Below are 57,671 nucleotides of genomic sequence, written 5' to 3'. Positions count from 1 at the left end.
CAGCCGCTCCGGCTCGGCCTGCTGGAGCTTGGCGAAGGTCTCCTCGTCCCAGCCGACGAAGCCCTCCGGCGGCTTCTTCCGCTGGACCTTGCGGCGCTTCTTCGGGTCGTCCCCGGCCTTGGCCAGGGCCTTCTCGTTCTCCACCACGTGCTCGGGGGCCTGCGCGACGACGTAGCCGATGGTGTCGTACCCGGCGCGTCCGGCGCGTCCGGCGATCTGGTGGAACTCGCGGGCCCGCAGCCGCCGGACCCGGTGCCCGTCGTACTTGCTGAGCGCGGTGAACACGACCGTCCGGATCGGGACGTTCACCCCGACGCCGAGCGTGTCGGTCCCGCAGATGACCTTGAGCAGGCCCGCCTGCGCCAGCCGCTCGACCAGCCGCCGGTACTTCGGCAGCATCCCGGCGTGGTGCACGCCGATCCCGTGCCGGACGAACCGGGACAGGTTCCGCCCGAACCGCGTGGTGAAGCGGAAGTTGCCGATCAGCTCGGCGATCTTCGCCTTCTCCTCCTTGGTGCAGACGTTGATGCTCATCAGGGACTGCGCCCGCTCGACCGCCGCCGCCTGGGTGAAGTGGACCAGGTAGATCGGGGCCTTCTGCTCGCCGAGAAGCTGCTCGATGGTCTCGTGCAGCGGCGTGAGCCGGTACTCGTACTTCAGCGGGACGGGCCGCTCGGACGAGGTGACCAGCGCGGTCGTCCGGCCCGTCCGGCGGGCCAGGTCGGCGCGCAGGAAGTCGACGTCGCCGAGCGTGGCCGACATCAGCAGGAACTGCGCCTGCGGCAGTTCCAGGATCGGCACCTGCCAGGCCCAGCCCCGCTCGGGCTCGGCGTAGAAGTGGAACTCGTCCATGACGACCACGCCGATGTCGGCGTCCCGGCCGTCCCGCAGCGCCATGTTGGCGAGCACCTCGGCGGTGCAGCAGATGATCGGGGCGTCCGGGTTGACCGAGGCGTCCCCGGTCATCATCCCGACGTTCTCGCGTCCGAACATCTCCACCAGGTCGAAGAACTTCTCCGACACCAGCGCCTTGATCGGCGCGGTGTAGAACCCCACCTGGTCGCGGCCGAGCCCGGCGAACAGGGCCCCGGCCGCCACCAGCGACTTCCCCGACCCGGTCGGGGTGGCCAGGATCACGTTGTTCCCGGAGACCACCTCGATCAGCGCCTCCTCCTGCGCCGGGTACAGCGTGATCCCCCGGCCCGACACCCATCTTTCGAACGCCTCGAAGAGGCTGTCGGCATCGGCGTCGTTTCCGGAGGGCAACTGGTCGAGAAGGTTCACACGACCATCCTGCCCTTCCCCACGCACTGCCCACGCCAAATCACCGTCCCGATGCGCCCTTCGTCCCCGGCGCAAAGCCCCTTCGGGCCCGGCCCGGCGCATTTCCATTGGTCGTCCCGACACTCAGAGTTAGCGTCATGTCAGCGCCTTCTGACAGAGCAGCCGGTCGGAGCGCTGTGCCACCGGCAGGGCCTCCCGGCCCGCATCCTGCCGTGCGGGACAGGTAGCCCCTGCCCAGAGGCAGGGGCCGTCGCGGACGTCCGGCAGGGTTCAGGCCGTGATCTCCTTGCGCGGGGTGTCCGCCCAGAGGGTGTGGAAGGTGCCGTCCCTGTCGGTGCGGTGGTAGGTGTGCGCGCCGAAGTAGTCGCGTTGGGACTGGATCAGGGCGGCGGGCAGGCGGGCCGCCCGGAGCGAGTCGTAGTAGGCCAGGGCCGCCGCGAAGCCGGGCACCGGGATTCCCTCGCGGACGGCCGTGGCGACCACCTCGCGCCAGGCGTCCTGGGCGTCGGCCAGGGCCTCGGCGAAGTCGGGCGTGGTGAGGAGGGTCGGGGTGCCGGGGTCGGCGGCGTAGGCGGCGCGGATGCGGTCGAGGAACTTCGCTCGGATGATGCAGCCGCCGCGCCAGATGGCGGCGGTCGCGCCGAGGTCGATGTCCCAGCCGTACTCGGCGCTGCCCGCCTGGATCTGGTGGAAGCCCTGCGCGTAGGCGACGATCTTGGACGCGTAGAGGGCCTTCTCGACCTTGTCGGCGAAGGCGTCGCGGTCGGCGACCGGGGTGCGGGACGGGCCGGGCAGGGCGCGGGCGGCCTTCCGCAGGCCGGCGTGGCCGGAGGTCGAGCGGGCGAAGACGGCCTCGGCGATGCCGTTGACCGGGGTCCCGAGGTCGAGGGCGGTCTGGACGGTCCAGCGGCCGGTGCCCTTCTGCTCGGCCTGGTCGAGGACGACGTCCACGAACGGACGGCCCGTCTCCGGGTCGGTGTGCGCGAGGATGTCGGCGGTGATCTCGATCAGGTAGGAGTCGAGGCGTCCGCCGTTCCAGGCGCGGAAGATCCCGGCGAGCTCGGCGGGCTCGAAGCCGCCCGCGTGCCGGAGCAGGTCGTAGGACTCGGCGATGAGCTGCATGTCGGCGTACTCGATGCCGTTGTGCACCATCTTGACGAAATGGCCCGCGCCGTCCGGCCCGATGTGGGTGGTGCAGGGGTCGCCGTCCACCTGCGCGGCGATGGACTCGAACAGGGGACGCAGGGCCTCCCAGGACTCGGCGGACCCGCCCGGCATGATGCTCGGGCCGTTCAGCGCGCCCTCCTCGCCGCCGGACACGCCCGTCCCGACGAAGTGGATGCCGCGTTCGCGGAGCGCGGCCTCGCGGCGGCGGGTGTCGAGGAAGTGCGCGTTGCCGCCGTCCACGATGATGTCGCCCGGTTCCAGGAGGGAGGCGAACTCCTCGATCACCGCGTCGGTGGGCGCGCCCGCCTTCACCATGACGACCACGCGCCGGGGACGCTCGAGGGACGCGACGAACCGGCCGGCCGTCTCGGCGGGCAGGAACGTCCCCTCGTCGCCGAACTCCTCGACCAGGGCCTTCGTCCGGGCCTCGGTCCGGTTGTGCACCGCGACGGTGTAACCGTGACGGGCCAGGTTCCTTGCCAGGTTGCGGCCCATCACGGCCAGCCCGGTGACGCCGATGTTCGCCTTCTGAGTGCTTGTCACTTGGTTTTCCTCACTCGTCGTCAGCATCCCCAACGGGTGTAGTACCCGTCTGTTCGGGCAACCGGGCGGCGAAGGCCCTTGTTCCGGGTATGTACTTGGCCACGGGGAAGGCGCCGATCACGAAGCCTACGACTTAGGGGAAACATTGCTGGGACTGCCGGAGGGGGTCGAAGCGTGCCTTTTCGACCTCGACGGAGTACTGACCGCGACGGCCGCCGTGCACGCGGCGGCGTGGAAGCGGATGTTCGACGAGTTCCTGAAGGAGTGGGCCCTGCGGCACGGTGAACCGTTCGTCCCGTTCGACGTCCGGAGCGACTACGGCCCGTACGTGGACGGCAAGAAGCGCGAGGACGGCACCCGCTCGTTCCTGGAGTCGCGCGGCATCCACCTGCCCGAGGGCTCCCCGGACGACCCGCCGAGCGCCGAGACCGTCCGCGGGCTCGGCAACCGCAAGAACCGGCTCGTCCTCAAGATCATCGAGGAGGACGGCGTCAAGGTGTTCCCGGGATCGGTCGACTTCGTCCGCGCGGCCCGCGCCGCCGGGCTGAGGACGGCCGTGGTGTCGTCCAGCGCCAACACCGCGCAGGTGCTGCGCGTCGTGGGCATCACCGACCTGTTCGACGCGCGCGTGGACGGCGTCGTCGCGGCCGAGCGCAAGCTGCCGGGCAAGCCCGCGCCGGACACCTTCCTCGCCGGGGCCGAGGCGGTGGGCGTCCCCGCCGCCCGCGCGGTCGTGTTCGAGGACGCGCTGGCCGGCGTCGAGGCCGGGCACCGCGGCGGTTTCGCCTACGTCGTCGGGGTCAACCGGCTGGACGCCGAGCACGCCGCGGGCCTGCGCGAGCACGGCGCGGACGTCGTCGTGGACGACCTGTCCGACCTCCTCAAGCCCGACCTGCCCGAACCCGCCCCGCTCAGGCCCGGCCTTCCCAAGGCCGACGCCCCCAAGCCCGGCGCCCCCAAGCCCGGCGCTCCCCGGCCCGGCGCTCCCACGTCCGGCGCTCGCGAGACCGGCGCTCCCGAGGAGGACCAGTGACCGAGTCGGACACCCGCGCCTCGAGCGCCCAGCACGCGCAGTTCCTGGTCGAGCCCTGGTGCGTGCGCGAGCCCGAGCTGCGCCTGGACCGGCTGGCCCAGAGCGAGTCGGTGTTCTCGCTGTCCAACGGCCACGTCGGCCTGCGCGGCAACCTGGACGAGGGCGAGCCGCACGGCCTGCCCGGCACCTACCTGAACTCGTTCTACGAGCGGCGTCCGCTGCCGCAGGCCGAGGCCGCCTACGGCGTGCCGGAGACCGGGCAGACCGTGATCAACGTGACGAACGGGAAGGTCATCCGCCTGCTGGTGGACGACGAGCCGTTCGACGTCCGGTACGGGCGGGTCCACTTCCACGAAAGAGTCCTCGACCTGCGCGCCGGGACGCTGTCCCGGGACGTGGAGTGGACGTCCCCGGCGGGCCGCCGCGTCAAGGTCACCTCGACCCGGATCGTGTCGCTGACGCAACGCGCGGTCGCCGCGATCTGCTACGAGGTCGAGGCGGTGGACGACCCGGTCCGGGTCGTCCTGCAGAGCGAGCTCGTCGCGAACGAGGCGCTGCCCGACCTCGGCAAGGACCCCCGCACCAGCGCGATGCTCGAGCAGCCGCTGGTGTCGGAGGACCACATGTCCAACGGGCACCGGGTCGTCCTGGTGCACCGGACCCGGGAGAGCGAGCTGCGGATGGCGGCCGGGATGTCCCACGAGGTCACCTGCCCGGACGCCGCCGACCACGCCCTGGAGAGCCTGCCCGACATCGGGCGCCTCACCGTCGCGACCCGGCTCAAGCCCGGCGAGCGGCTGCGGATCGTCAAGTACATGGCGTACGGGTGGTCCAGCCAGCGGTCGCGGTCGGCGCTGAACGACCAGGTCGTCGGGGCGCTCGCGGCGGCCCGGCAGACGGGCTGGGAGGGGCTGCTGAAGGAGCACCGGGAGTTCCTGGACGACTTCTGGGAGGGCGCGGACGTCGAGGTCGACGGTGACGCGGAGGTCCAGCAGGCCGTCCGGTTCGCGCTGTTCCACATCCTCCAGGCGGGCGCGCGCGCCGAGCGCCGGATGATCCCCGCGAAGGGCCTCACCGGCCCCGGCTACGACGGGCACTCGTTCTGGGACACCGAGACGTTCGTCATGCCCGTCCTCACCTACACCTACCCGGACGCGGTCGCCGACGCGCTCGGCTGGCGGCACATGACGATGCCGCTCGCCAAGGAACGCGCGGGACAGCTCGGCCTGCCGGGCGTCGCGTTCCCGTGGCGGACGATCCGGGGCCAGGAATGCTCCGGCTACTGGCCCGCGGGAACCGCCGCTTTCCACATCAACGCGGACATCGCGGACGCGGTCGTCCGGTACCTGGACGCCACGCGGGACGAGCGGTTCGAACGCGAGGTCGGGCTGGAGATCCTGGTGGAGACCGCGCGGCTGTGGCGCGGCCTCGGCCACCACGACGTCGAGGGCGTGTTCCGGATCGACGGCGTCACCGGCCCGGACGAGTACACGGCCATCGTGGACAACAACGTCTACACGAACCTCATGGCGCGCCGGAACCTGCTCGAGGCGGCCGACACCGCCATGCGCCACCCGGACGTCTCCGACCGGCTCGGCGTCACCACCGAGGAGGCGGCGTCCTGGCGGGACGCGGCCGACCGCATGCGCATCCCCTACGACGAGCGGCTCGGCGTCCACCCCCAGTGCGACGGGTTCACCAACCACGCCCGCTGGGACTTCGCCGCCACCAAGCCCGACCAGTACCCGCTGCTGCTGAACGTCCCGTACTTCGACCTGTACCGGAAGCAGGTCGTCAAGCAGGCGGACGTGGTGCTGGCGCTGCACCTGTGCGGGGAGATGTTCACGGCCGAGCAGAAGGCGCGCGACTTCGCCTACTACGAGGCGCTGACCGTCCGGGACTCGTCGCTGTCGTCGCAGACGCAGGCCGTCGTCGCCGCCGAGTGCGGGCACCTGGAGCTCGCGCACGACTACCTCGGCGAGACCGCGCTGATGGACCTGCACGACCTGAACCGCAACACCCGCGACGGCCTGCACATCGCGTCCCTCGCGGGCGCGTGGACGGCGCTGGTCGCGGGCTTCGGCGGCATGCGCGCGAGCCGTGGCAGCCTCCGGTTCGCGCCGCGCCTCCCCGGCGGCATCAGCCGCCTGGCGTTCCGGATGCGCTACCGCGAGAACCTGATCAAGGTCACCGTCACCGGCGAGAGCGCGACCTACGAGCTCCTGGACGGCCCCGGACTCGTCCTCGGCCACCACGGCGAGGAGTTCCACCTGGAGAAGGAGGCCGTCGAGCGCGACATCACCCAGGAGCCCGCGCCCACACCGCCCACCCAGCCCGCGGGCCGCGAACCCACCCCGCGCCGCATGGACCCCCACGACCGCAGCCGCCGCCGGGTCCGCTGACCCTCCGGCACCGGACGGCCGCCTCCCTCCCACGGGGGAGGCGGTTCCGTCCGCCGGGGGAAGTGGACGGGGACCCGGCCGCGCGACGATCACGCCCGTGATCACATTGCGCGGAGCGCCGCAGGACGAGGCCCGGCGCGTCCGGGACCCGAAGTGGACGACCTGGACCGCCCCGGCGGCCTCGGCCACGGCGACGCTCTACGGCCTGCTCCAGGTCTACTGGAGCCTCGGGCACCGGCCCGCGAACCTGTCCCCGGTCGGCACCGACCTCGTGGCCTTCACCGGCTGGGGCGGCGTCACCCTGTGCGCGGTCGCGGCCATCGCCGCAACCACACTCACCACACTCCGGACGGCGGTCGCGCACTCGGCGGTACGGGTAAGGGTTCGGCGGCGGGGGCTGCTCGTGGTCGCCTGGGCGGCGAGTTTCGGGATGGTGGCGTCGTCGGCGCTGCTCTTGCTCGACGTCGTCGGCGCGCTCGCACCCGGCCTGGGCATCAGGTTCTATCCCGTCGGCGCGATGAGCCGCGCCGCCTGCCTGACCAGTGGGGTGCTGCTGGGCCTGGCGGCCCTCTCCCACCAGCGCCGCACGCGCGCCGGGTGCGCCCGCTGTGGTCGCGTCGGCGAGGTCCGGCGGCTGGACCGCGTCCCGCGCTGGGCGTTCTGGGCGGCCTATGTCTCCATGGCGGGCTGCCTCGGACGGATCGTCGCGCAGTACTGCGTCGGGTTCGGCCCCTCACCGCTCCACTCCGCCACGGCGATCGAGTTCGAGATCGGGTTCGTGCTGGGCGGCACCCTGCTGCCGATGGCGCTCGTCCACTCCTGGGGGCGCGTCTGGCCGCGCTGGGTCCCGGTCCTGGCGGGCCGTCCGGTGCCGCGCAGGCTGGTCCTGTGGCCCGCCGCCGGGATCTCGGGCGGGCTCGTCGTCTACTTCGGCCTGATGCTGCTCAAGATGATCAGCGAGCGGCTGCACGGCCGGAACCCCTTCCCCGACTCGGGCTCCGGGCCCGTCCGGCTCCCCGAGGCGTTCTTCTGGGTCGCCGTGCCCGCCTACTGGATCTGGGGCGTCGGCATGGCCGTCGCCGCCGTCGCCTTCCACCGCCTGACCCGTCCCGGCTGCCGCCGCTGCGGACGCTGACCGCACGTCACCACGACGGACACCGCGGGCCAGGCGCCGCCGACCGGACGTCGGTCCAGGTCAGCAGGCGTCGGCGCAGGGGTTGGTGGCGGCGGTGGCGGCCTTGCCGCCGGGCCGGGGACGGTCGCGGTGGCGTTCGACGAGGAGGCGGCGGGGGCCGGGACCCTCGTCGCCGAGCTGGTCGTAGGGGTTGGCGAGGGCGCAGGTCTTGAAGGACAGGCAGCCGCAGCCGATGCAGTCGGTGAGGTCGTCGCGCAGTTTCTCGAGTTGCGCGATGCGGTCGTCCAGTTCCGTGCGCCAGGTCTCGGACAGGCGGGCCCAGTCCTCGACGGTGGGGGTGCGCTCCTCGGGGAGGGTCGCGAGGGCCTCGCGGATCCGGTCCAGGGGGATGCCGACGCGCTGGGCGACCTTGACGAACGCGACGCGGCGCAGCGCGTCGCGGGTGAAGCGGCGCTGGTTGCCGGCCGTCCGGCGGCTGGTGATCAGCCCCTTGGACTCGTAGAAGTGCAGGGCCGAGACCGCGACCCCGCTGCGCTCGGCGAGCTGCCCGACGGTCAGCTCGTGGACCCTGAACTCCAACCTCGACATACCAGGGAGGTTACTCGGCCACCAGGCCGAGATCACCCGGCCGAATCACCGGGCCGAATCACCGGGCCGAGATCACCCGGCGGGGACCACCCGGCCGAAACAGCCCGGCCTGAATCACTTGGCCGCGAGGGCGGCCAGGTGCGCCTCGATCCGCTCCAGCCGGGCCCGCAGGTCCGCCATGTCGGTCTTGTCGGCGTTCTGCTCGCTCTCCCGCAGCCGGACGATCAGGGCCCCCTGGGGCTCCAGGGTGACCAGCCGGGTGTCGTGGACGCCGTCGCCGCCCTGCTCCATGATCCCCTGCACGACCTCCGCCTTGCCGAGGCCGAGCCGGAACAGCGCGCGCTCGCGCCACCGCCCGTTCCACACCAGGACGCTCGGGCTCCCGTGGACGAGCCGCTTCAGCCACGGCACCACCAGGACGACCCGGACGAACACCGCGTTCGCGCCGACCAGCAGGATCGCGCCGAGCGCGCCTCCCCACAGCGAGTTGTCCGGCCCGATGATGGCGTTCTGCACCACGTTCGACAGCAACAGCATCACGACGAAGTCGAAGCCGTTGAGCTGGGCGAGCTCGCGTTTCCCGGCGAGCCGCAGCAGGGCCACGATGAGCAGGTAGACCGCGAGGGTGCGGACCACCTTGTCGGCCACGGGGATCTCGATGTGCATCAGGGCGTGCCACATGCGCCCGACCCAATCACGCGGAAGAGGCCGCGTCCTGCCGGACGCGGCCTCTTTCGCTATCGGATCGGTCGCGGATCACCCGCTCGGTCACGGATCACCCACGCGGACCCTTTCCGGATCACTCGCCGAGGCGGTTCACCAGGGCCTCGTACTCGGCCCACAGTTCCTTCGGCAGGTGGTCGCCGAAGGTCTCGAAGTGGGCCGGGACCAGGGCGGCCTCCTGCTTCCAGACCTCGGTGTCCACGGTCAGCAGGGTGGTGAGGTCCTTGTCGGACAGGTCCAGGCCGTCCAGGTCGAGCGCGTCGCGGGTCGGCAGGTGGCCGATCGCGGACTTGGCGGCGTCGGCCTTGCCGTTGAGCCGGTCGACGATCCACTTCAGGACGCGGCTGTTCTCACCGAAGCCCGGCCAGATGAACTTGCCGTCGGCGTCCTTGCGGAACCAGTTGACGTAGTAGATGCGGGGCAGCTTCTCCACGTCGGTGGAACGGCCGATCTTCAGCCAGTGGCCGAAGTAGTCGCCCATGTTGTAGCCGCAGAACGGCAGCATCGCGAACGGGTCGCGGCGCAGCTCGCCAACGGTGCCCTCGGCGGCGGCGGTCTTCTCGGACGCGATGTTCGCGCCGAGGAAGACGCCCTGCTGCCAGTCGAAGGACTCGGTCACCAGCGGGACGGCGGTGGCGCGCCGCCCGCCGAACAGGATCGCCGAGATCGGCACGCCCTTCGGGTCCTCCCACTCCGGCGCGATGATCGGGCACTGCCCGGCCGGGGTGGTGAAGCGGGCGTTCGGGTGCGCCGCGGGCGTGTCCGACCCGGGCGTCCAGTCGTTGCCCTTCCAGTCGGTGAGGTGCGCGGGCGGCTCGTCGGTGAGGCCCTCCCACCACACGTCGCCGTCGTCGGTCAGCGCCACGTTGGTGAAGATGGAGTTGCCGTGGAAGGTCTTCACCGCGTTGGCGTTGGTGGCCTCGCCGGTGCCCGGCGCGACGCCGAAGAACCCGGCCTCGGGGTTGATCGCGTAGAGCCGGCCGTCCTCGCCGAACCGCATCCAGGCGATGTCGTCGCCGATGGTCTCGACCTTCCAGCCCGGGATGGTCGGCTCGAGCATGGCGAGGTTGGTCTTGCCGCACGCGGACGGGAACGCCGCCGCGACGTAGCGGGTCTCGCCCTCCGGCGGGGTGAGCTTCAGGATGAGCATGTGCTCGGCGAGCCAGCCCTCGTCGCGGGCCATCGTCGAGGCGATGCGCAGCGCGTAGCACTTCTTGCCGAGCAGGGCGTTGCCGCCGTAGCCGGAGCCGTAGGACCAGATCTCACGGGTCTCGGGGAAGTGCGAGATGTACTTGGTGGAGCTGCAGGGCCACGGGACGTCCGCCTGGCCCGGCTCCAGCGGCGCGCCCACCGAGTGGACGGCCTTGACGAACGAGCCGCGCTCCTCGATCAGGCGCAGCGCGCCCTCGCCCATCCGCGTCATGATCCGCATGGAGACCACGACGTACGGCGAGTCGGTGATCTCGACGCCGAGCTGGGAGATGTTGCCGCCCAGCGGGCCCATGCAGAACGGCACCACGTACAGGGTGCGGCCCTTCATCGCGCCCTTGAAGAGGTCGGCGAAGGTCGCCCGCATCTCGGCCGGGGCCACCCAGTTGTTCGTCGGGCCCGCGTCCTCCTCCTTCTCGGAGCAGATGAAGGTGCGGTCCTCGACGCGGGCGACGTCCGACGGGTCGGACGTGGCGTAGAAGCTGTTGGGACGCTTCGCCGGGTCGAGCCGCTTGAAGGTGCCCTGCTCCACGAGAAGTGAGGTCAGGCGCTCCCATTCCGCGTCCGAACCGTCGCACCATTCGACTCGCTCGGGCTGGGTCAGCTCGGCGATCCCGCGCACCCAGTCGACGAGCTCACGGTGACTGGTCGGGGCCTGGTCGAGGCCGGGGATCTCCTGGTTGGACACGGGCAACTCCTTCAGCTGTTCGCAGGATGTTTGCATCATGAGCAAATCTCGCGGCTTTTTCCATTTGGTCTGGACCAATCCAGAGGAGTTTTGGGGCATGCTGAGCCCATTTGTGATTGATGTCACCGGGAATCGGTCCCGCCCCAAGGACCAGCCCAACTGCTGATGCACCCCGCTCAAGCGGGGTATACCCGCACTTCCGTGGCCTTAACGGAAGCCCAGACCGGGCTGCCCTCGGCGAGCCCCAGGTCGGCCACGGCGGCGGCCGTCACGTCCGCCGAGACGCGCGGGCCATCCGGACCGGACGCGTCCGGTCCGGTGCCGTCCAGGCGGATGCGGAAGCGGTCTCCGCGGCTCTCAACTGCGGCGACACGGGCCTTCCAGAGGTTTCGCGGGCTTCCGTCGGGCCGGGACCGGTACAGCGCGACGGCGGACGGCTCGAAAGCGAGAAAAACATCACCCTCGAGTGAGGTGACGGCGTCGATCTTCAGGTTTCCGTCCGCGAGGGCCACGGTTCCTCCGTCCGCCCGGCCCCGGAAGAGGTTCAGCCCGACGAGCCGCGCCACGTAGGGGGTCCGCGGGCGCCGGGCGACCTCGGAGGGGACGCCCTCCTGGACGAGCCGGCCGCCCTCGATGACGACGAGCCGGTCGGCGAGGGTCAGCGCGTCCAGCGGATCATGGGTGACCATGACGGCCGCGCCCGCGAACCCGGCGAGGTGGCGGCGCAGCGCCGCGCGCACCTCCAGCCGGGTGTGGGCGTCGAGGGCGGACAGCGGCTCGTCCAGCAGCAGAAGCCCAGGCCGGACGGCCAGTGCCCGCGCCAGCGCGACCCGCTGCGCCTGCCCTCCGGAGAGCGCGCGCGGACGCGCCGACGCGTGCTCCGCGAGCCCGACATGCTCCAGCCACTCGGCGGCCCGGCGGCGCGCCTCGCGCCTGCCCGTCCCCTGCGCGCGCGGACCGAACGCCACGTTCTCCAGCGCGGACAGGTGCGGGAAGAGCAGGTACTCCTGGAAGACCATGCCGACACCGCGTTCGTCGGGCGGCAGGTTCGTCAGGTCCCGTCCGTCCACGCGGACGTGGCCGTCCGCGAGGGTGGTGAGCCCGGCGAGGGCGCGCAGCGCGGTGCTCTTGCCCGCGCCGTTCGGGCCGAGCAGCGCCACGACCTCGCCCGGCGCGGCCGTCAGGACGAGATCGAGATCGAAGCGTGGACGCCGCACGACGAGCCGCGCGTCCAGCCCCGGGCCGTCCGGGCGGCCCGAACCGTCCAGGCGGACCCGGTTCGCCGAGGCGGTCACGCGGCACCCGTCCAGCGGTCGCGGAGGCCGACGAGGACGGCCACCGACACCGCCAGCAGCACCAGGCTGAGCACGATCGCGGCCTGCGGATCGGTCTCCAGGGCCAGGTAGACGGCCAGCGGCATGGTCTGGGTGCGTCCGGGGAAGTTGCCCGCGAACGTGATCGTCGCGCCGAACTCGCCGAGGGCGCGGGACCAGCACAGCACCGCGCCCGCCAGGACGCCGGGCGCGGCCATCGGCAGCGTGACGCGGCGGAACACCGTCCAGCGTCCGGCGCCGAGCGTCGCGGCGGCCTCCTCGAACCGGGCGTCGGCGGCGCGCAGCGCGCCCTCCACGCTGATCACCAGGAACGGCATCGCCACGAACGTCTCGGCGAGCACCACCCCGGACGTGGTGAACGGCAGCGTGATCCCGAACGCGCGGTCGAGCCACTCCCCCACCAGGCCGCGCCGTCCGAGCACCAGCAGCAGCGCGACGCCTCCGACCACGGGCGGCAGCACCAGCGGGACGGTCACCAGCGCCCGCACCAGCCGGACGCCGGGGAACGGCACCCGCGCGAGCAGCCACGCCAGCGGCACCCCGAACAGCAGGCAGAGCGCGGTCGCGATCGTGGCGCTGACCAGCGACAATCGCAGCGCCTCCAGCACCTGCGGCTGGCCGAGGCGGGTACCGAGCGTCCCCCACGGGGCCCGGACGAACAGCCCGGCCAGCGGCAGCACCAGGAACACCAGGCCGACCAGCGCGGGCAGCATCAGCACGAGCGGCGGACGCCCCCGCGCCCGGTCCACCGACGTCGCTCCCTCCGGCGTTCGCCGCCCGCGCAGGACGGTCACGGCGACTCGAACCCCGCCGCGCTCAGCGCCGCCCTCCCCTGCTGCGACAGGACGTACTGGACGAACTCCCGCGCGAGCGCGGACTGCGGGGCCTTCGTGAGCGCCGCGATCGGGTAGGAGTTGATCGCCTTGGCCGACTCGGGGAACTCGATCCCCTCGACCTGCCCCGCGGCGGCCTTCGCGTCCGTGCGGTAGACCAGCCCGGCGTCCGCCTCACCGAGCCGGACCTTGGTCAGGACGGCCTTGACGTCCTGCTCCTGCGACACCGGCTTCACCGTGAGGTGCGCGGCGGCGAGCGCCTGCTTCGCGGCGGCCCCGCACGGCACCTGCTCGGCGCACAGCACGACCTTCAGCTTGGGCGCGGCCAGGTCGGCGAGCGCGTGAACCTTGGCCGGGTCCCCCTTCGGGACGGCGATGACCAGGCGGTTCTTGGCGAACACGGTCGGCTGCCCGGCCGCGTCGCCCGCGTCCGAGACGGTCTTCATCGTGGTGCCGCTGGCGGCGGCGAACACATCGGCGGGCGCCCCTTGCGTGATCTGCTGCGCGAGCGTCGAGCTGCCGCCGAAGTTGAACCGGACCTTCAGGCCGGGACGCGTCCCCTCGAAGTCCTTTCCGAGCCGCGTGAACGTCTCGGTGAGCGACGCGGCGGCGAACACGGTCAGCGTCTTGCCTCCGGATCCGCCGGATCCGCCGGATCCGCCGGACTTGTCGTCCTTGGTGTCACCGCAGCCCGCGGCGAGGGCCGCCAGGGACGACGCCGCCACCGCGGCCACGAGTACGCGTCTCAGCACAACGACTCCTCAGGGGGTTTCACAGCAGGGGGAAGGAGGCCGCCGGGGGTCAGCCCGCGTCGGGCCGCTCGACGACGACGGTGGTGGACTTCACGACGGCCTCGGCGACCACGCCCACCTCCAGGCCCAGTTCCTCGGCGGCCTCGCGGCTCATCAGCGACACGATCCGGAACGGCCCGGCCTGGATCTCGACCTTGGCCATGACCGTGTCGAGCACCACGTCCGTGACGATGCCGCGCATCCGGTTCCGCGCGGACGAGAAGCTCTCCCCCGGTTCCCGGGCCTGCCCGCGGACGAAGGCGGCCAGGTCGGCGCCGGGGACGATGCGGTGGCCGTGCTCGTCCCGGACGGCGGGCAGCCGCCCGCCGTCCACCCATCGGCGCACGGTGTCGGCGCTGACCCCGAGCAGGGCCGCGGCCTCGCTGATCCGGAAGTTCGTCACGACGAACACCCTAAACCCTCGCATCTACGACCTCTACCGGGAGATTCACCCAGAAGATGCGGGCAGAACAGCGCACTGTCCCTGGCTTTTGCGGCATCCGCCGGAACGCTTGTCCACCCACCGGAGCGATGGGACGATCAGAATCACGTTCGGGAGCGGTGCCGGGACCGAGGGAGTGGACGTGACGCGTGCGGAGCCCACCACGCTGGTGATCGACAGGCGCGGGACGGCGAGCCTGCGGTCGCGGGCCGTCGCCGCGGGCGTGCGCGGCCTGCTGCGGCCCCGCCTGGCGAAGGCGGCCGAGCGTCCGCTCACCGGCGGGGCCCTGCGTCAGGCCGCCGCGCTCGACAGGCTCGCCGGACGGGCCCGTCCGCCGCGCGGCACCCGCGTCGAGCCGGTCCGGTTCGACGGCTTCCGCGCCGAGTGGACGCACGGCCCCGGCGTCGGACAGGCCCGCGACCAGGTGATCCTCTACCTGCACGGCGGCGGGTGGATCTCGTGCGGGCTGAACACCCACCGCCGGATGGTGTCCCGGTTCAGCGCCGCCGCCGGGGTCCCGGCCCTGTCGGTCGACTACCGGATGATCCCGGCCGTCCCGTTCGAGGAGGAGGTCCAGGACTGCCTGACCGCCTACCGGAGCCTCCTCGACGACCGCGACGCGTCCGACATCGTGATCATGGGCGACTCGGCGGGCGGCTACCTGACCTTCGCGACGGCCCTCCGGGCCCGCGACGGGGGGCTGCCGTCACCCGCCGCGCTGGTCGCCCTGTCCCCGATGCTCGACATGGACCTCGACACCAAGCTCGCCCACGCGAACATGCGCCTGGACCCGTCCGCGCCCGGCCCGCTGCTGGAGCGCCTGGTGGCCGACTTCCTCTCCCACCTCGACCTCACCGACCCGACGATCTCGCCGATCCGCGCCGACCTGGCCGGGCTGCCGCCCGTCCTGCTGACGGCGGGCTCGACCGAACTGCTGTACTGCGACTCGGAGACCATGGCGAAGCGGCTCGTCCGGGCGGGCGTCCCGACGGTCCTCCAGGTCTGGCACCGGCAGATCCACGTGTTCCAGATGTTCGGCCCGCTGCTCCCGGAGTCCCGCGCGGCGATCGCCGACATGGGCGCGTTCGTCCGCCGGGCGCTCGCGGGCGCGGTTGACCTCAAGACACCTTGAGGTTCTAGCGTCGAAGGCATGACGACCACACCTGACGCGACCACCGCCTCACCCTTCAGCGAGAGCGAGCGCGCCTACCTCGCGACGCAGCGCCTCGGCCGCCTCGCGACCGTCGCCCCCGACGGGACGCCGAGCGTGCGCCCCGTCGGATTCCGGCTGAACGAGGACGGCACGATCGACATCGGCGGCCCCGACAACGCCGCCAGCTTCAAGTACCGCAACGCCAAGGCCCACCCGGCCGTGTCGTTCCTCGTGGACGACATGACCTCCCCGGACGACCCCGACGCCGTCCGGCCCGGCTGGGGACGCGGCGTCGAGATCCGGGGCCGCGCGGAGCCGATCAAGGGCGAGATGCACATCGGCAAGGGCTTCTTCAGCGACGACCTGATCCGCATCCACCCGACCCGCGTCGTCAGCTGGCACATCGACCCGGACGCCCCGAACGGATCCGCCCGCCCCGTCACCTAGCCCACCCCACCACCCAGGGGTCTCGGTGATCAGCGAGACCGCGTGGTAGGTGCTGCCGACGACCTGCGCGGCGCGCAGCAGCATCAGGTTGATCGTGCTCCGCGGAACCGGCCCGTTCCAGACCTCGTTGCGCACGATGCCGTCCCGTCGACGGCGCATGAAGGACGAGCTGGAGGGTAAAGGCGGGTCAAAACTTGATATTCCGACCTGGTCGGGAGGCAGTGATAATGACCGGGACCATGCGCGTGCCGAGAAGCCGGGGGGCGTTCAGCGGGGTTCTGCTCGTCCTGCTCGGAGTGTGGGGTGCGCTGCTGCCGTTCGTCGGGCCGTACGCGCACTTCGGCTTCCATCCGGACGAGACCTGGATCTACGGGACGGACCGCCTCGAACTGTCCATCGCGCCAGGCGCGGCGACGGCCCTCGGCGGGCTCGTCGCGCTGGCCGGGACGCACCGGGTGGTCGCCTCGGTCGGCGGATGGCTCGCGGCGCTCGGCGGCGCCTGGTTCGTCATCGGGACGCAGGTCGCCGTCCTGTGGGACGTGAACGGCATCGGCGACCCGCTCGGCGCAACCAGGGGCCGGCACCTGGCCGAGCAGCTCAGCGGGTTCTCCGCGCTCGGGGTCGTGATCGTCTTCCTGGCGGCGGTGGCGCTCGGCCGGTTCGCGGTCGTCGGCGTCCGTGAGACGACCGCCGAGGCGCCCGAGACGCCGTCCACCTTCAAGGACGAGACGGCGATCACGCAGCCGCTCAGGCGCTCCTACGGCCGCTACGCCCGCCAGCCCCAGCCGGACGACGGCGGCGACCGGCGCGTGGCCCCCGACGAGCCCGGAGTCTGAGCCCGCCGCGGCCCCCGCCGCCGACGGCTCAGCCGTCGCGGGAGCGCTGAGCCCGCCGCGGCCCCCGCCGCCGACGGCTCAGCGGTCGCGCGAGCGCATGTTCCGGACGGACTTGGTGGTCTCGAAGCTGCGCTTCTCCTCGTCGTTCGCGACGTCGTCGCGGTCGGTGAACATGCCCGCGAACAGGACGAGCAGGCCGACCGCGCCGATCCAGGGCTGCCGCCAGTAGAAGCCGGCCGCCACGAACCCGGCGGCCACGAGCACCAGCAGCAGAAGCCTCACGTCACACCCCTCGCCCCGACGGCCGCGGCACGCCCCGCCGGACCACCGGTCCGCGAGTAATGGAGAACTTACTCCGGGGCGTCGTAGGCATCCTGACACGACGAAGCCCGCCCGGGGAAGCCCCGGGCGGGCCACGTCACGCTCGTCCGCCTGCTCTCCGCTACTTGCGCTTGCCGCGCTTCTCGCGGATCTTCATCGTCACCGCGATCGGGGTGCCCTCGAAGCCGAACTCCTCGCGCAGCCGCCGCTCGATGTACCGGCGGTAGCCCTCCTCGAGGAACCCGGAGGTGAACAGGACGAACCGGGGCTGCCGGACGCCCGCCTGCGTCGCGAACAGCACGCGCGGCTGCTTGCCGCCCCGCAGCGGGTGCGGGTGCGACGACACCAGGTCGGCGAAGAAGGTGTTCAGCTTGGCCGTCGGGACGCGCGAGTCCCAGCCCGCCAGGGCCGTCTCGATCGCCGGGACGAGCTTCTCCATGTGCCGTCCGGTGCGGGCCGACACGTTCACGCGCGGCGCCCACCGGGCGTTGTGCAGCTGCCGGTCGATCTCGCGCTCCAGGTAGTGGCGGCGCTCCTCGTCCAGCAGGTCCCACTTGTTGTAGGCGATGACCAGCGCCCGGCCGGACTCGATCACCATGGAGATGATCCGCAGGTCCTGCTCGGCGAGCGGCTCGGTCGCGTCGATCATGACGACCGCGACCTCGGCCCGCTCCAGCGCCGACTGGGTGCGCAGGGTGGCGTAGAAGTCGGCGCCCTGGTTCTCCCGATGGCGGCGGCGGATCCCGGCGGTGTCGATGAACCGCCAGGTCTTGCCGCCGAGCTCGATCTCCTCGTCGATCGGGTCGCGGGTGGTGCCCGCGACCGAGTCGACGACGACCCGCTTCTCCCCCGCCAGCTGGTTCAGCAGGCTGGACTTGCCGACGTTCGGACGGCCCAGCAGCGCCACCCGGCGCGGCCCGCCCGCCTCGACGCCGAACCTCTCCGCCGGGGCCTGCTCGGGCAGCGCCTCCAGGACGGCGTCCAGCAGGTCGCCCGAGCCGCGCCCGTGGACGGCGCTGACCGGGTGCGGCTCGCCGATGCCGAGGCTCCACAGCAGCGCGGCGTCCGACTCGGTGCCGATGTTGTCGACCTTGTTGGCGACCAGCACCACCGGCTTGCCGGACCGGCGCAGGATCTCCACCACGGCCTCGTCCACGTCGGTCGCGCCGACGGTGGCGTCCACGACGAACATCACCACGTCGGCGAGCTCCACCGCCATCCGGGCCTGCTCGGCGATCGCCGCGGCCAGGCCGGCCGCGTCCGGCAGCCAGCCGCCGGTGTCCACGATGGTGAACCGGCGGCCGGACCAGGTCGCGTCGTAGGCGACCCGGTCGCGGGTCACGCCCGGCACGTCCTCCACGACCGCCTCGCGGCGGCCGATGATCCGGTTGACCAGGGTGGACTTGCCGACGTTCGGACGGCCCACCACGGCCACCACCGGCGCGGGCCCCTCACCCTCCTCGGAGAAGCCCTCCTGGTGGGCCTCCTCCGCGAACTCGGCGACGTCAAAGTCGGCGGCGTCGAAGTCGTATTCGCTCTCAGTCACGTTCATGTCCCCGCTCACCGGACGGGTACGCCTCCCGGCGTCCCCCGGCTAGCTCGTGCGCTCGTTGCCGAGCCCGCTCAGTACTGCTCTTTGGCGAGGCGGACGACCGCCTCGATGACCTCGTCGAGGCTCAGCTCGGTCGAGTCGATCTCGTGCGCGTCCGCCGCCTTGGCCAGCGGGGACGCCTTCCTCGTGGAGTCCAGCCGGTCGCGCCGCGCCTGCTCGGCCTGCGTGACCTGCACCGAAGCGCCCGGGTCGGCCTCCAGGTCCTTAGCGCGCCGGGCGGCCCGCGTCGCCTCGCTGGCGGTCAGGTAGACCTTGACCGGCGCGTCCGTCGCGACGACCGTGCCGATGTCGCGGCCCTCCACCACGATGCCCCCGGCACCGATGATCTCACGCTGCAGAGCCACCAGGCGCTCCCGCACCTCGGGAACCCGGCTCACCGCGCTGACCGCGTTGGTGACCTCGCGGGTGCGGATCGGCCCGGACACGTCCGCGCCGTCCACCTCGATGGTCGGACGGTCCGGGTCGGTGCCGGAGACCAGGACCGCGTCCCCCGCGCGGGCCGCGACCGCCGCGCCGTCCTCGACGTCCACGCCGTGGTCCAGCATCCACCAGGTCATGGCGCGGTACATCGCGCCGGTGTCGAGGTAGCGCAGCCCGAGGGCGCGGGCCACGCCCTTGGAGGCGCTGGACTTTCCGGACCCGGACGGGCCGTCCATGGCGATGACGAGCGACACGATCGCTCCCTTTCGATGTCTGGTGCGGTGCTGGGGCGTCTTGGGGCGGCGCCGGGGGGCGCCGAGGCGGGTGCCTGCGGCGGCCAGCGTTCCAGGGTACTTGCTAGCCGGGCACCGACCAGCCGCGCGCCCGCAGCTCGTCGGCCAGCCTCGCGGCCTCCTCCGGCCGGACCGACAGCTCCAGCACACCCAGCGGACGGGCCGGGGAGTGCTCGATCGAGACGTCCTCGACGTTGACCCCGGCGATCGTCGCCGCCTGGAAGATCATCGCCAGTTCGCCCGGACGGTCCGGGATGACCACGGTGACCGTGGAGTAGGCGCGCTGGTCGCCGCCGTGCTTGCCCGGGATCCGGGCCCGTCCGGCGTTGCCGCGCAGCAGCAGGTCGGCGACGTGGGTGGCGGCGCCCTCGCTGCCGTCGCGGAGCAGCGAGGCGGCCACCGCGAGGTCGGTCGCGACGCCCTCCAGGACGTCGGCGACCGGCTCGGCGTTGGCGGCCAGGATGCCGATCCACAGCCGCGGGTCGGACGCGGCGATCCGCGTCACGTCCCGGACGCCCTGCCCGGCCAGGCCGAGGGCGGTGTCGTCCGCGCCGGTCAGCCGGGCCGCGACCGCCGCCGACACCACGTGCGGGGCGTGCGACACCAGCGCGACCGACCGGTCGTGGTGCTCGGCCTCCACGGTGACCGGCGTGGCCCCGCAGAGCCGGACCAGCCCCTCCACCGCCGCGACGGCGTCCGGGGCGGTGCGGTCGTCCGGGCACAGCGCCCACGGACGGCCGAGGAACAGGTCGTCGCGGGCCGCGGACGGCCCGGACCGCTCCCGTCCGGCCAGCGGGTGCCCCGGCACGTAGGAGGCCAGGTCGCAGCCCAGGTCGGCGGCCTGCGCCAGCGGCAGCGCCTTCACGCTCGCGACGTCGGTGTAGACCTTCGCCAGCCTGCGCTTCTGGGCGTCCAGCAGGGTCACGGCGACGGCGGCGGGCGGGACTGCGATCACGGCCAGGTCGGCGGGACCGCCGAGGCCCCCGTCAGGGAGCGCCTCGCCCGCGCCGATCTGCACGGCCACGTCCAGCGCGGCGGCGTCACGGTCGGACAGATAGACCTCCGAGCCCCGTCCGCGCAGGATCAGCGCGATCGAGGTGCCGATCAGGCCGGTACCGATGACGATCACGCGGCCGGGGCCGCGCTCGCCGTTTCCGGGACGCTCGGGGACTGGGGTCTCTGCCACCGATCCAGCCTACTGGCCCCGGGCCGCCGGATCGCCCCACTCCGCCCCGCCCGAATCCGCCCCGCCCGAACGACCTGACCGCCCGGACACCCCACCGGTGGTCCCGGGCGGGGTCACCGGGGCGGTCCGACGCTACTGGGCGATGTCGACGCGGAGGGCCGTCGCCCCGCGCAGGTACACGTGCTGCACCTGCGCGCGGGGACGGTCCGTCTCGACGTGCGCCATCAGCCGGATCACCCGGGGCAGCCCGTGCGGGACGGCGATCTCGCTCGCGCACATCAGCGGCACCTCCTGGAAGCCCAGGTTGCGCGCGGCGAGCGCGGGGAACTCCGCGGTCAGGTCGGGGGTCGCGGTGAACAGCACGCTGATCACGTCGCCGGTGCCGAGCGCGTTGCGCTCCATCACCGCCGAGACCAGCTCGGTGGTCGCGGCCAGGATCTCGTCCCGGTCGTCCGCCTCCACCTGGGTCGCACCGCGGATCGCCCTCACCGCCACAGGTTCCTCCCCGTCCTCGCCGATCGTGCCGCCGGGACCCGTCCTACAGGTCGACGGCCTTGTACAGCTCGCCGACCTCGCGGACGCTCAGCGCCCGCATGTGGCCGGGCTTGAGCTGGCCGAGCTTGAGCGGTCCGAACTCTACGCGAGCGAGCTGCTGCACAGGGAAGCCGACCTCCTTCAGCAGCCGCCGGACGATGTGCTTGCGGCCCTCGTGAAGGGTGATCTCGACCAGGATCCGCCTGCCGACCTGGTCGAAGATCCGGAACGCGTCGGCCTTGGCGAAGCCGTCCTCCAGGTCCACGCCCTTGCGCAGCCGGCGGCCCAGGTCCCGCGGGATCGGGCCGTGGATCTCGGCCAGGTAGGTCTTGCTCACGCCGAAGCTCGGGTGGGTCAGGCGGTGCGCCAGCTCCCCGTCGTTGGTGAGCAGGATCAGGCCCTCGGTGTCGGTGTCGAGCCGTCCGACGTGGAACAGCCGCTCGGGCACCTCCACGTAGGACGCCAGGGACTTGCGGCCCCGCTCGTCGCTCATCGTCGACACCACGCCGCGCGGCTTGTTGATCATGTAGTAGCGCATCTCCGACCGGGTCTCCACCCGGCGGCCGTCCACCTTGATCACGTCGCTCTCGGGGTCGACCCGCTCGCCGAACCGGAACACCCGGTGGCCGTTGACCTCGACCCGGCCCTCGCCGATCAGTTCCTCGCAGTGGCGGCGGCTGCCGATCCCGGCCTCGGCCAGGACCTTCTGCAGGCGTACGCCCTCGTTGTCGCTCACGCTTCCTCGACTATCTCTTCTGGCAGGTCATCGGGCAGGTAGGGGGCGAGCTCCGGCAGCTCGTCCAGGTCGCGCAGCCCCAGCCGCTCCAGGAAGTACCCGGTGGTCCGGAACAGGACGGCCTGGGACTCGGGGTCCTGCCCGGCCTCCTCGATCAGGCCGCGCAGCGACAGCGTCCGCATCACCCCGTCGCTGTTGACCCCGCGCACCGCCGAGACCCGGGCGCGGCTGACCGGCTGCCGGTAGGCGACCACGGCCAGGGTCTCCAGCGCCGCCTGGGTCAGGCGGGCCTGCTGCCCGTCGGTGACGAACCTCTCCACCACCGGCGCGCAGACGTCTCGAGTGTAGAAGCGCCAGCCGCCCGCCACATCCCGTAGATCGAACCCCCGGCCCTGTTCGGTGTATTCCGCGGCCAGCTCACGCAGCGTAGCGGAGATCTCGGGGACGGGCCGCTCCAGCAGCTGCGCGAGGGTGATCTCGGCCACGGGCTCGTCCACGACCAGCAGGATCGCCTCGACCTGGGCCCGCAGGGACGGCCCGTCCTCCACCGGCTCCCCCAGGGGCGCCTCCCCGGCCTCGGACGCCTCGTGGCGGGCCTCGGGGGTCTCGGGGGACGCCTCGTGCGCCCCGGGAGGGGCCTGCGGCGTCTCGGGAGGCTCGGGCGCGTCCTCGGGCTGGTCAGTCATCGGTGTCGTCTTCCTCGGTCTCGTCGGACGGCCGGGCGGCGGGTTCGCGGGAGCCCTCGTAGTCGTCGCCGACCCTGACCTCCCCGTCGTCGGTGCCGGTCCAGGTGACGTGCAGGACGCCGAGCGGCTCGTCCTGCTCGAAGGTCACGGCGCGCTCGCGGTACAGCTCCAGCAGGGCCAGGAACCGGGCGACGACCTGGAAGGTGCCCTCGGCGTCGTCGGTGAGCTGGTCGAAGGTGGCCTGCCGCAGCGCGCGGAGCTTGGCGATGACCACCTCGGCCTGCTCGCGGACGCTCGCCTTCGGCTGGTACATGTGCTCGACGTTCACGCCGGGCGGGGTCTTCGGGGTGAACACCTTGGCGGCCAGCCGGGCGAACTGGTCGGGGCCGAGCCCGAGCAGCACCTCCGGCAGCAGGTTGGCGAACCGCGGCTCCATCGGGACGATCCGGGGGAAGCGGCGGGCCGCGTCGGCCATCCGCTCCGTCAGGAACTTGCCGACCTCCTTGTACGCGCGGTACTGGAGGAGCCGGGCGAACAGCAGGTCGCGGGCCTCGAGGAGGGCCAGGTCCTCCTCGTCGTCCACCTCGCCGGACGGCAGCAGCCGGGCGGCCTTGAGGTCGAGCAGGGTCGCGGCGACGAGCAGGAAGTGGCTGGCCTGGTCGAGGTCCCAGTCCTTGCCGTGGGCCCGGATGTGGGCGATGAAGTCGTCGGTGACCTTGTGCAGCGACACCTCGGTGATGTCGAGCTTGTGCTTGGAGATCAGCCCCAGGAGCAGGTCGAACGGGCCCTGGAAGTTCTCCAGCTCGACCCGGAACCCCTTGCCGTCCTCCCCCTCGGCGGCCTCGCCCGAAGCCCCCTCGGCGGCCTCGCCGATCGCGGCGGCCTCACCGCTGGTCGCGTCCGACGGGTCGTCCTCGAGGTCGCCGGGAGCGGCGTCGTCGTGGGCTTCTGCCATCGGGTCGGCCTTCTCGTCGGCCGGGGTCGGCGGGGCGGGCGGTTGCACAGGGAGAACGCTAATGGACGGATGGGCCCGCTCAGGCCACCGTCTTCCAGCGTTCGAGCACCTCACGGGCCAGGCTGCGGTAGGCGTTGGCGCCCATCGAGGACGGGTCGAAGTAGGTGATCGGCTCGCCCGCGACGGTGGCGTCCGGGAACCGGACTGTCCGGTTGATCACGGTGTGGAAGACCTTGTCGCCGAACGCCTCGACGATGCGGCCGAGCACCTCGCGGGTGTGCAGGGTGCGCGAGTCGTACATGGTGCCGAGCACGCCGTCGATCTCGAGCGACGGGTTGATGCGCTGCTGGACCTTGTCGATGGTCTCCATGAGCAGCGCGACGCCGCGCATCGCGAAGTACTCGCACTCCAGCGGGATCAGCACGCCCTCGCTGGCGGCCAGCGCGTTCACGGTCAGCAGGCCCAGGGACGGCTGGCAGTCGATGAGGATGTAGTCGTAGTCCGGGATGGCGGACTTCAGCGCCCCCGCGAGGATGTACTCGCGGCCGACCTCGTGGACCAGCTGCACCTCCGCGCCGGACAGGTCGATGTTGGAGGGCAGCAGGTCCATCCCGTCGACGCCGGTCTCGATGACCACGTCCTCCCACTCGGTGTCGCGCTCGAGCAGCAGGTTGTGGATGGTCACCTCGAGCTGACGCGGGTCGCCCTTGCCGAGGCCGACCGACAGGGCCCCCTGAGGGTCGAAGTCGACCAGCAGCACGCGACGGCCGTACTCGGCGAGCGCCGCGCCCAGGTTGATGGTGGTCGTCGTCTTGCCGACGCCGCCCTTCTGGTTGCAGATCGACACGATCCGCGCGGGTCCGTGCTCCGGGAGGGGCTCGGGTTCCGGGAAGATCGGGACGGGACGTCGCGTCGGCCCCAGGGCACGACTCGGATCGGTCTCGATGGTGGCGGACGACAACATGCCGTCCGCAGCCTCAGTGCTTGTCACCAGATCCCTCCCCGGCGGCTGGAGATGCCTACCAGGACGGGGACTCTATGGCCCCGCCGCCGCCGTCTCAACTCGACTCGCGGTCGATGCGTCGCGTTTTGTCAGCCGCGTGCCCGCGGATGTGACGTGGCGTAGACCTCGCGCAACAGTTGAACCGTGACCAGAGTGTAGACCTGAGTGGTCGTCACCGAGGCGTGTCCGAGCAATTCCTGGACGACCCTGACGTCCGCGCCGCCGTCCAGCAGGTGGGTGGCGAACGAGTGCCGCAGTGTGTGCGGAGACACGTCGGTGAGGCGGGCGCGGTCGGCGGCGGCGCGCAGGACCATCCACGCGCCCTGGCGGGAGAGCCGTCCGCCGCGGGCGTTCAGGAAGAGGGCGGGACCGCCGCGGCCGGTCCGGGCCAGTTCGGGACGCGCGCGCACGAGGTACGCCTCAACGGCGCGGCGCGCATACTCGCCGATCGGGACGATGCGGGTCTTGCCGCCCTTGCCGGAGACCCGCGCGAAGCCCTCGCCGAGATCGAGGTCGTCCACGTCCAGGCCGACGGCCTCGGAGATACGGGCGCCCGAGCCGTACAGGAGCTCCAGGAGGGCGCGGTCGCGGAGCGCGCGGGCCGCGGCCGTGGCGTCCCCCGCGGACGCGCCACCGGTCCCGTCCGGCCCGGACGCGGCGTTGAGCAGCCGTTCCACCTCGGCCAGGGAGATCGCCTTGGGGAGCCGCCGGGGCGGGGTGGGCGGGCGGACCTCGCGCGCCGGGTCGTCCGCGGTGAGGCCCTCGCGCAGCGCGAAACGGTGCAGGCCGCGGACGGCGACGACCGCGCGGGCCGCCGATCCGGCCGCGAGCGGCGGGTGGTCCTCGTCGCCCTCGCGCAGGCCGACGAGGAAGGCCCGCACGTCGTCCTCGGTGACGCGGTCGATCGCGTCCCGTCCGCGGACGGTGAGGACCTCGACGTAACGGCGCAGGTCACGGCGGTAGGAGCTGAGGGTGTTGGCGGCCAGGCCCCGTTCCACGGCGAGGTGGCCGAGGTAGGTGCGCACGGTCGACTCCAGCGCCGTGCCGGAGGCGGCCTCCGGGGCGGCGCGCCCGGGGCGGGCGGCCTCGGGGTGCGCGGCGCCGCGGCCGGTCGTGCTCGGAGTCAGTGCGGACCTCGTTCTGGACGGTCGTTTCGGGGGCGGGGCGGCGCGGGTGACGTCCGCCCCGGCCCATCATGCCCCCTCCGGGCCCGCGAGGTTACGCCAACGCCCCGCGCGTCCTGGGGACGGCGGGGCGTCGGCGATAACGATTCGGCGATGTCCCCGGGCATCGGGGCCCGGGAGGTCGACGCCCCGGGGATCACGGCCCGGGAGGTCAGCCCTCGGGGGCCTCCACCGGGCGCAGGCCGGCGAAGCCGTCGGCGCTCGCCGCGTGCGCTGCGAGCACCCCGGTGACGGCGATCATGTTGTGCAGCCCGCCGGCGAGCGCCTTGCGGACGGCCTCGTCCAGCGGCACCCACACCACCGGCATGTCGGCCTCCTCGTGCACCCGCTCGAAGTCGATCTCCTCGGCCGGGACCTCGGTGAGGTCGCGGGCCAGGAAGATCCGGGTCCGCTCGTCCGACATGCCGGACGACGGGAACAGGTCCACCAGGACGTCCCAGCGGCCGGCCTCGTACCCGGCCTCCTCCAGCAGCTCGCGGGCGGCGAGGACGTGCAGGGGCTCGCCGTCCACGTCACGCAGACCGGCCGGGGCCTCCCACAGGTAGTGGCCGACCGGGTGCCGGTACTGGCGCAGCAGCAGGACGCGCCCCTGCTCGTCCAGGGCGATGACGCCGACCGAGCCGGGGTGCTCGATGACGTCCCGGCCGACGAGCTCGGTGCCCGCGCCGTTCGGCATGCGGACCCGGTCCCGCCGGACACGGAAGATGTGCCCGGCGAAGACCTCGTCGGCGTCCTCGGTGTGCCAGCGCTCCGGGACGTCCCGGACGTCGCCGGGGCCGAACCCGCTCACCGGCCCGGCGTCCGGGCCGGTCTCGGGGCCGGTCACTCGCCGGACGGCGCGGACGCGCCCGCCCCGCGGGCGTCGGCGTACTCGATCGCGGCGGCGACCAGGCCGGTGAACAGCGGGTGCGGCCGGGTCGGGCGGGACCGGAACTCCGGGTGCGCCTGGGTGCCGACGAAGAACGGGTGCGTCTCGCGCGGCAGCTCGACGTACTCGACCAGGCGGCCGTCCGGGGACAGGCCGGAGAACCGCATCCCGGTCTCCTCGATCCGTCCGCGGTAGGCGTTGTTCACCTCGTAGCGGTGGCGGTGCCGCTCGGACGCCTTGGCCTCGCCGTACAGCTCACGGACGATGGAGTCCTCGGCGAGGTCGGCCGGGTAGAGGCCGAGCCGCATCGTTCCGCCCATGTCGCGCTCGCCGGACACCACGTCCAGCTGGTCGGCCATGGTCGCGATGACCGGGTGCGCGGTGGCCGGGTCGAACTCGGCGCTGCCCGCGTCCGGCAGGTCGCCCAGGTGCCGGGCGGCCTCGATGACCATGCACTGCAGGCCGAGGCAGATGCCGAGCAGCGGGATGCGGTTCTCGCGGGCGTGCCGGATCGCGCCGAGCTTGCCCTCGATGCCGCGGACGCCGAACCCGCCGGGGATCAGCACGCCGTCGACGCCGTCCAGCTCGCGCTTGGCGCCCTCGGGGGTCTCGCAGTCGTCGGACTTGACCCAGCGGATCGTCACCCGGGCGTCGTTGCCGAACCCGCCGTGGCGCAGCGCCTCGGTGACCGACAGGTAGGCGTCGGGCAGGTCGATGTACTTGCCGACCAGCGCGATCGTGACCTCGCGGGACGGCTGGTGGACATGCTGGAGCAGCTCGTCCCAGGAGCCCCAGTCGACGTCCCGGAAGGGCAGCCCGAGCCGCTGCACGACGTAGGCGTCCAGGCCCTCGGCGTGCAGCACCTTCGGGATGTCGTAGATGCTGGCGGCGTCGACGGCCGACACGACGGCCTCGCGGTCGACGTCGCACATCAGGCTGATCTTCTGCTTGAGCCCGTCGGTGATCGGCCGGTCGGACCGGCACACGATCGCGTCCGGCTGGATGCCGATGGAGCGCAGCGCGGCGACCGAGTGCTGGGTCGGCTTGGTCTTCAGCTCACCGGACGGCCCGATGTAGGGCAGCAGCGAGACGTGCAGGAAGAAGCAGTTGTCGCGGCCGATCTCGTGCCGGATCTGCCGGACGGCCTCCAGGAACGGCAGCGACTCGATGTCGCCGACCGTGCCGCCGACCTCGGTGATGACGAGGTCGACCTCCTGGCCGTCGGCCATGCCGCGGATGCGGTCCTTGATCTCGTTGGTGATGTGCGGGATGACCTGCACGGTGTCGCCGAGGTACTCGCCGCGCCGCTCCTTGGCGATCACGTTGGAGTAGACCTGGCCGGTGGTGACGTTGGCCGAGCCGTGCAGCTCGGTGTCGAGGAAGCGCTCGTAGTGGCCGACGTCGAGGTCGGTCTCCGCGCCGTCGTCGGTGACGAACACCTCGCCGTGCTGGAACGGGTTCATCGTCCCGGGGTCGACGTTGAGGTAGGGGTCGAGCTTCTGCATGGTGACCCGCAGGCCGCGGAGGGCGAGAAGACGCCCCAGGCTGGAGGCCGTCAGTCCCTTGCCGAGGCTGGAGGCGACACCGCCGGTGACGAACAGATGCTTGGTAGGACGCGAGCTACCAGTGGTGGCCGAAGGCAAGAAGACTCTCCCGTGGTCGATACGAGGCGGATGAAACCGGAAATCGGTACCGCACTGTCCACGGGCCACCAGAATATCACTCGTCGGCGGCGCGACATCCGGGACGACCCCGGACAGGCGTGTCCCTCCCCACATCGGGGCGTTTCCGGTGGTCCGCGGCCCCGTCTCGCTCCCCTTCCCGGCGCCGACACCAGCGATCCGTCGTCAGCCGGTGGCACTCCGAAGGGTCCGGATCCCTCCTGAGCCACCGGTGACCCCGGACTGGCAGACGCCCCCGGGACGGCCGTTGGCGGCCCCAGAGCGGACGGTGGCGGTCCGGAACGGACACACCCCCGGACGGTCGGTGGCGGCCCCGGACGGCCGGATGCCGCGCGGAACGGGCGGTGACGGGTCTTGCACGGAACAACCCCCAGCCCGCGCTGTGGGTCTGGAGGGACCTTCGCGGGGGCCGGGGGCTGTGGGAGCTTCAGGGGCCGTGGGGGCCATGGGGGCCGTCGGTCAGCGGGGCGGGGCTCCGGAGGGCATGATCGTGCGGAGCTGGCGGGTCAGCTCGTCGATGAGCCCGCGGGCCTGCTCGGACGCCTGCTTGGCGGCGTCCCGCTCCTGGGTGAGCTCGGCGATCTGCGCGCGCTGCTCGGTGACGGCCTGGGCGAGCTGGTCGACCCACTGGTCGCGTTCGGCGAGCTTCTCGGCGATCGCGTCCCGCTCGGTGGCGATCTGCCGCATCGCGGCGGACGCCTGGTCGCGCTCGCGGGCGGCGGTGTCGGCGCGTCCGCGGGCGATGGTCAGCTCGGACTCCGAGCGGGCCTGCGCCTGGACGGCGCCCTCGCGGTCCCGGGCGGCGGCCTCCAGAGCGGCGTTGGCGCCGTCCCGTTCCCGTTCGGCCTGCTTGGCGGCCTCCAGGGTCTGCGCGGCCGTGTCGAGGGCCTGCTTGCGCTCGGCCTCGGCCGCCTCCGCGCGGCGTTCGGCCTCCACGGCGCGCCGGTCGCCGTCGGCGAGCCGCCGCTCGGCCTCGGCGGCGCGGGACTCGGCCGCCTTCATCCGGCTCTCGGCGGCCTGCCCGCGGCGGTCGGACTCCCCGGCCCGCTGGGCGGCCTCCTGGGTGCGGCGCTCGCTCTCGGCGGCGCGGCTCTCGGCGGCCTTGGCGCGGACCTCGAACTCCTGGGTGCGGCGCTCGGCCTCGTTCGCGCGGGCCTCGGCGGCGCGCATCCGGGTCTCGGCGGCCTGCGCGAGGTTGCGCGCCTCCTCGGACTCCTTGGCGGCCGCGGCGACGGCGTGCTGCAGGTTCTGCGCCTGCATCTCGGCGTCGGCGAGCTTGGCGCGGACCTGCGCGAGCTCGCCGCGCGCGCCCTCCAGCGCCCGGGACAGCTCGCCCGCCTGCTCGGCCATCCGGTCGCGCTCGGACTCCACGGCGCGGCGGGCGGCGACGGCGTCCTCGACGGCGCGCAGGGCGTCGTCGCGGGCCTCGCTCATCTGGTCCCGCTGGGTCATCGCCTGCCGGACGGTCGCCTCGGCCTCGGCGGTGCGGCGCTCGGCGGCCTCGGCGCGTCCGGCCGCGGCCTGCGCCTCGGCGCGCGCCTGCTGCTCCTGCTGGCGGGCCTGCTCCATGCCGGTGCGGGCCTGCTGTTCCTGCTGCCGGGCCTGCTCCATCGCGGTGCGGGCCTGCTGCTCCTGCTGCCGGGCCTGCTCGGCCTGGACCCGGGACTGCTCGGCCTGGACCTGCGCCTGCTCCATCTGCGCGCGGGCCTGGTCGGCCTGCTGGCGGCCCTGCTGGGCCTGGTTCCAGGCGGCGGCGGCGTCGCGCTGGGCGGTCTCCTTCTCGGCCTGGAGGGCCTGGACCTGCGCGGCCGACTCGGCCTGCGCCTCGGCCATGCGGCGCTCGGCGTCGACGGCTCGGCGGTCGGCCTGCTCGGCCTGCCCGCGCGCCCGCTGCACCTCGCCCCACGCGGCGGCGGCGTCGCGCTGCGCGGTCTCCTTCTCGGCCTGGAGCGCCTGGACCTGCGCGGCCGACTCGGTCTGCGCCGTGCTGATCTGGGCCGCGGCGTCCGACTGGACGGCCTGGAGCTGCGCGGCGGCCTCCGCCTGCGCCTCGGCCACCCGGCGCTCGGCGTCGACGGCGCGGCGGTCGGCCTGCTCGGCCTGCCCGCGCGCCCGCTGCACCTCGCCCCACGCGGCGGCGGCGTCGCGCTGCGCCGACTCCTTCTCCGCCTGGACGGTCGCGACCTGCGTGGCCGCGTCGTTCTGGCTCTGCTCGACCTTGCGCTCGCCGGCCGACAGCGCGTCCCCTATGAGGTCGGCCATCTGCCGGAGGCGCTCGACGATGTCCCACGGCTGGGCCTCGGCGGCCTCCCCCGGGGCGTGTCCGCTCGTGCCGTGCCCGTTCGCGCTCTGGCCGTTCGCGCCCTGCCCGTGGAGGCTCTGGACGACCTGTCCGGGCACCACCTGACCGGGGACGACCTGCCCGTTCGCCGGCCCGCCCGCCTGCGCCGGAACGTCCGTCCGGGGGGCGGTGTCGCGGCCGAGCACGGGCCAGGACGAATCGGCGCCCGGGACCCCGCGCGAGCCGCCGGATCCGTTCAGTTCGCTCACCGCATCCCTCGCCTGGAGTCAGCGAGCCGTGACCCGGGGCGGGCCTGTCGTTCGGGGGACTCCTTCGCGATCGCGGCGCCCCCCGCCGCACGGCTCGTCGCTTCGCTCACCAAAGGCACTCTAGTGCCGCCACGTAGAGCGTTTGCCCAGTTTGGGGTTCCGTTCCTTGATCCTCACGATCTCCTGTCGGCGGGGGCACCGGAGAAAATCACAGCTCACTCCCCTACAGCCGGACTCGTCCGGCGGCCGATTCCCGGCGATCACCCCGTCCCGCTCCGGGGACGGGACGGGCGGTTCCCGGAGCCTGCGGGATCCCGGGACGGGTCGGCGGCGCGTCCGCCCGCTACGTTGGGCGACAGGCGCGACCGGGGGCGCCCGCGCATGCCCCGGCCGGCCCATCACCAGGCAGTCCTTGACGGGAGTTGAGCATGGCAACCGAGCTGCGCACCCTTTACCCGCCGATCGAGCCCTACGACAGCGGGATGCTCGACGTGGGCGACGGCGACCAGGTGTATTGGGAGACGTGCGGCAACCCGGACGGGAAACCGGTCGTGATGATCCATGGCGGGCCGGGCGGCGGCTGCTCCCCGGACCACCGGCGGCAGTTCGATCCGGCGAAGTACCGGATCGTCCTGTTCGACCAGCGCAACTGCGGACGCAGCACGCCGAACGCGTCCGACCCGTCGGTGTCGCTGGAGAACAACACCACCTGGAACCTCGTCGCGGACATGGAGCGGCTGCGCGAGCACCTCGGCATCGACCGGTGGCTGCTGTTCGGCGGGTCGTGGGGCAGCGCCCTGGCCCTGGCGTACGCGCAGACGCACCCGGAGCGGTCGTCCGGGCTGGTGCTGCGCGGCATCTTCACGCTCCGCCCGTTCGAGCTGACCTGGTTCTACGAGGAGGGGGCGTCGCTGCTGTTCCCCGACCTCTGGGAGCAGTACGTCGCGCCGATCCCCGAGGAGGAGCGGGAGAACATGCTGGAGGCCTACCACGAGCGGCTGAACTCCCACGACCGCGAGACGCGGGTGGCGGCGGCGCGCGCGTGGGCCACCTGGGAGGGCGCGACGGTGTCGCTGCTGCCGAACCCGGAGCGGGTCGCCGGGTTCGACGAGCCCGACTACGCGGTCACGTTCGCCCGGATCGAGAACCACTACTTCGTCAACGACGGGTTCTTCGAGTACGAGCAGCTGATCGGGAACGTCGACAAGATCCGGCACATCCCGGCGGTGATCGTGCAGGGCCGGTACGACGTGTGCACCCCTCCCGCGACGGCCTGGGACCTGCACCGGGCGTGGCCGGAGGCCGAGTTCCACCTGGTGCCGGACGCGGGCCACGCCTACAACGAGCCGGGCATCCTGCACCACCTCATCGAGGCGACCGACCGGTTCGCCGACCAGGACTGACCCGGTTCCCCTTCCCCGCCGCCCCCGGGCCGCCGGGAGGGCGTTCCGCCACGAGGGTCCCGCGCTTCGGCGTGGGGCCCTTTCGCGTTCGCGGGTGTGCCCCTACCGTGACCCCTCTGGGCGGTGGCGCGGACGACGCGTTCAGCGTCCTTGGAGATGACATCGAGGTGATGTGATTCACCTCACACAATTGAGACCGGACGTTCCCGGACCGGGCGCCGCCGGGGCGGGGGATCCCCCTGCGCCGGGACGGCCCCGGGCCGCGACCCGGGAGCCCGGCGTCTCCCCTGGACAGACCGCGATTAGAGCGTTCCGAAACACCGCCGTAATGCGCGGTGTGCATTCCCGAAAAATGCAAGCAGGTCACCCTACCCGCCCGTAGGTTCGCCAAACATCCTGAAGATAACGAAAAATTACGATGGTCTCCAGGATTCGCTAAGTTGCCTGTTCATGGCAGTGCAACCACTGAGTTCCACCACGAACCGGGCCCATACCGGCACCGGATTCGTCCTCGCGGAACCGACCCTGCGAGACGGCCCGGACCTATGGCGGATGGCGCGCGAGTCGGGCGTCCTCGACGTCAATTCCGCCTACAGCTACACCCTGTGGTGCCGCGACTTCGCGGCGACCTCGATCGTGGCCCGCGACGCCACTCACGACGATGACCCTGACGCCGATCACGACACCGTTCGCGAGGGCGGACGTCCGCGCGGATTCGTCACCGGGTTCCTGCGGCCGGACGCCCCCGAGACGCTGTTCGTCTGGCAGGTCGCGGTCGACCCGGCCCGGCGCGGACGCGGCCTGGCGCGCCTCATGCTGGACGGCCTCGCCGACCGGCTGACGCCCCGTGGCGCCCGCGCCGTGGAGGCGACCGTCACCCCGAGCAACGCCGCCTCCACGGCCCTGTTCAGCTCGTTCGCCCGCGACCTCGGCGCGGAGCTCACCCGTACCCCGCTGTTCGGATCAGACCTTCTGGACGGGCACGAGCCCGAGGTGCTGTTCCGGATCGGCCCGCTGGGGAGGGACTGACCGCGCCGTCCCGCACGCCCCCCCGCTCCCCCGCGCACGCTCCCCCGCTCCATCCGTCCACCCCCCTCCGCGCCCCGACGACGCTCACCCACCCCGCCAAACGCAAGCTCCAACCTCCGGAGGTCCAGATGGACGTTTTCGCGCGCCTGGAATCGGAAGTCCGCGGTTATTGCCGAGGCTGGCCCACTGTGTTCACCACCGCGCGGGGCAGCCGCATCACCGACGAGAACGGCCGCACGTTCCTCGATTTCTTCGCCGGCGCCGGAACGCTCAACTACGGACACAACGATCCCGCTCTGAAACAGCGCCTTCTCGACTATCTCGTCGCGGACGACATCGTCCACTCGCTCGACATGCACACCGCCGCGAAACGCCGGTTCCTGGAGCGTTTCGAGGAGATCGTCCTGAAACCCCGTGGGCTCGACTACAAGGTCCAGTTCCCGGGCCCGGCCGGAAACCACGCGGTCGAGGCGGCGCTGAAACTGGCCCGCAAGTACACCGGCCGCGAGACGGTCGTGTCGTTCACCAACGCCTTCCACGGCATGACGCTCGGCGCGCTCGCGGTGACCGGCAACTCGATGAAGCGGACCGGCGCGGGCGTCCCGCTGGGCCACGGCGTCGCGATGCCCTACGACAACTACCTCGACGGCCGCACCCCCGACTTCCTGCTGTTCGAGACGATGCTGGGCGACTCCGGCAGCGGCCTGGACAAGCCCGCCGCGGTGATCGTGGAGACCGTCCAGGGCGAGGGCGGCATCAACGTGGCCTCCCCCGAGTGGCTGCGCGGGCTCGCCGACCTGTGCAGGCGGCACGGGATCCTGCTGATCGTCGACGACGTCCAGATGGGCTGTGGCCGGACCGGGCCGTTCTTCAGCTTCGAGGACGCCGGGATCGAGCCCGACATCGTCTGTTTGTCCAAGTCCCTGTCGGGGTACGGCCTGCCGTTCGCGATCACCCTGATGCGTCGTGACCTGGACGTCTGGGAGCCCGGCGAGCACAACGGCACCTTCCGCGGCTTCAACCCGGCGTTCGTCACGGCCGTCGGCGCCCTGGAGGACCAGTGGACGGACGGGGGCATGGAGAAGCAGACCCTGGCCAAGGGCCTGCAGGTCAAGCAGGCGCTGGACGAGATCGCCCTGGACCACGCGGGCGCGATCGCCGACGTGCGTGGACGCGGCCTGGTCTGGGGTATGGAGACCCGTGACCCGGAAACGGCCTCGCGGATCTGCGCCGAGGCGTTCGGCCGCGGCCTGCTGATGGAGACGTCCGGGCCGAACGACGAGGTCGTGAAGCTGCTGCCGCCGCTGACCACCACGTCCGAGGAGCTGACCGAAGGGCTGGGGCTGCTGGCCGAGTCGGTCGCCGCCGTCCGCACCACCGTCGACACCGCCGTGCACGCCTGACCGACCGAGATCCCGACCCGAGGAGCACCGAATGATCGTCCGATCGCTGAACGAGATCGTCGGCACCGACCGGGACGTCCAGGCCGAGACCTGGGCGAGCCGCCGCCTGGTGCTGGCCAAGGAGCAGGTCGGATTCTCCCTGCACGACACCGTCCTGTACGCGGGGACGGAGACGCGGATGTGGTACGCCAACCACATCGAGGCCGTCTACTGCATCGCCGGAGAGGGCGAGCTGGTCAACGAGGAGACCGGCGAGAAGCACCGGATCGAACCGGGCGTCATGTACCTGCTGGACGGCCACGAGCACCACATGCTGCGCGCCCACACCGACGTGCGCACCGTCTGCGTCTTCAACCCTCCCTGCACCGGACGGGAGGTCCACGACGAGAACGGCGTCTACCCGCTGATCACCGAGCTGGAAGGAACGGACGCGTGAGCGTGATCGAGACCCACCCGAGCATCGACGACTCCTATCCGACCCGCAAGTGCGGCGAGGCCGCCCTGCTGTACCGGCAGGACCCGGTGGTCTACGGCTCGCCGGAGGACGGCCCGATCGACGCGGCCACCCTGGACGGCTACGACGCCGACGGCTTCCTGACGATCGAGGAGCTGATCGGGCCGGACGAGGTCGAGCGGTTCCGCGCCGAGCTGCGCCGGCTGGCGTCGGACCCGGCGATCCTCGCCGACGAGCGGACGGTCACCGAGCGCGGCACCGACGAGGTCCGGTCGATCTTCGAGGTGCACCGGATCAGCGAGGTGTTCGCCGAGCTGGTCCGGGACGAGCGGGTCGTCGGCCGGGCCCGGCAGATCCTCGGCTCCGACGTCTACGTCCACCAGAGCCGGGTCAACTACAAGCCGGGGTTCACCGGCAAGGACTTCTACTGGCACTCCGACTTCGAGACCTGGCACGCCGAGGACGGCATGCCGCGGATGCGCGCGGTGAGCATCTCGATCGCGCTCACCGAGAACTTCGTCCACAACGGCGGGCTGATGATCATGCCGGGGTCGCACCGGACGTTCGTGACCTGCGTCGGCGAGACCCCGGAGGACCACTACCGGGAGTCGCTGAAGAGCCAGGAGATCGGCACGCCCGACCCGGGCAGCCTGTCGATCCTCGCCGACAAGCACGGCATCGAGCTGTTCACCGGCCCCGCGGGCTCGGCGACGATGTTCGACTGCAACTGCATGCACGGCTCGAACGGCAACATCACGCCGTTCCCGCGGTCGAACGTGTTCGTCGTGTTCAACAGCGTCGAGAACGCCTGCGAGGAGCCGTTCTCCGCGCAGAACCCACGGCCGTCGTTCATCGGCGCGCGCGACTTCACGCCGGTCCGGTGACCGCGGGCCCGTCCGCCCGTCCCGTTCGGGCGCCCCGGCCGCGGACCCGTCCCGGCCGCTGAGCCCTTCCGTCCGCTGAGCCGTTCCGTCCGCTGAGCCGTTCCGCCGGCGGGCCCGCGAGGTCCGCCGGCCCACAACTGGATCACCCCCCAACGTCCGTCCCGAGATCCCAAGCCGCGTCCGCCGGGTCCTTTTCAGGGGCCCGGCGGACGCGGCGCACCCCAGGAGTCAGAGAAGATGACCAACCACGAACCGTTCGGCACCGACCGGCGCGCGTTCCTGCGGACCGCCGCTCTGCTGGGCGCGGCGGTGCCGCTCGTCGCCGCCGGCTGTTCCACCACCGATCCCGCGGAGGAGCAGAAGGGCGGCGGCACGCTGAAGCGGGCCAGACAGGACGGGAAGATCACCGTCGGGTTCGCCAACGAGTCGCCGTACGGCTTCACCGACAGGTCCGGCAAGCTCACCGGGGAGGCTCCCGAGCTGGCCCGGGTGCTCTTCAAGGAACTCGGGATCTCCAAGGTGGAGGGCGTCAACGTCGACTTCGGCGGCCTGATCGGCGGCCTGAAGGCCAAGCGGTTCGACGTGATCGCGGCCGGCATGTTCGTCACCCCGGAACGATGCGCCGAGGTCGCGTTCTCCGACCCCGAGTACGTCGCCAAGTCGGCGTTCATGGTGCCGAAGGGCAACCCCAAGGGCGTCCACAAGTTCGAGGACGCCGCGCAGAAGAAGCTGAAGGTCGGCGTGCTGACCGGCGCGGTGGAGGGCGACTACGCCGCCAAGCTGGGCGTCTCCAAGGGGAACATCAAGACCTTCCCGGACCAGCCGAGCGCGTTCGAGGGCCTGAAGGCGGGCCGGATCGACTGCATCGCCCTGACCCGCATCTCCCTGGCCGACCTGCTGTCCAAGCACCAGGGCTCGGCGTTCGAGGTCACCGACGCGTACGTGCCGGTGATCGGCGGGAAGGAGCAGTTCGGCGCGGGCGCGTTCGCGTTCCGCAAGGCCGACACCGACCTGCTGAAGGCGTTCAACGACAAGCTGTCCGAGCTCAAGAAGTCCAACCGGCTGCTGCCGGTCATCCAGCCGTTCGGATTCAGCCAGGCCGAGCTGCCCGGCCCGAACGACACGGCCGCCCGGTTCTGCCAGGGCTGACCGCCGATGTCCGACGTACTCGACAGCTATCCGCTGCTCCTGCGAGGGGCCTGGACCACCGTCCAGATCACCCTCTACGGGGCCGCGTTCGCGCTGGTCCTGGCCCTGCTCTTCGGGCTCGCCGGGGCCTCGCGGAGCGCCGCGCTGCGCGCCGTCAACCGGATCTACGTGGAGTTCTTCCGGGGCGTCGCCGCGCTGGTGCTGATGTACTGGTTCTTCTACGCGCTGCCGCTGCTGGGGCTGCGGTTCACGCCGATCGCGGCGGCCGTCCTCGCGATCGGCCTGAACTACGGCGCGTACGGCGCGGAGGTCGTGCGCGGCTCGATCAAGGCCGTCCCGCGCGCCCAGTGGGAGGCGGCGTGCGCGCTGAACTTCACCGCCGGGCAGCGGATGCGCCGCGTTCTGCTGCCGCAGGCGACCGCGCTGATGCTGCCGCCGTTCGGCAACCTGCTCATCGAGCTGATGAAGGCGACGGCCGGCGTGTCGCTGGTGTCGATCGCCGACCTGACGTTCCGGGCCAAGCAGATCCAGGCGTCCACGGGGCAGACCGCCGCGACGTTCGCGGTGATCCTGGTGATCTACTTCGTGATCGCCCAGGCGCTGCAGGTGCTGGTGCGGCTCGCCGAGCGGCGCACCGAGCGGATGCTCGGACGGCGGCCACAGGCGCGTCCGATCCCGATCGCCGCCACGACCGGTGAGGTGATGGCCCCGTGAACTGGGACTGGAACTACACCGGACGCCTCATTCCGGACCTTCTGGACGGCCTGCGCGTCACGGTCACCGCGACGCTGTTCGGCTACCTGATCGCGCTGGCGCTCGGCCTGGTCTGGGCGCTGCTGCGGCGCTCGCCGAGCCGGGTGGTCGGCCAGACCGTCCGGTGGGTGACCGAGTTCGTCCGCAGCACCCCGCTGCTGGTGCAGTTGTTCTTCATCTTCTACGTGCTTCCCGCCTGGGGCGTCACGCTCGGCCCGCTGACCGCCGGGATCGTGGGCCTCGGGCTGCACTACTCGACCTACACCGCCGAGGTGTACCGGGCGGGCATCGAGGACGTGCCGCGCGGCCAGTGGGAGGCGGCGACCGCGCTGAACCTCCCGCGCCGCCGCGTCTGGTTCGGCGTCGTGCTGCCGCAGGCGGTCCGCCGGGTCGTCCCGACCCTGGGCAACTACCTGATCGCCATGTTCAAGGACACGCCGTTCCTGCTCGGGATCACCGTGACCGAACTGCTGGGCAAGGCGTTCGACCAGGGCGCGCACACCCTGAAGTACCTGGAACCGATCACCGTCGCCGGGCTGTTCTTCATCGTCGTCAGCATCCTGTCGTCCCTGGCCCTGCGACGTCTGGAGAAGCGTTATGCCACCGACTGACCTCACCTCCCCCGCCGATCCCATGCCCGAGGGGGCCGCCGGGGACGCCGTGGACGACGTCCCGGAGGGAGCCACCGCCAAGTCCGCCGCGAAGGCCGCCGCGGCCCAGGCCCCGACACGGGTGCCGTGCGGGATCAAGTTCGAGAAGGTCGTCAAGCGGTTCGGCGACAACGTCGTGCTGGACCATCTCGACTTCACCGTCGGCGCCGGGGACCGGGTCACGCTGATCGGGCCGAGCGGCTCGGGCAAGACCACGATCCTGCGGCTGCTGATGACACTGGAACGGCCCGACGGCGGCGTCATCCGCGTCGGGGACGACCCGCTGTGGCACATGGAGCGCGGCGGGAAGCTCGTCAAGGCCGGCGAGCGGCACCTGCACGAGATGCGCAAGCGGATCGGCATGGTGTTCCAGCAGTTCAACCTGTTCCCCAACATGAACGTGCTGCGGAACCTCACCGAGGGGCCCGTGCACGTCCTCGGGCTCGGGAAGGACGAGGCGGTCGAGCGGGCGCGCGGCCTGCTGGACATGGTCGGGCTCGCCGACAAGGAGAACGCCCATCCGACCCAGCTGTCGGGCGGCCAGCAGCAGCGCGTCGCGATCGCGCGGGCGCTGGCGATGGAGCCGACCGTCCTGCTGCTGGACGAGGTGACCTCCGCGCTCGACCCCGAGCTGGTCGTCGGCGTCCAGGACCTGCTGCGCGACATCGCCCGCAGCACGGACGTGACGATGCTGTGCGTGACGCACGAGATGGGCTTCGCGCGCGACATCTCCGACCGGGTCCTGATGTTCGACCAGGGCCGGATCGTCGAGGAGGGCTCCCCCGAGGCGATCTTCGAGGAGCCGCGCGAGGAGCGCACCCGCGAGTTCCTCCGCGCCGTCCTGGCGTCCTGAGGCCGGAGCGGGAGGTCCGCGAGGGCGGGTGCCCTGCGACCTGAGGGCGGCGCACGGCACCGGCCGGAGCCCGGTGACCCCGGTCACCGGGCTCCGGCATGACCGCCCACCGGCCACCGGCGACCCGTCGGGCGGCGGCCGGGGTGGCCTGGCATAGCCAGAACCGAATTCCATTCGGTACGGTGTGGCGCATGAACGACGGCGCGGCCATCGCGGGCCTCGGCATGACCGAGCTCGGCAGGGTGTACGGGCGCAGCCCGCGCAGGCTGGCCGCCGACGCGGTGCGCGCGGCGGTCGACGACGCGGGCCTCGCCCTCGGCGACCTGGACGGGCTGCTGGTCAGCCACGGCCTGGGCGGCTCGCCCGGGATCGAGCTGGCCGACACGCTCGGCCTGCGCGACCTGCGGCTGCTGACCCAGATGAACTCCTTCGGCGCGACCGCCGGGGCGATGCTGTCCTACGCGGCGATGTCGATCCTGTCCGGCGCGGCGACGACCGTGGCCTGCGTGTTCGCGGACGCGCCGCTCAAGCCGAAGCAGTCGGCGGGCTCGGCCTACCACCGCGACGCCCCCGAGTGGTACGGCTTCGGCGGGATGACCGCGGCGCTCGGTTTCCGCAGCGTGAACGCGTTCTACGCGCTCGCCGCGCAACGCCACATGGCCCACTACGGGACGACGAGCGAGCAGCTCGGCGCGATCGCGGTGAGCACGCGCGACTGGGCGTCCCGCAACCCGCTCGCGCAGATGCGCGACCCGATCACCCTCGAGGACCACCAGAACTCCCGCTGGGTCGCCGAGCCCCTGCACCTGCTCGACTGCTGCCTGGTCTCCAACGGCGCGATCGCGGTCGTGGTGACCGGCGCCGACCGGGCCGCCGACCTGGCCCGTCCGCCCGTCCACCTGTGGGGCTGGGGGCAGGGCCACCCGGGGCACCGCAAGGAGCGTGGCAGCGCGTTCGGGCTGTCCACGGGCGCGGCGGCGTCCGGGCCGGTCGCGATGAAGATGGCCGGGATCACCACCGGCGACGTCACCCAGGCCCAGCTGTACGACTGCTACACCTACACCGTCCTCGTGTCGCTGGAGGACTACGGGTTCTGCGGCAAGGGCGAGGGCGGCGCGTTCGCCGCGTCCGGGGCGCTCGGCCCGGACGGCCCACTGCCGACCAACACCGGCGGCGGGCAGCTGTCCGGCTACTACATGTGGGGCATGACGCCGGTGTCGGAGGCCGTGATCCAGGCGCGCGGGGGCGGCGGCGACCGCCAGGCCGCGAACGACGTGATCCTGGTCAGCGGCAACGGCGGCATCCTCGACCACCACGCGACGCTGATCCTCAGCCCGCACCGGAAGGGGGCCTGATGGACATCGGGATCCTGCGCCGCGACGGCCGCACCGACGGGTTCTTCGACGCCGCCGCCCGGGACCGGCTCGCCGTCCGGCTCTGCGGCGCCTGCTCCACCGGACGCGACGCCGGACGCGGGGCGTTCCTCCCGCCGGACGCCACGTCCTGCCCGGACTGCGGCACCGAGGACCTGGAGTGGGCGGACGCGTCGGGCGAGGCCGTCCTCATCACCTGGACGATCCTGCACGGCCGTCCGGCGGAGGACGGGACGACGCCGCCACCCGCGCTGCTCGGGCTCGTCGAACTCGCCGAGGGCCCGTGGATGCACGCCCGCCTGGACGGTGTCGACGCGGCCGGACTCCGCGAGGGCCTCCCCCTGCGCGCCCGGTTCGCCCACCCGGACGAGGGCGAGTCCTACCCGCTCTTCCTCCCGGTGTGACCAGGGGCTCAGCGGGTGCGGGACACTGTGATCATGAGGGGACTTTATCCACCGGTCGAGCCGTACGCGGTCGGCATGCTGCCCGTCGGCGGGCAGGACGAGATCTACTGGGAGACGTGCGGCACTCCGGACGGCACGCCCGCCGTGTTCGTGCACGGAGGCCCCGGCGGCGGCTGCTCGCCGACGAGCCGCCGCCTGTTCGACCCGGACGCGTACCGGATCGTCCTGTTCGACCAGCGCAACTGCGGACGCAGCCTCCCGCACGCCTCCGAGCCGGACATCGACCTGTCCGCCAACACCACGGCCGCGATGGTCGCCGACATGGAACGGCTCCGCGAGCACCTCGGCGTCGAGCGCTGGGTGGTGTTCGGCGGCTCGTGGGGCAGCACGCTGTCGCTCGCCTACGCCCAGGCGCACGCGGACCGCGTGATCGCGCTGGTGCTGCGCGGCGTCTACCTCGTCCTGCCCGAGGACGAGCCCTGGTGCTTCGCGGAGGGCGGCGTGTCCCGGCTCTTCCCGGACGCCTGGGAGGGCTTCCGTGACGCGATCCCCGAGGACGAGCGCGGCGACTACATGGCCGCCTACGCGCGCCGCCTCGCCGACCCCGACCCGGACGTCCACGTCCCGGCCGCGCTCGCCTGGACCCGCTGGGAGGACAGCACCTGCTACCTCGTCCCCCGTGAGGAGGACGAGGACGTCCGCTCGGCCGTCGCCGTCGCCCGCCTGGAGAACCGCTACTTCGGGAACGGCTGCTTCCTGGAGCCGGGCCAGCTGCTCCGCGACGCGCCCCGGCTGAACGGCCTCCCCGGCGTGATCGTCAACGGCCGCTACGACCTGCTCACCCCGCCGGACGCCGCGTGGGCCCTGAACAGGGCGTGGCCCGGCTCCGAACTCCACCTCGTCCCGGACGCGGGCCACGGCTTCGACGAGCCCGGCACGCTGAACCTCCTCATCGAGGCCACAGACCGGTTCCGCGGGGCACGCTGATCTCACCACCGGGCAATCGTCACTCTCTGTAAGAATGCGCGCCGGGACCGTATTTTTCCGGCGCGAGCGAGGGGTGATCCGTCCATGGGCGTGGCCGGCACGACACAGCCGTTCCAGCTGCCGAGGTTCTACTCCGCCTATCCGGCGCGGCTGAACCCGAACCTCGAAGCCGCCCGCGCCCACTCGGTGCCCTGGGCGCGGGCGATGGGCATGCTGGAGGGCTCGGGCGTCTGGGAGCAGGCCGACCTGGAGGCGCACGACTACCCGATGCTGTGCGCCTACACCCACCCCGACTGCGACGCCGGGGAGCTCGCGCTCATCACCGACTGGTACGTGTGGGTGTTCTTCTTCGACGACCACTTCGTCGAGCGCTTCAAGCGCACCGGTGACCGCGAGGGCGGCCGCGACCATCTGGCGCGGCTGCCCTTGTTCATGCCGCTGGACGGCGACATGAGCGCCGTGCCCGAGCCGTCCAACCCGGTGGAGGCGGGCCTCGCCGACCTGTGGGCGCGGACCGTCCCGGCGATGTCACCGGCGTGGCGCGAACGGTTCACCGCGCACTCCCTCCAGGCGATGAACGAGTCGCTGTGGGAGCTGTCGAACATGAACGCGCACCGGATCTCCAACCCCATCGAGTACATCGAGATGCGCCGCCGGGTCGGCGGCGCGCCGTGGTCGGCGTGCCTGGTCGAGCACGCCGCGAACGCCGAGCTCCCCGCGCGGGTCGCCGGGTCGCGGCCGATGGCGGTGCTGCGCGACGCGTTCTCCGATGCCGTCCACCTGCGCAACGACCTGTTCTCCTACCAGCGCGAGGTCGAGGACGAGGGCGAGCTCAGCAACGGCGTCCTGGTCCTGGAGACGTTCTTCGACTGCGGCACGCAGGAGGCGGCCGACGCGGTCAACGACATCCTCACGTCCCGGATCCAGCAGTTCGAGCACACCGCGCTCACCGAGGTCCCGGCGCTGTGCGTCGACGAGGCCCTCACCCCGGACGAGGTCGCGCGCGTCGGCGCCTACGTCAAGGGCCTCCAGGACTGGCAGGCGGGCGGGCAGGAGTGGCACCTGCGGTCCTCCCGCTACATGAACCGCGGCGCGCTGGAGGCCGACGACGCGACGCGCCTCACCCTCCCGGGCACCGCCGGGCTCGGGATGAGCGGACTGGACGTCCGGTCCCTGTTCGGGCCGCCCGCCGTCGCCCGCCTCCGCAAGTACGCGCACGTGCCGAGCCGGGTCGGGCCGTCGATCATCCCCGACATCGACCTTCCGTTCGCGCTGACCCTCAACCCGCACCTGGACGACGCGCGCGCCAACCTCCTGGACTGGGCCGAGCGGATGGGCATGCTGCGCGCCGAGCCCGGCGTCCCCGGCTCGGACGTGTGGAACGCCGGGCTCGTCTCCGGCTTCGACTTCGCGCTCTGCGCGGCCGGGCTCGCGCCGGACGCCGAGTCCGGCATGCTCGACCTCAACTCCCAGTGGCTCACCTGGGGCACCTACGCCGACGACTACTACCCGTCGGTGTTCGGCCGCACCCGCGACATCGCCGGGGCGCGCGCCGCCAACGCCCGGCTGGAGCTTTTCATGCCCGTGGACGACGGGACACCCGTCCCGCAGCCGCGGAGCGCGCTCGAACGCGGCCTCGCCGACCTGTGGCGCCGGACCGCCGCGTCGATGTCGCTCGAGGAACGCCGCCGGTTTCGCGCCGCGGTCGACACGATGCTCGAGAGCTGGCTGTGGGAGCTGGGCAACCAGCTCCAGAACCGCGTCCCCGACCCGGTGGACTACATGGAGATGAACCGCCGCACCTTCGGCGCGGATCTCACGATCAGCCTGACCCGCACGGGCAAGGACGCGGTGCTCCCGGACGAGCTGTTCGCCACCGGCCCGGTCCAGTCACTGGTCAACTCGGCCGCCGACGTCGGATGCATGATCAACGACGTGTTCTCCTACCAGAAGGAGATCGAGTTCGAGAACGAGCTGCACAACACGGTGCTGGTCGTCCAGAACTTCTTCGGCTGCGACCATCCGACGGCGCTGCGGATCGTCGCCGACCTGACGGCGTCGCGGATACGGCAGTTCCAGCACGTCGTGGCGAACGAGCTGCCCGTCCTGTGCGACGACATGGAGTTGCCGAACCCGGCGCGCGCGGCGCTCGGCGAGTTCGTCCGGAAGCTGCAGGACTGGATGGCGGGCGTCCTCAACTGGCACCGCGAAACGCACCGCTACGGCGAGGAGCACCTGATCCGCCGGTACCACGAGACCCCCTGGACCGAATGACGTTCGGCGAAGTACCGTCGGCCACATGCGCACCGACGTCTGCGAGCGATTCGGCATCGAGTTCCCCCTCTTCGCCTTCTCCCACTGCCGCGACGTGGTCGCCGCCGTCACCAACGCCGGCGGCCTCGGCGTCCTCGGCGCCGTCGCCTACACGCCCGGACGGCTCGAGGAGGAGCTGCGCTGGATCGACGACCACGTCGGCGGACGGCCCTACGGCGTCGACGTGCTCGTCCCGGCGAAGATCGACGAGTCCGCCGAACGGGCCTCGCGCGGCGACGGCGGCCTCGACACCATGCTCGCGGCCGTCCCCCGGGAGCACTGGGAGTTCCTGTTCGGCCTGTTCGAGAAGTACGGCGTGCCACTGCCCGACTTCGAGGCCGCCAAGCGCGCGGGCGGACGCGGCGGAACGCAGGTCACCACGCGCGGCGCGACCGAGCTGATCGACGTCGCCCTCGCCCACCCGATCGGGCTCATCGCCAGCGCCCTTGGCACCCCTCCCCCGCTCATGGTCGAACGCGCCAAGGCCGCCGGAGTGCCGGTCGCCGCGCTCGTCGGCACGGTCGAGCACGCCCGCCGCCAGGTCGCCGCCGGGGTCGACCTCATCGTCGCCCAGGGCGGCGAGGCGGGCGGCCACACCGGCGAGATCTCCACCATGGTGCTCGTCCCCGAGGTGGTGGACGCCGTCGCGCCGCTGCCCGTCCTCGCCGCGGGCGGCATCGCCACCGGACGCCAGATGGCCGCGGCCCTCGCGCTCGGCGCGTCCGGGGTCTGGTGCGGCTCGGTCTGGCTCACCACCGAGGAGGCCGAGACGTCCCCCGCCGTGAAGGCCAAGATGCTCGCGGCGACGTCCCGGGACACCGTCCGGTCGCGGTCCCGCACCGGCAAGCCCGCCCGGCAGCTCCGCTCCGCCTGGACGGACGAGTGGGAGTCGGCGGCCTCCCCCGGCCCACTCGGCATGCCGCTCCAGATGATCGTCGCCGAGGGCGCGATGCGGCAGATCACCAAGGTCGCCGAGTCCGGCAACGAGGGCGCCCGCGACCTGGCCAACTACTTCGTCGGGCAGTGCGTCGGGCTCATGAACACCGTCCGGCCCGCCCGGCAGGTCGTCTACGACATGATCGAGGAGTTCGCGGACGCCGTCGAACGCCTCGACCGCATCACCGGAACCGCCGACTGACCCGTGGAACCCGCCGGACGCTCGGAGGGCCGGGCGGTCAGGCGCTCGGGCGCTCGGGCGGTCAGGTGAACTGGTTGAGGGGGCGGCCGGGGCCCTTGTTGATCTGGTCGACGAAGAGCCTGGCGAGGGCGTCCTGGCCCTTGACGGTCGGGTGGTAGCTGCGCGGCTCGGCGGACAGGGCGCCCAGGTTCACCGACAGGCCGTTCATGTACGGGTCGGAGCTGCCCGCCTCGTGCCCGGAGAAGGCGTTGTAGGCGTCGACGAACTCGACGCTGCCCTGCCCCCGGGTGGCGGCGACGTGCTGGTCGGCCTCGGCCACGGACTGCCGGATGAGCTCGTTCAGGTCGCGGGCGCGGCCGTTCAGCCAGCGCTGGTCGTCCAGCGTGAGGTTGTCGCCGCCGTTCACCGAGATCTCCGAGAACGGCCGCGGGTAGCCCATCACGATCACCCGGGCGCGCGGGGCGCGCCCGGTGATCTCGGTGATCAGCCGGGGCAGGGACTCTCGCAGCGCGGCCATCCGGTCGGCGATGTCGCCGCCCTGCTTCTCGCAGGACTTCGACCACGGGAGCTTGACCACGCAGCCCGCCATGATCTTGGAGAAGCCGATGTCGTTGCCGCCGACGCTGATCGTGACGAGGCTCGTGCCCGCGCCCACCCGGTTCAGCTGGGACGGCTCGCCCGCCCGTCCGCCGCGGACGTCGCCGGTGGTCGCGCCGGAGCAGGCCCAGAACGAGCTGCCGCCCGCGAACCGGAAGGCCTTGGCGACCGTGTGGTAGTACGCCCGGGACGTCCGGTGGCACTGGCTCAGCGGGTTCTGGTCGGAGAGGCCCGCCTCGGCGCCGACGCCCGACGAGTAGGAGTCGCCGAGCGCGACGTAGGCGCCTCGGGTGGCGGCCGCGGCGGGGCTGAGCGGCTGGTCGCGGTCGCGCGCGGCGGTGTGGGCCTGGACGCTCGGCAGCGGGGCGCGGCACCCGGCGCCGAACACCTCGCACCGGACGGCGGGCAGCGCCACCAGCGGCACGATCGCCGCCGCGAGAAGCGCGAGAAGGAGGGCGACGGCGAGACCCCGATCACCGAAACGGGCTCTCACCCGTGCCGGCCATGTCCCCGGCCCCGCCATCGTCCTCCCTGTCCCTCGTCCCGTCATGCTTGACGATCGTAGGCGTCCCCGGGTTCCCACCTTTACACAGTAGATCCGAATTTTCCCGCCACGCGCCGTGGCGTCCCGGCGAAACCCCAGGTGGAACCGGACGGGGCCCGGGGAACATCTGATCCGAGCACGGCTGGTCGGAATCACCGGCGGGTAAGAACACACTCACGGGGGCGGCGAGGGATGCTGGCGGTTCTGACGGGGCTGGGCCTGTCCACGGCGGCGGGCCTGAACGCCTACATCCCGCTGCTGCTCGTGGGACTGCTGGCCCGCTTCACCGGCGCGCTGCACCTGCCGGAGTCGTTCGCGTGGCTGACCAACGGCTGGGTGCTCACCGGGATCGCGCTGCTGCTCGCCACCGAGGTCATCCTCGACAAGGTGCCCGTCGTGGACACCGTCAACGACGCCGTCCAGACCCTCGTCCGGCCCGCCGCCGGTGGCGCGGCCTTCGCGGCGACCGACGCCGCGTCCAAGGTCGACTCGTCCACCTTCATGCACGACCACCCGTGGATCGGGTGGGTGCTCGGGATCGTGGTCGCGTTCCTCGTCCACGCGACCAAGGCGAGCGTGCGTCCCGTGGTCAACGCCGGGACGCTCGGCGCCGGCGCGCCGGTGGTCAGCGTCGTCGAGGACGTCGCGTCCCTCGGCATGAGCCTCCTCGCGATCCTCGCGCCGGTCCTCGCCCTGGTCGCCCTTCTCCTGTTCGCCTACGTCGCCGTCCGCCTCCTGCGCAAAGCCCGCCGCCGACGACGCCGCAACCGCGCCACCACAGCCGCCTGACCTCCATACGGACGCGCGTGGGCGAACGCGCCTTCCCGGGTGACGGACACCAGGACACCGGCCGCATCCCTGTGATCAGCGGGTGACACCAGGCTCACCTGATCTCCGTTGACCCGCTCTCGGGCAGGTCCCATCCTGGCAGGAGGCAACGCTCACAGTGATCAGTGGAGTGCCGTGCGTCGTGCTGACGAGGCGGCGCGTCCACCACGAAGGCGGCGGCCCGCGCGCGAGCCGGGCGGGCCCGCGCGCGAAAGGGGAGGCCGGTCATGGGAGATGTCGACGATCACGCGATCGTCATCGGCGCGGGTGTCACCGGGGTGCTCACCGCCCGGGCGCTGGCCCGCCGTTTCGCCCGCGTCACCGTCGTCGAGCGCGACGCGCTGCCGCAGGAGGCGGCGTTCCGTCCCGGGGTTCCGCAGTCCCCGCAGATCCACGCGTTCTGGAAGCGCGGCATCGACAGCGCCGAACACCTGCTCCCGGGGGTGACCCGGGAACTCGCCGACCACGGCGCCCACCGGCTGACCGTCCCCCGGGACTTCCTGTGGCTGAGCCCCGTCGGCTGGTTCCCCAGGGTCTCGGGCACCGCCGACCTGACGTGCAGCCGGGTCCTGCTCGACTGGGTCCTGCGGCGCATGGCGGGCGAGGACGGGCGTGTCGAGTTCCTGGAGGGCAGCCAGGTCACGGGACTGCTCGCCACTCCTGGCGGGGACGGCGTCCGGGGCGTCCTCGTGCGCGCCGCGGGCTCCTCCGAACCGCGGACCCTCACCGCGGGCCTGGTCGCCGACGCCAGCGGACGCCGGTCCGACGCCACCACGTGGCTGGCCGAACTCGGGTACCCCGCCCCGGCGGTCGAGCGCTACGACGCGGGATTCGGCTACTCCAGCCGGTACTACAAGCTGCCCGACTCCGCCGCGCGGGACTGGAAGGCCATCTACATCCAGACCAGCCCGGACACGCCTCGCGGCGGCGTGCTGGTCCCCGTCGAGGGCGGTCGCTGGATCGCCACCCTGCTGGGCTGCGGCGAGCACGTCCCGCCCACCAAGGACGACCAGTTCCTCGCCTACGCGCGCAGCCTGCGCAGTCCCGTCCTGTACGAGGCGCTCCGGGAGGCCGAGCCCCTGTCGGACGCGCAGGCGTTCCGCAACACCGCCAACGAATGGCGCCATTACGAGTCGTTGAGCCGGTGGCCGCGCGGCTTCCTGGTCCTGGGCGACGCCCTGTGCCGTTTCAACCCCGTCTACGGCCAGGGCATGACGGTCGGCGCGATGTCCGCCAAGGCCGTCGCCGACGCGATCGACGGCATGGATCCCGCGCGGATCCACCGCGACGCCCGGCGCCTGCAACGCGTGGCCGCCGCGCAGTCGGCCGACGCGTGGGGCCTGGCCACCGGAGAGGACCTGCGCTTCCCGTGGACCGAGGGCCGTCCGCCGGGGGCGATGGTCAAGCTGCTGCACCAGTACATGAACCACGTCGTGGCGGCGGGCAACGTCGACCCGGCGACCTGCCGGACGATCTTCCGGGTGTTCGGCATGAACGCCCCGCCCGCGGCGCTGTTCGCGCCGTCGTCCGTCGCCCGCGTCCTGGGCCGCTGGCGCGCGCCGACGACCTCGCCTGCCGTGACGGCCACCCCTCCCCCCGCCACGTCGCCCGGCTGACAGGCGGCGGCCGGTCCCCCGGGCGCAACGGCCACGCGGGGCGTCGGTCACGTGGGGGCGTCGGTCACGTGGGGGCGTTGGTGGCGCGGAGGAAGCGGGTGCCCCACTCCTGGACGTGCGCGGCGAACTCCGGCGGGCCCAGGATCTCGAACTCGGCGCCCAGGTTGCCCAGCGCCTGGGTCGGCCAGTCGAGTGAGGTCGAGGTCATGGTGAGACGGCAGGCGTCCTCACCGAGCGGTTCGATCGCGCCCCACTGGCCGACCACCTGCCGCACCCGCGCGAGGGGCGCGCGCACGAGGACCTCGACCGTGTACGGCGCGGGGGCTCCGCTCGCCGCGTGGACCAGGGCCACGGCGTCCTCGGCGGGGAGCGCGCGCGGCCGGAAGCGCGCGCCTGTCGCCGCCGGTCCGGTCAGCCGGTCGAGACGGAAGCTGCGCCAGTCGTGGCGGCCCAGGTCGTAGGCCACCAGGTACCAGCGTCCGCCGAGGGCGACGACGCGGTGCGGCTCGACCTCGCGTTCCGTGGGCGCCGCTCCCCGGCCCGTGTAGGCGAACCGCAGCCGCTCCTCGTCCCGGCAGGCCTGGGCGACCGTGGTGAGCACCTCGGCCGCGACGATCGGCCCGGACGCGGCGACCGAGAGGGTCGTCGCCCGCAACGCGTCCACCCTGGCCCGCAGCCGGGGCGGCAGGACGCGCACCACCTTGGTGAGCGCGCGCAGCGACGCCTCCTCCATCCCCGCGATCCCGCTCTGCGCCGCGTCGCCGACGCCCACCGCGAGGGCCACCGCCTCCTCGTCGTCCAGCAGGAGCGGCGGCAGGACGGCGCCGGGCGCCAGCTGGTAGCCGCCGTCGGTGCCCCGCGCGGCGCCGACCGGGTAGCCGAGCTCGCGCAGCCGCTCGACGTCGCGGCGCAGCGTCCGCTCGGAGACCCCGAGCCGGTCGGCCAGCTCCCCGCCGGACCAGTGCCGGTGGGTCTGCAGCAGCGAGAGCAGTCTGAGCGTCCGTGAGCTGGTGTTGGCCATGAGCACATCCTGCCGCGACTTCCGGTCAGAAACTGGCCGGAAGGCTCTCTAGTGTCGATCTCGACGGCAGAACCGAGGCAGGGACGGAAATGATGATCACGCGTGAGATCCGGCTGACAGCCCAGGTCACCGGGGCCCCCGAGCCCGGCCACTTCACGGTCGCCGAGACCGAGGTGGACGGCGATGTCCTGGTGCGGACCGACCGGATCGGGCTCGCCGCGACCTACCTGGAGCTGATGCGCGCCGACTGCACCATCCCGGTTCCGGCCTGGCAGCCGGGGCAGCGGGTGGGGGTCGCCGCTGTCGGAACCGTGGTGCGTTCGGACAGTCCTGACCTCCGGGTCGGCGACCTGGTCCAGTCGATGACCGGCTGGACCGAGTACTCGGCGGGCCCGGCCGACGCGTACCTCAAGCTCGACCGCGACCTGTACGCCGACCCCGGCCACCACCTCGGGCAGGGGCCCACCGCCTACTACGGGATGGCCGAGGTGGCGGGCGTCGGCCAGGGCGACGTGGTCTTCGTCTCCGGCGCGGCGGGCGGTGTCGGCTCGCTGGCCGGGCAGATCGCCAAATGCCTCGGCGCGGCGCGGGTGATCGGCAGCGCGGGCAGCCCGGAGAAGGTCGACTACCTGGTGAACGAGCTCGGCTTCGACGCGGCCTTCGACTACCACGACGGCTCCACGGCCGACCGGCTCGGGGAGCTCGCGCCCGACGGCATCTCGGTCTTCTTCGACGTCGTGGGCGGTGAGCAGTACCAGGGCGCGTTGCAGGCGGCCCGGCCCGGAGCGCGGTTCGCCCTGTGCGGCTCGCTGTCCAGCCAGCTCGGTGGTGCGGCCGAGCGCTTCCCCCGGCCCGACCGCGCCGCGGCCGAGGCGAAGGGTGTGGAACTGCTGCCGTTCTCCTGCCACCACACGCCCGACCAGGTCGCGGCCTGGCGCGACCACTTCGGCGCCTGGTCGTCCGAGGGCCGCTTCGTGTTCCCGCAGACGGTGGTCGAGGGCGGGATCGAGGACGTGCCGGAGGCGTTCCTGTCCCTGCTGCGGGGCTCCTACCGGGGCAACGTCTCGGTGAAGCTCTCGTGACCGCGCTCTCGCTCCGGGCCCTGAACCGGACGCTGATGCACCGCCAGTTCCTGGTCGAACGCACCGATCGCAGCCCGCTGGAGGTGATCGGACGGCTGGTCGCCCTCCAGGCGCAGGAACCCAACTGGGCCTACGTCGGGCTGTGGAGCAGGATCCGGGAGTTCACGCCGTCCGCGCTCACCGTGCTGCTGGAGGAGCGGCGGGTGGTCCGGTCCAGCCTGCTCCGGAGTACTCAGCACCTCGCCGCGTCCGACGACTTCCGCGTACTGCGTCCGCTGCTGCAACCCGCGCTCGACCGGACGGCCGGTTCGTCCTACTTCGCCCGGAACAGCACCGGGCTGGACGCGGCATCCCTGGTGACCGAGGGACGCGGCATCCTCGCGGGAGGAACGCTGCCGCGCAAGGAACTGGCCCGTCGGCTGGCCGAACGCCATCCGGGACGCGACGGCCGGATCCTGGCCGGGGAGGTGGAGATGCGCACCCCACTCGTCCATGGCGTGGCCACCGGCGCGTGGGGCTCCTGGGGCACCCGGTCGGCGGTCTCGGTCACACCGGCCGAGGCCTGGCTGGGACGGCCCATGGGCGAGGCGACCCCCGACGACGCCAAGGAGCTGATCCGCCGCTACCTGGCCGCGTTCGGACCGGCCGGGGTGAAGGACGTCCAGGCGTGGTGCGGGCTGACCCGCCTGGGTGAGGTGGTCGCGGGCATGCGCGACGAACTGCGCCGCTACTCCGGCCCGGACGGCGAGGACCTGTTCGACCTGGCCGACGCCGAGCCGTCCGATCCAGAGACGCCGGTCCCGGTGCGGTTGCTGCCCGCCTACGACAACGCCCTGCTCGCCCACGCCGACCGCACGCGGATCATCAGCGACGAGGACCGGAAGCTGGTGATGCCCGGCCAGGCGCGGGTGCTCCCCACCCTCCTGGTGGACGGCCGGGTGCACGGGACGTGGTCCTTCAACTCCGGAACCCTGCGCCTCGCTCCGTTCCGTCCGCTCCGCGCCGCTGATCAGGCGGCATTGGAGCAGGAGGCCCACCGGCTGCTGCGCTTCGTGGGAGGCGAGGCGGTGAGCTTCAGCGGCCCTGCTGCTTGAGGCGGTCCTGGGCCTGGGTGGCGAGGACCGCGGCCTGGACGCGGCGTTCCACGCCGAGTTTGGCCAGGAGCCGGGAGATGTGGTTCTTCACCGTCTTCTCGGCCAGGAACAGCCGCTGCCCGATCTGGCGGTTGGTGAGGCCGTCGCCGATCAGGGCCAGGATCTCCCGCTCCCGGTCGGTCAGGCCCGGGAGGGCGTCGGGCTCCGGTTCCGGCTCCGGGCCCTGGCGCAGGCGGGCCATCAGCTTGGCGGCGGCGCTGGGGTCCAGCAGGGACTGGCCACCGGCGACCGTGCGCACGGCCGACACCAGGTCCGAGCCCTGGATCTGCTTCAGCACGTAGCCCGAGGCGCCCGCCATGATCGAGTCGAGGAGCGCCTCCTCGTCGTCGAACGAGGTCAGCATGAGGCACGCCAGATCCGGCATGCGTGAGCGCAGCTCCCGGCACACGGTGACGCCGTCGCCGTCGGGCAGGCGGACGTCCAGCACCGCGACCTGCGGGCGCAGCGCGGGGATCCGGACGAGGGCCTGCTCGACGGTGCCCGCGTCCCCGACCACCGTGATGTCCGGCTCGTCGTTCAGCAGGTCCTGCACCCCGCGCCGGACCACCTCGTGGTCGTCCAGCAGGAAGACCCGGATCGGGTCGCCGGGTCCGGGCCGCTCGCCGTCCACCATCGGATGCTCCTCGTTCTCCCCCGCCTGAGGCCCGCGCCGGGTGTCCGCCTCCTGAGCGGACGGGCGCCTGCCATCGACGATATTGCAGGATCCGGGACCTTCGGACCAGGGCCGATCGGCCCTATTGCCCGACATGACTCTGCTTGCCCGACATGACTCTGCGCCCCTGGGCTTGCGGGTTGGGCGCGTGGTCAGGCGGCTCGGTGGGAGGTGGGGTTCTGGCGCGGGCGGGGTGTGGGGCGGGTCGTGCCCCTGCGGTAGACGAGGTGGTTCTCCATGGTCACGGCGCTAGAAGCCGGGGGACGCGGGGCGCCTGGGGCGTGCGGTCCCCGCCGTCCGACCGTCCGGCCTAATCCGGCGGGCCGCATTAGGGACCATCGGCCCTCCGCCCGGGTCCGGTCGGCACAGGGAACGGGCGCGTCCGGCGGGCAGGCTGGGCACTGGTCGAACCGCGGACGCCCGTCCGTTCGGACCGTTCGTCCGCGTCGTTTGGACCGTTCACACGGATCGTTCGTCCGCGTCGTTCGCCCGCATCCCCACCCGCATTGGCCGGAGAGCCCGGCCCGACCCGCTGGAGCCACGACCCATGAGCGTGCTCACCCTCGCCTCGGACCCCAAGGACGCCAAGGCCCTCGAAGAGGCGCGCCTGCACCACGCCCGGCTGGCCGGGGAACTGGCCGGACGCGTGAAACTGCTGGTCACGGCCGTGGACTGGGACCCGAACGCCGCCGAGAGGATCCACGCCGAGCTCGTCGTCTTCTGCGACCGCGCGCTGCTTCCGCACGCCGCGTCCGAGGAGGCCGCGCTCTACCCCACGGCCCACCGCGTCCCCGAAGCCCGCCTGCTGATCGAGAGCATGATCGGCGAGCACCGCCGCATCACCGCCCTCGTCGACGCCCTGCGCGCCGCGCCCGGCCCGGTCGAGGCGGCGCCCGACGCGCGGGCCCTGCAGGTCCTCTTCGAGGAGCACGTGGCCAAGGAGAACGATCTCGTCCTGCCACTGCTCGCCATGACGCCCGCGGTCTCCCTCGCGGAGCTGCTCGCCAGCATGCACGACCGTTTCTCGAACGCCCGGCGGGCCGTGGGCGCCCAAGCGGACCGGGACGCCGAGGAACGGGACGCGCGGGATTCGGGCGAACGTGACCTGGGTGAGGACGCGGACGGCTGTGGCGGGGCGTGCGGCTGCGGTGGCGCGGACGAGACGGGCGAACCCGTCCTGGACGTCCGGGAGGTGCCGCACGCCCTGCGCCACGCCACGGTCTTCGGCGCCCTCGACGCCGTCCCGGCCGACACCGCGATGGTGCTCGTCGCCCCGCACGACCCGCTGCCGCTGCTCGCGCAGATCGAGCGGCGCAGGCCCGGGACGTTCTCGGTGGAGTACCTGGAACGCGGCCCCGGGGCCTGGCGGCTGAGGCTCAGCCACCGCTGACCCCCACGGTCACAGGAAGCCGCAGAACCCGCAGGACGCCGTAGAGCGCCACGGACGAAGGGAAGACAACTCATGGACGGATCGCGCCTCGGGGCCCGCGCCCTGCTCGGGACGGTCGGCGCGGCCCTGGCGGTCGCCGGGCCGGTCATGGTGCTGCGCGGACGCGGCGGCAGGAAGGAGATCCGGGCCGAGCTGACGGCCCAGAAAATCACCTTCCCCGAGCGCGGGCTGCCCGTCGAACTCGCCGCCTACGCCGGACGCCGGGTGCAGACCGGGCCCGACGCCCACGCCTACGCCCGGTTCATCAAGGGCAACCTCACCCAGGCCACCGGCGGGCGCACCTACGCCGAGATCACGACGGAGCTGCACGCCGCCGGAGGCGACGACGAGAAGCTCGCCAGGCTGCGCCAGACCGCGTTCATGGGCCAGTCCCTGCGCGCCTCGCTGATGTCCGCCTACCAGGCGTGGCAGCTCACGGCACTGGCCACGGGCCTGGGCGCCGCCCTGACCGGCCTGGGCGCCGCGCTGGTGGTCACCGCGGGCGCCCGCCCACCCCGCTCCTGACCCGGAGGTACCGCTGAGCGCGGGTGTCCGATGAGCTTCGCGGCGGGGGTGTCCGGGCACTCGCCCAGCCTGGACGGCTCGACCGCCGGGCTGCACGACGACTTCCGCGGCGTACCCGGCGTGTTCCGCCTGGGCCTGGACGCCGCCACGCGTCGGGTGCGGCGGCCGCCGCTGGACGTCAACGCGGGTCGCGGTTTCGTCTTCGTGTCGCACACCGGCACCGTCCACCCGAGCGGCTTCCTGCCGCTGAGCGCGGGAAACGTGCGCGAGACGCCGCTGACGTCGATCTACCGGACCTCTCGCCGCTGTTCACCGGGCCGCGGGCCGCCGACAAGCTGGGAGGACGGTGTGGGCAGTGCGAGTTCCGTCGCGTGTGCGGCGGCTCGCGCTCGCGCACGTACGGCGTCACCGGCGACGCGTTCGCCGAGGAGCCGTGGCGCGGGTTACGTCCCCGGTTCGTCCCGTGCCAGGAGGAACTCGCGGCACGGCTGCCCGCCGACACTTCTGAGGATTCCCCTCGCGGTTGAGGGTTGTCGGCTGTCCGGGCTGGCCGTCGAGGACGCGGGTGGCGAAAGTCTCCGAGAGCGGTTCAACGGAACACTGGAATTCATGGCTCCCGTTCATTCCGCACCGTTCTGTCAGGCGGCAGACGCCCCCCAGTGGAGGCACCCATGAACCCGAATTCGGTCACCATGGTCGACGGGTATGTCCCGGTCATCGACCTCTCCGCCCGGGACTCCCCCTCCGGCCGTGCCACGCTGGCCGAGGCGATCGGCAGGGCCTGCCGGACCTCGGGATTCTTCGTCATCGTCGGTCACGGGGTCCCACCTGAGCTCATCGACCGGCTGCACACGGCGACCACGGCCTTCTTCACACTGCCGGACGCCGAGAAGGACCGCATCGCGCACCGGCCCGGATTCTCCGGATTCCGCAGGTCCGGCGGCACCACCGCCCAAAGCCTCGGCCAAAGGACGCCACCCGACCTGTGCGAGTCCTTCGGGGCACATGTCACAGGAGAACTGAGCGACCGGGAGCGCGGGGAACTCGGCGACTACCAGGCGACTTGGAAGCTCGCCAACCTGTGGCCCGAGAACCCCGCCGACTTCAAGGACACCTGGCGGGAGTACATGACCGCCGTCCACGCGCTGGCGGCCGACCTGCTGCGCCTGTGCTCCCTCGCCCTCGGACTGGACGAGGACCACTTCGACGACAAGTTCGACCGGCACGTCTCCTCGCTGGTCGCCAACTACTACCAGCCCCAGGTGGACGAGCCGCTGCCGGGCCAGCTCCGCAGGGGCGCCCACACCGACTTCGGCGGGCTGACCGTCCTGTACCAGCAGGACGACAGGGGAGGGCTCCAGGTCCTCCAGGGCGAGGACACCTGGCGTGACGTCCGCGCCGTCCCCGGCGGCTTCGTGATCAACATCGGCGACCTGATGTCCCTGTGGACGGGCGGCCGGTGGGTCTCGACCATGCACCGGGTGGTCAACCCCGAGCGGACGGACACCTCCTCGCGCCTGTCCGTCCCGTTCTTCTTCCAGCCCAACCACGACGCCGCGATCAAGCCGCTCCCGCCCGTCGCCCCCGCACCCGGCGGTCGGCGCCCCCAGGCCGTCATCGCCGGGGAATGGATGGCCCTGAAGACACGGAAGTTGTTCGCCCCCGCCCGGTAGGCGCACGCCCGCCGCGCCCCCTGGCGGGACGTGGGCCGCCGGGGGTCACGCGGTGGCGCGGGCTCCGTTGAGCTCGCGGCCGGTGACGATCTCGGACTCGATGCGGACGAACACGGCCTCCCGCAGGGGCATCCAGGACGTGGGGCCGGTCCGCGACAGCCGTTCGTGCTCGGCGGGGTCGGTCACCAGGGTCGCCTGGCCGGTGACGACCACGCTCCAGCCGGACCGGGTCGACGCGTCGAACTCGTCCGCCTCGAAGGCGACCACGACGCCGTCGATGGCGCGGACGAGCTCGGAGCCCGGCGAGGTGCGCAGGACCACCGAGGCGTCCGCGTCCAGCGAGAAGTTGATGGGAAGGACCGCGGGCAGCGCCTGCCGGGTGTAGACCACACGGCCCACCGGCGCCCTGGCGAGCAGGCTCAGGCTCTCCTGCCGGTCCAGGGCGCGGAAGGCGTCGTTCTTGAGCATGGCTCCATCGTGCCTGGTCGGAGCCGCGGAGGTTAGGGCCGGTCGGCCCTAACGCCCAGCTCGCGCACACCGGCCTCCAGGGTGCGGGCGACCATGACCGTGGCCAGCTCGCCATCTGGAGCTGGTCGCCCACCTGAAGGATCTTGAGGGAGTTCAGGTCTTCAAGCCCAAGGGGGCCCGGTATGAGCTGGTGATGGTCGGGAACGTGGTGCTGTACCCGTGGCGGTACAGCGACGGCACCAACGTGCTGCTCCGGAACGCGCGGCTCAAGAACCTGTCCGGGGTCCGGCGCAGTCTCCTCGCCCTAGGGCGTGTCCGTTGGATCTTGGGGTTTGGCTGAGGTTGATCTGGGTGTCGGGGTGTGATGGCGGGTGTGATTCGTCGTCATGAGTTGACTGATGCCGCGTGGGTGCGGATTGAGCCGCTTCTGCCTGGTCATCCTCGCCAGGGTGGCTGGTGGGTCGATCATCGGATGGTGTTGAACGGGATCTTGTGGAAGTTGGCGACCGGGGCGCCGTGGCGGGACCTGCCCGAGCGGTATGGCAACTGGAAGACGGTGTATGAGCGGTATCGGCGGTGGGCTGCTGACGGGACCTTCGACTCCCTGCTGGAGCATGTTCAGGTTCATGACGACTCGGTCGGCCGGATCGA

The 57,671-nt window shown here is 72.4% G+C and carries 54 protein-coding genes (1 of these 54 running past the window's edge); 28 read left to right on the top strand and 26 right to left on the bottom strand.

The genetic code is table 11. The features are described 5' to 3' along the window. Together P696_RS0116345 and gndA are read right to left on the bottom strand one after the other, a co-directional pair. Positions 1-1,284, bottom strand: the 5' portion of a protein-coding gene (locus P696_RS0116345; RefSeq protein ID WP_026413184.1) for a DEAD/DEAH box helicase. The gene continues 1,224 nt to the left of window position 1, outside the view; the window shows 1,284 of its 2,508 coding nt (coding positions 1-1,284); it begins with the start codon at positions 1,282-1,284; its stop codon lies beyond the left edge, outside the window. Between the two features lie 270 nt (positions 1,285-1,554). Beyond that, entirely contained in the window at positions 1,555-2,994 is a 1,440-nt protein-coding gene (gene gndA, locus P696_RS0116340) for an NADP-dependent phosphogluconate dehydrogenase (RefSeq protein ID WP_026413183.1), read from the bottom strand. Positions 2,995-3,139: 145 nt separating this feature from the next. Here gndA and P696_RS45935 point away from each other — a divergent pair, with 145 nt between their 5' ends. The 3 genes from P696_RS45935 (at position 3,140) to P696_RS45925 (ending at position 7,564) form a co-directional block, all read left to right on the top strand. Further along, complete coding sequence (locus tag P696_RS45935) at positions 3,140-4,027, top strand: beta-phosphoglucomutase family hydrolase (RefSeq protein WP_084337608.1); 888 nt, start codon at positions 3,140-3,142, stop codon at positions 4,025-4,027. After that, positions 4,024-6,429: a glycoside hydrolase family 65 protein gene (locus P696_RS45930; protein ID WP_051467741.1), complete on the top strand. Its 2,406-nt coding sequence runs from the start codon at positions 4,024-4,026 to the stop codon at positions 6,427-6,429. Before P696_RS45935 ends, P696_RS45930 begins: the two co-directional genes overlap by 4 nt. A gap of 97 nt (positions 6,430-6,526) precedes the next feature. Beyond that, on the top strand, positions 6,527-7,564 hold the full coding sequence (locus P696_RS45925) for a hypothetical protein (RefSeq protein WP_157429741.1): 1,038 nt from the start codon (positions 6,527-6,529) through the stop codon (positions 7,562-7,564). Between the two features lie 60 nt (positions 7,565-7,624). On the opposite strand, the gene soxR is transcribed toward P696_RS45925, so the two are convergent. From soxR to P696_RS0116290, 7 genes are all read right to left on the bottom strand, one after another. Further along, positions 7,625-8,152: a redox-sensitive transcriptional activator SoxR gene (gene soxR, locus P696_RS45920; RefSeq protein ID WP_051467739.1), complete on the bottom strand. Its 528-nt coding sequence runs from the start codon at positions 8,150-8,152 to the stop codon at positions 7,625-7,627. A 114-nt stretch (positions 8,153-8,266) separates the two neighbouring features. Then, positions 8,267-8,833: a DUF421 domain-containing protein gene (locus P696_RS0116315; RefSeq protein ID WP_026413182.1), complete on the bottom strand. Its 567-nt coding sequence runs from the start codon at positions 8,831-8,833 to the stop codon at positions 8,267-8,269. 118 nt (positions 8,834-8,951) lie between these two features. Beyond that, on the bottom strand, positions 8,952-10,772 hold the full coding sequence (locus tag P696_RS0116310; RefSeq protein WP_026413181.1) for a phosphoenolpyruvate carboxykinase (GTP): 1,821 nt from the start codon (positions 10,770-10,772) through the stop codon (positions 8,952-8,954). A gap of 176 nt (positions 10,773-10,948) precedes the next feature. Continuing rightward, a complete protein-coding gene (locus P696_RS0116305) occupies positions 10,949-12,067 on the bottom strand; it encodes an ABC transporter ATP-binding protein (RefSeq protein ID WP_245627692.1) in 1,119 nt (372 codons plus the stop codon). After that, positions 12,064-12,819 carry an ABC transporter permease gene (locus tag P696_RS0116300; protein ID WP_157429785.1) on the bottom strand — a complete coding sequence of 252 codons (756 nt, stop codon included), beginning with the start codon at positions 12,817-12,819 and terminating at the stop codon, positions 12,064-12,066. The genes P696_RS0116305 and P696_RS0116300 overlap by 4 nt, the downstream gene beginning before the upstream one ends. Before the next feature lie 77 nt (positions 12,820-12,896). Continuing rightward, the gene (gene modA, locus P696_RS0116295; protein WP_026413178.1) at positions 12,897-13,688 is read right to left on the bottom strand and encodes a molybdate ABC transporter substrate-binding protein; all 792 of its coding nucleotides are present in this window, start codon (positions 13,686-13,688) and stop codon (positions 12,897-12,899) included. Between the two features lie 52 nt (positions 13,689-13,740). Beyond that, the gene (locus P696_RS0116290; protein WP_026413177.1) at positions 13,741-14,133 is read right to left on the bottom strand and encodes a helix-turn-helix domain-containing protein; all 393 of its coding nucleotides are present in this window, start codon (positions 14,131-14,133) and stop codon (positions 13,741-13,743) included. A 181-nt stretch (positions 14,134-14,314) separates the two neighbouring features. On the opposite strand from P696_RS0116290, the gene P696_RS0116285 reads away from it, so the two are divergent. The 3 genes from P696_RS0116285 (at position 14,315) to P696_RS45910 (ending at position 16,608) form a co-directional block, all read left to right on the top strand. Further along, positions 14,315-15,304 carry an alpha/beta hydrolase gene (locus tag P696_RS0116285; RefSeq protein ID WP_026413176.1) on the top strand — a complete coding sequence of 330 codons (990 nt, stop codon included), beginning with the start codon at positions 14,315-14,317 and terminating at the stop codon, positions 15,302-15,304. Positions 15,305-15,322: 18 nt separating this feature from the next. Beyond that, complete coding sequence (locus tag P696_RS45915) at positions 15,323-15,772, top strand: PPOX class F420-dependent oxidoreductase (protein WP_034485290.1); 450 nt, start codon at positions 15,323-15,325, stop codon at positions 15,770-15,772. Between the two features lie 239 nt (positions 15,773-16,011). Beyond that, positions 16,012-16,608 carry a hypothetical protein gene (locus P696_RS45910; RefSeq protein ID WP_157429739.1) on the top strand — a complete coding sequence of 199 codons (597 nt, stop codon included), beginning with the start codon at positions 16,012-16,014 and terminating at the stop codon, positions 16,606-16,608. Positions 16,609-16,686: 78 nt separating this feature from the next. On the opposite strand, the gene P696_RS0116270 is transcribed toward P696_RS45910, so the two are convergent. The 13 genes from P696_RS0116270 to P696_RS0116210 all read right to left on the bottom strand — a co-directional run bounded on the left by P696_RS0116270 (position 16,687) and on the right by P696_RS0116210 (position 30,638). Then, on the bottom strand, positions 16,687-16,890 hold the full coding sequence (locus P696_RS0116270) for a hypothetical protein (protein ID WP_026413175.1): 204 nt from the start codon (positions 16,888-16,890) through the stop codon (positions 16,687-16,689). A 160-nt stretch (positions 16,891-17,050) separates the two neighbouring features. Further along, positions 17,051-18,481 (bottom strand): ribosome biogenesis GTPase Der, encoded by a 1,431-nt coding sequence (gene der / locus P696_RS0116265; protein ID WP_034485287.1) that lies wholly within the window; start codon positions 18,479-18,481, stop codon positions 17,051-17,053. A 71-nt stretch (positions 18,482-18,552) separates the two neighbouring features. Further along, on the bottom strand, positions 18,553-19,215 hold the full coding sequence (gene cmk, locus P696_RS0116260; protein ID WP_026413173.1) for a (d)CMP kinase: 663 nt from the start codon (positions 19,213-19,215) through the stop codon (positions 18,553-18,555). A gap of 103 nt (positions 19,216-19,318) precedes the next feature. Next, on the bottom strand, positions 19,319-20,440 hold the full coding sequence (locus P696_RS0116255) for a prephenate dehydrogenase (RefSeq protein WP_245627691.1): 1,122 nt from the start codon (positions 20,438-20,440) through the stop codon (positions 19,319-19,321). 132 nt (positions 20,441-20,572) lie between these two features. Next, positions 20,573-20,935, bottom strand: a complete 363-nt coding sequence (aroH, locus tag P696_RS0116250) for a chorismate mutase (RefSeq protein WP_026413171.1) — start codon at positions 20,933-20,935, stop codon at positions 20,573-20,575. Positions 20,936-20,978: 43 nt separating this feature from the next. Further along, positions 20,979-21,710 (bottom strand): pseudouridine synthase, encoded by a 732-nt coding sequence (locus P696_RS0116245; protein ID WP_026413170.1) that lies wholly within the window; start codon positions 21,708-21,710, stop codon positions 20,979-20,981. Then, on the bottom strand, positions 21,707-22,396 hold the full coding sequence (scpB, locus tag P696_RS0116240; protein WP_026413169.1) for an SMC-Scp complex subunit ScpB: 690 nt from the start codon (positions 22,394-22,396) through the stop codon (positions 21,707-21,709). The genes P696_RS0116245 and scpB overlap by 4 nt, the downstream gene beginning before the upstream one ends. Continuing rightward, positions 22,389-23,399, bottom strand: coding sequence for a segregation and condensation protein A (locus P696_RS0116235; protein WP_245627690.1), 1,011 nt, complete (start codon positions 23,397-23,399; stop codon positions 22,389-22,391). Before P696_RS0116235 ends, scpB begins: the two co-directional genes overlap by 8 nt. A gap of 31 nt (positions 23,400-23,430) precedes the next feature. After that, complete coding sequence (locus tag P696_RS0116230) at positions 23,431-24,315, bottom strand: ParA family protein (RefSeq protein ID WP_245627711.1); 885 nt, start codon at positions 24,313-24,315, stop codon at positions 23,431-23,433. 128 nt (positions 24,316-24,443) lie between these two features. Beyond that, on the bottom strand, positions 24,444-25,379 hold the full coding sequence (locus tag P696_RS0116225) for a site-specific tyrosine recombinase XerD (RefSeq protein WP_245627689.1): 936 nt from the start codon (positions 25,377-25,379) through the stop codon (positions 24,444-24,446). Between the two features lie 310 nt (positions 25,380-25,689). Then, complete coding sequence (locus tag P696_RS0116220; protein ID WP_281174943.1) at positions 25,690-26,364, bottom strand: NUDIX domain-containing protein; 675 nt, start codon at positions 26,362-26,364, stop codon at positions 25,690-25,692. Further along, a complete protein-coding gene (locus tag P696_RS0116215; RefSeq protein ID WP_026413164.1) occupies positions 26,361-28,049 on the bottom strand; it encodes a CTP synthase in 1,689 nt (562 codons plus the stop codon). The genes P696_RS0116220 and P696_RS0116215 overlap by 4 nt, the downstream gene beginning before the upstream one ends. Positions 28,050-28,547: 498 nt before the next feature. Further along, complete coding sequence (locus tag P696_RS0116210; RefSeq protein WP_026413163.1) at positions 28,548-30,638, bottom strand: coiled-coil domain-containing protein; 2,091 nt, start codon at positions 30,636-30,638, stop codon at positions 28,548-28,550. 440 nt (positions 30,639-31,078) lie between these two features. Here P696_RS0116210 and pip (P696_RS0116205) point away from each other — a divergent pair, with 440 nt between their 5' ends. The 14 genes from pip (P696_RS0116205) (at position 31,079) to P696_RS0116140 (ending at position 45,431) form a co-directional block, all read left to right on the top strand. Further along, the gene (gene pip, locus P696_RS0116205) at positions 31,079-32,041 is read left to right on the top strand and encodes a prolyl aminopeptidase (protein ID WP_026413162.1); all 963 of its coding nucleotides are present in this window, start codon (positions 31,079-31,081) and stop codon (positions 32,039-32,041) included. Positions 32,042-32,491: 450 nt separating this feature from the next. Next, entirely contained in the window at positions 32,492-33,070 is a 579-nt protein-coding gene (ectA, locus tag P696_RS0116200; RefSeq protein ID WP_084337604.1) for a diaminobutyrate acetyltransferase, read from the top strand. A gap of 128 nt (positions 33,071-33,198) precedes the next feature. Further along, a complete protein-coding gene (ectB, locus tag P696_RS0116195) occupies positions 33,199-34,473 on the top strand; it encodes a diaminobutyrate--2-oxoglutarate transaminase (RefSeq protein WP_026413160.1) in 1,275 nt (424 codons plus the stop codon). A gap of 31 nt (positions 34,474-34,504) precedes the next feature. Then, on the top strand, positions 34,505-34,909 hold the full coding sequence (locus tag P696_RS0116190; RefSeq protein WP_026413159.1) for an ectoine synthase: 405 nt from the start codon (positions 34,505-34,507) through the stop codon (positions 34,907-34,909). Beyond that, a complete protein-coding gene (gene thpD / locus P696_RS0116185) occupies positions 34,906-35,811 on the top strand; it encodes an ectoine hydroxylase (RefSeq protein ID WP_026413158.1) in 906 nt (301 codons plus the stop codon). The genes P696_RS0116190 and thpD overlap by 4 nt, the downstream gene beginning before the upstream one ends. A gap of 237 nt (positions 35,812-36,048) precedes the next feature. Continuing rightward, a complete protein-coding gene (gene ehuB / locus P696_RS0116180; RefSeq protein WP_026413157.1) occupies positions 36,049-36,960 on the top strand; it encodes an ectoine/hydroxyectoine ABC transporter substrate-binding protein EhuB in 912 nt (303 codons plus the stop codon). Positions 36,961-36,966: 6 nt separating this feature from the next. Beyond that, a complete protein-coding gene (ehuC, locus tag P696_RS0116175; protein ID WP_026413156.1) occupies positions 36,967-37,674 on the top strand; it encodes an ectoine/hydroxyectoine ABC transporter permease subunit EhuC in 708 nt (235 codons plus the stop codon). Beyond that, complete coding sequence (ehuD, locus tag P696_RS0116170) at positions 37,671-38,324, top strand: ectoine/hydroxyectoine ABC transporter permease subunit EhuD (protein ID WP_026413155.1); 654 nt, start codon at positions 37,671-37,673, stop codon at positions 38,322-38,324. The genes ehuC and ehuD overlap by 4 nt, the downstream gene beginning before the upstream one ends. Positions 38,325-38,346: 22 nt before the next feature. Then, positions 38,347-39,216 carry an ectoine/hydroxyectoine ABC transporter ATP-binding protein EhuA gene (gene ehuA, locus P696_RS45905; RefSeq protein WP_084337695.1) on the top strand — a complete coding sequence of 290 codons (870 nt, stop codon included), beginning with the start codon at positions 38,347-38,349 and terminating at the stop codon, positions 39,214-39,216. Between the two features lie 191 nt (positions 39,217-39,407). Further along, positions 39,408-40,571, top strand: coding sequence for a thiolase family protein (locus P696_RS0116160; protein WP_026413154.1), 1,164 nt, complete (start codon positions 39,408-39,410; stop codon positions 40,569-40,571). Next, entirely contained in the window at positions 40,571-40,993 is a 423-nt protein-coding gene (locus P696_RS0116155; protein WP_034485280.1) for a Zn-ribbon domain-containing OB-fold protein, read from the top strand. The genes P696_RS0116160 and P696_RS0116155 overlap by 1 nt, the downstream gene beginning before the upstream one ends. Before the next feature lie 33 nt (positions 40,994-41,026). Further along, entirely contained in the window at positions 41,027-41,980 is a 954-nt protein-coding gene (gene pip / locus P696_RS0116150) for a prolyl aminopeptidase (RefSeq protein ID WP_026413152.1), read from the top strand. Positions 41,981-42,064: 84 nt separating this feature from the next. Further along, positions 42,065-44,254, top strand: a complete 2,190-nt coding sequence (locus tag P696_RS45900) for a terpene synthase family protein (RefSeq protein WP_051467737.1) — start codon at positions 42,065-42,067, stop codon at positions 44,252-44,254. Between the two features lie 25 nt (positions 44,255-44,279). After that, a complete protein-coding gene (locus tag P696_RS0116140; protein WP_026413151.1) occupies positions 44,280-45,431 on the top strand; it encodes an NAD(P)H-dependent flavin oxidoreductase in 1,152 nt (383 codons plus the stop codon). A 61-nt stretch (positions 45,432-45,492) separates the two neighbouring features. On the opposite strand, the gene P696_RS0116135 is transcribed toward P696_RS0116140, so the two are convergent. Further along, positions 45,493-46,521: an SGNH/GDSL hydrolase family protein gene (locus P696_RS0116135; protein WP_245627687.1), complete on the bottom strand. Its 1,029-nt coding sequence runs from the start codon at positions 46,519-46,521 to the stop codon at positions 45,493-45,495. Positions 46,522-46,764: 243 nt separating this feature from the next. On the opposite strand from P696_RS0116135, the gene P696_RS0116130 reads away from it, so the two are divergent. Both P696_RS0116130 and P696_RS0116125 read left to right on the top strand, forming a co-directional pair. Further along, entirely contained in the window at positions 46,765-47,361 is a 597-nt protein-coding gene (locus P696_RS0116130; RefSeq protein WP_034485277.1) for a DUF4126 domain-containing protein, read from the top strand. Positions 47,362-47,627: 266 nt separating this feature from the next. Continuing rightward, positions 47,628-49,016 (top strand): NAD(P)/FAD-dependent oxidoreductase, encoded by a 1,389-nt coding sequence (locus P696_RS0116125; protein ID WP_026413148.1) that lies wholly within the window; start codon positions 47,628-47,630, stop codon positions 49,014-49,016. A 64-nt stretch (positions 49,017-49,080) separates the two neighbouring features. Here the strand turns inward: P696_RS0116125 and P696_RS0116120 are convergent, their stop codons facing one another. Then, a complete protein-coding gene (locus tag P696_RS0116120) occupies positions 49,081-50,037 on the bottom strand; it encodes a helix-turn-helix transcriptional regulator (RefSeq protein WP_026413147.1) in 957 nt (318 codons plus the stop codon). Between the two features lie 89 nt (positions 50,038-50,126). Here P696_RS0116120 and P696_RS0116115 point away from each other — a divergent pair, with 89 nt between their 5' ends. After that, on the top strand, positions 50,127-51,119 hold the full coding sequence (locus P696_RS0116115; RefSeq protein WP_245627686.1) for an MDR family NADP-dependent oxidoreductase: 993 nt from the start codon (positions 50,127-50,129) through the stop codon (positions 51,117-51,119). Then, positions 51,116-52,213 (top strand): winged helix DNA-binding domain-containing protein, encoded by a 1,098-nt coding sequence (locus P696_RS0116110; RefSeq protein ID WP_026413145.1) that lies wholly within the window; start codon positions 51,116-51,118, stop codon positions 52,211-52,213. Before P696_RS0116115 ends, P696_RS0116110 begins: the two co-directional genes overlap by 4 nt. Here P696_RS0116110 and P696_RS0116105 read toward each other — a convergent pair. Beyond that, complete coding sequence (locus P696_RS0116105; protein ID WP_026413144.1) at positions 52,194-52,886, bottom strand: response regulator; 693 nt, start codon at positions 52,884-52,886, stop codon at positions 52,194-52,196. The genes P696_RS0116110 and P696_RS0116105 overlap by 20 nt on opposite strands. A gap of 586 nt (positions 52,887-53,472) precedes the next feature. Here P696_RS0116105 and P696_RS0116100 point away from each other — a divergent pair. The 3 genes from P696_RS0116100 (at position 53,473) to P696_RS0116090 (ending at position 56,552) form a co-directional block, all read left to right on the top strand. After that, positions 53,473-54,315, top strand: a complete 843-nt coding sequence (locus tag P696_RS0116100; RefSeq protein ID WP_026413143.1) for a DUF2249 domain-containing protein — start codon at positions 53,473-53,475, stop codon at positions 54,313-54,315. Positions 54,316-54,387: 72 nt separating this feature from the next. After that, a complete protein-coding gene (locus P696_RS45895) occupies positions 54,388-54,879 on the top strand; it encodes a hypothetical protein (RefSeq protein ID WP_034485273.1) in 492 nt (163 codons plus the stop codon). 671 nt (positions 54,880-55,550) lie between these two features. After that, positions 55,551-56,552 carry an isopenicillin N synthase family dioxygenase gene (locus P696_RS0116090; protein ID WP_051467736.1) on the top strand — a complete coding sequence of 334 codons (1,002 nt, stop codon included), beginning with the start codon at positions 55,551-55,553 and terminating at the stop codon, positions 56,550-56,552. Between the two features lie 45 nt (positions 56,553-56,597). On the opposite strand, the gene P696_RS0116085 is transcribed toward P696_RS0116090, so the two are convergent. Further along, positions 56,598-57,020, bottom strand: a complete 423-nt coding sequence (locus tag P696_RS0116085) for a pyridoxamine 5'-phosphate oxidase family protein (protein WP_026413141.1) — start codon at positions 57,018-57,020, stop codon at positions 56,598-56,600. A 364-nt stretch (positions 57,021-57,384) separates the two neighbouring features. Here P696_RS0116085 and P696_RS54465 point away from each other — a divergent pair. Beyond that, positions 57,385-57,671: transposase (locus tag P696_RS54465; RefSeq protein WP_157429738.1), on the top strand; the 287-nt coding region annotated here is incomplete at its 3' end.

This window comes from Actinomadura oligospora ATCC 43269 (genome assembly GCF_000518265.1).
GTDB lineage: Bacteria > Actinomycetota > Actinomycetes > Streptosporangiales > Streptosporangiaceae > Spirillospora > Spirillospora oligospora.
This window is presented reverse-complemented; position numbering and strand designations above follow the sequence as displayed.

Bases quoted from the DNA above. Each gene is read 5' to 3' on its own strand.
- soxR (WP_051467739.1), bottom strand. From the start codon at position 8,152: ATGTCGAGGTTGGAGTTCAGGGTCCACGAGCTGACCGTCGGGCAGCTC.
- P696_RS0116315 (WP_026413182.1), bottom strand. From the start codon at position 8,833: ATGTGGCACGCCCTGATGCACATCGAGATCCCCGTGGCCGACAAGGTG.
- P696_RS0116300 (WP_157429785.1), bottom strand. From the start codon at position 12,819: ATGCTGCCCGCGCTGGTCGGCCTGGTGTTCCTGGTGCTGCCGCTGGCC.
- P696_RS45915 (WP_034485290.1), top strand. From the start codon at position 15,323: ATGACGACCACACCTGACGCGACCACCGCCTCACCCTTCAGCGAGAGC.
- P696_RS45910 (WP_157429739.1), top strand. From the start codon at position 16,012: ATGCGCGTGCCGAGAAGCCGGGGGGCGTTCAGCGGGGTTCTGCTCGTC.
- der (WP_034485287.1), bottom strand. From the start codon at position 18,481: ATGAACGTGACTGAGAGCGAATACGACTTCGACGCCGCCGACTTTGAC.
- scpB (WP_026413169.1), bottom strand. From the start codon at position 22,396: ATGACTGACCAGCCCGAGGACGCGCCCGAGCCTCCCGAGACGCCGCAG.
- P696_RS0116230 (WP_245627711.1), bottom strand. From the start codon at position 24,315: ATGTTGTCGTCCGCCACCATCGAGACCGATCCGAGTCGTGCCCTGGGG.
- ectA (WP_084337604.1), top strand. From the start codon at position 32,492: ATGGCAGTGCAACCACTGAGTTCCACCACGAACCGGGCCCATACCGGC.
- ectB (WP_026413160.1), top strand. From the start codon at position 33,199: ATGGACGTTTTCGCGCGCCTGGAATCGGAAGTCCGCGGTTATTGCCGA.
- P696_RS0116190 (WP_026413159.1), top strand. From the start codon at position 34,505: ATGATCGTCCGATCGCTGAACGAGATCGTCGGCACCGACCGGGACGTC.
- ehuB (WP_026413157.1), top strand. From the start codon at position 36,049: ATGACCAACCACGAACCGTTCGGCACCGACCGGCGCGCGTTCCTGCGG.
- ehuC (WP_026413156.1), top strand. From the start codon at position 36,967: ATGTCCGACGTACTCGACAGCTATCCGCTGCTCCTGCGAGGGGCCTGG.
- ehuA (WP_084337695.1), top strand. From the start codon at position 38,347: ATGCCCGAGGGGGCCGCCGGGGACGCCGTGGACGACGTCCCGGAGGGA.
- P696_RS0116160 (WP_026413154.1), top strand. From the start codon at position 39,408: ATGAACGACGGCGCGGCCATCGCGGGCCTCGGCATGACCGAGCTCGGC.
- P696_RS0116155 (WP_034485280.1), top strand. From the start codon at position 40,571: ATGGACATCGGGATCCTGCGCCGCGACGGCCGCACCGACGGGTTCTTC.
- pip (WP_026413152.1), top strand. From the start codon at position 41,027: ATGAGGGGACTTTATCCACCGGTCGAGCCGTACGCGGTCGGCATGCTG.
- P696_RS45900 (WP_051467737.1), top strand. From the start codon at position 42,065: ATGGGCGTGGCCGGCACGACACAGCCGTTCCAGCTGCCGAGGTTCTAC.
- P696_RS0116140 (WP_026413151.1), top strand. From the start codon at position 44,280: ATGCGCACCGACGTCTGCGAGCGATTCGGCATCGAGTTCCCCCTCTTC.
- P696_RS0116130 (WP_034485277.1), top strand. From the start codon at position 46,765: ATGCTGGCGGTTCTGACGGGGCTGGGCCTGTCCACGGCGGCGGGCCTG.
- P696_RS0116125 (WP_026413148.1), top strand. From the start codon at position 47,628: ATGGGAGATGTCGACGATCACGCGATCGTCATCGGCGCGGGTGTCACC.
- P696_RS0116120 (WP_026413147.1), bottom strand. From the start codon at position 50,037: ATGGCCAACACCAGCTCACGGACGCTCAGACTGCTCTCGCTGCTGCAG.
- P696_RS0116115 (WP_245627686.1), top strand. From the start codon at position 50,127: ATGATGATCACGCGTGAGATCCGGCTGACAGCCCAGGTCACCGGGGCC.
- P696_RS0116105 (WP_026413144.1), bottom strand. From the start codon at position 52,886: ATGGTGGACGGCGAGCGGCCCGGACCCGGCGACCCGATCCGGGTCTTC.
- P696_RS0116100 (WP_026413143.1), top strand. From the start codon at position 53,473: ATGAGCGTGCTCACCCTCGCCTCGGACCCCAAGGACGCCAAGGCCCTC.
- P696_RS45895 (WP_034485273.1), top strand. From the start codon at position 54,388: ATGGACGGATCGCGCCTCGGGGCCCGCGCCCTGCTCGGGACGGTCGGC.
- P696_RS0116090 (WP_051467736.1), top strand. From the start codon at position 55,551: ATGAACCCGAATTCGGTCACCATGGTCGACGGGTATGTCCCGGTCATC.
- P696_RS0116085 (WP_026413141.1), bottom strand. From the start codon at position 57,020: ATGCTCAAGAACGACGCCTTCCGCGCCCTGGACCGGCAGGAGAGCCTG.